Genomic DNA, 40,838 nt, shown 5'->3' with positions numbered 1-40,838 from the left:
CCGCCTTCGCCGAGAGTACTGCAGCGCCAGGCTGCGGGAGGGCAGGGCGTCGCGCTCGCGGAGGGCGCTTTTCTATCAGCGCCGAGAAAGGCCCGCGGGGGATGCCCCCTTGCGGGCCCTTCCGCGTTTAGGGTGCAGGTTTTTGCTTGGCGCCCCTTCAACCTAAATGCTGCGATTCTCGTTTCGCGATATCGTCGGCCGATCCGTGCTCTCGAGGCGGTTGCTGACGGCTCGGGCGGCCATCCATCTGCCCTGCGGCGTCGGGGAGCTGGCCCCCCTGATCGTCCATCGGTGGCGCATGGGGGCTCTCCATGCGGGATCAGCTTGCAGTTCGACGATGCTGCGGCCGGCGTTTGGTCCGGCTTTGCCGGAAGGCGGGTTCGGGATTCTCGGTTGGGCGCGTGCGTATCGCCGGCGCAGGGCCCGCAGGGAGGCGCCCCTTGCAGGTCCTTTCACGTTATCTGACTCCGTCTTCGCGCCGGTCCTGCGCGGCGTGCGCCCGTGCGTTTGGCATTGGCTTCCTTGATCGTCGGGTGGTTTGGCTGCGGATCCCTTTGAGTTTAAGGGGCGTGTTGTCATTTGCTTGGGCTTATTTGTGTTTGTGCATCTCGCAGACTTTGCGTGGGCGCTCGGGGGTTGCATATCTGATCACAATGGCGCGTTTCGGAGTGGGTTTGAGGAGTTTGCGAGGGATGGGCATCCCGCGTCGGCCTAGTGTCGCGTTTAGGTTTTGCCTCGTCCATGCTGGAGTTGGTTTTGCGATCGGTTCTATGGCCGGCTTTTCCGGTGATACACTTCTTGATGATGCATAATCTACATCCATGTTTGAAAGCTGTGTAGAGATCGGGGGTTTGGATGGCTGTGGGATCAGATACCTTGGAGGACGCTGCATTGGCTTTGGCAGACGGCCGTGCTTGTATATTCCCGACAGACACGGTTTATGGCGTGGGGGTTGCGGTTCATGCGGCATCTGGACCAGCAATTCTCTTTGACGTTAAGCGAAGGGATTCGGGGAAACCTATCGCTTGGCTTGTTGGGTCGATTGATGATCTGCAACGATATGGCAAGAATCTTCCGCCAGCTGCCTGCGAACTTGCTCGGAGGTTTTGGCCGGGCGCTCTTACTCTTATCGTCGAGGCCTCAGATGCGGTGCCGGCATCTTATGCGTCGGAGTCGGGGTCCATTGGGTTGCGCATGCCCGCAAATGCTACGACGCTTGCTTTGATTCGTCGGACAGGAAGCCCGCTTGCCACGACGTCTGCCAACATCAGCGGTAGAGCTGCGGTGTCTAGATTCGAGTCGCTTGACGAGGAGTTGCTGGCAAGGGTGGGGTGCGCTTTGCGAGATCCCGTTGAATCGTCGCACAGCGGCGTTGCTTCTACTGTCGTTGACTGCACGGGCGGTGACTTGACGTTGGTCCGCGAAGGTGGAATTGCTTTTGAGAACCTGGCATCCCAATCATAAGGATTGCGTGGGTAATGTTATTGAGCAGGTTCGCATAGGTATGCAGGTGTACCATCGGCTCTGCAGGCATCTATCAGTGGAAGGCGTAGATACATGAATATCAGCATTGCAAGCGACCATGCAGGTTTTGATCAGAAGCAGTTGCTGGCTGCATATTTGAAAGAACTTGGCCATAACGTCATCGACCGTGGGCCGGATTGCGATGATCGCGTCGATTATCCGGATTTCGCCGAGGTCGTTGCCCATGATGTTGTCAACGGCGAAGCTGAACGCGGTGTGTTGGTGTGCGGCACCGGCATCGGTATGGCTATCGCTGCAAACAAGGTTGATGGGATTCGTGCGGCAAATATCGTTTCTCCCGCCTTCGCCGCTTTGTGCCGCGAGCACAACGATGCAAACGTCATCACCCTTTCCGGTCGTTTCGTCGACCTGTCCGCCAACAAGGAGATCTTGAAGGCGTTCCTTTCCACCGAGTTCGGCGGAGGGCGCCATGCGGGTCGCGTGGAGAAGATCATGGCGCTCGAGGGGTAATCGCTGCAATCAACGGTTTCGCGCATTGAAAACGGTCGACGATTCGTCGGCCGTTTTCCGTTTAAGGCTCTATCGTTACCGGATGATTGCGAGGATGTGCATACCCTGTGGCGCCGTGCGGTATGTGCTAGAGTACGTTTTGTAAAGAATCATCTATAGGAAGGGTGTCCCTCATGGCTATCGATCATGTGAAGCAAACCGATCCGGAAGTGGCAAGCGCGCTCGGGCAAGAGCTGTCTCGTCAGCGTTCGTCCGTCGAGCTGATCGCATCCGAGAACTTCACGTCTCAAGCCGTGATGGAGGCTATGGGTAGCGTTCTCACGAACAAGTACGCCGAGGGCTTGCCGGGCAAGCGTTATTACGGTGGTTGCGAGAAGGTCGACATCGTGGAGAACCTTGCACGTGATCGCGCATGCAAGCTGTACGGTGCCAAATTCGCGAACGTTCAGCCGCATTCCGGTGCAAATGCCAATCTTGCCGCATATTTCGCCACGGTGAAGCCGGGCGATACGGTTATGGGCATGAGCTTGGATAACGGCGGCCATCTGACCCATGGCAGCCCGGCGAACTTCTCCGGCAAGCTGTACAACGTCGTCTCCTACGGCGTCGATCCGGAGACTGAGACCATCGATTATGACGAGATGGAAAAGCTGGCGAAAGAGCATCAGCCTAAGCTGATCGTCGGCGGCGCTTCCGCTTATCCGCGCATCATCGACTTCGAGCGTATGGCGCAGATCGCCCATGAAGTCGGCGCATACCTCATGATCGATATGGCTCACATCGCTGGCCTGGTTGCTACGGGCGCTCATCCTTCTCCGGTCCCTTATGCCGATATCGTCACGTCCACCAGCCATAAGACCCTTCGCGGCCCGCGTGGCGGCTTCGTCCTCACCAACAACGAGGACCTGTTCAAGAAGATCAATTCCGCCGTGTTCCCGGGCAGCCAGGGTGGCCCGCTCATGCATGTTATCGCTGGCAAGGCCGTTGCCTTCGGCGAGGCGCTGCAGCCGTCTTTCAAGGAATACATCGACCATGTGGTGGAGAATGCCGCCGCAATGGGCCAGGGCATGACCGACGGCGGCCTGCGTCTGGTGTCCGGTGGAACGGATAATCACCTGTGCCTGGTCGACCTGACGCCCGCCGATGTTACCGGCAAGGATGCTGAGAAGCTTCTGGAGAGCGTCGGCCTGACGGTGAACAAGAACACCATCCCCAACGAGCAGCGCAGCCCGTTCGTTGCCAGCGGTATCCGCGTGGGCAGCGCCGCCGCCACTAGCCGCGGCTTCACCAAGGAAGACTTCTACGAGGTGGGCCAGTGCATCGCCGCAACCGTGTTCAACGCCGCCGATGAGGCGAAGCTGGCTGATATTAAGAAGAAGATCGATGCCATGCTGGAGAAGCATCCGCTGTATCCGGGTTTGGAGTATTAGCAGTTATTAAAAGGTTATACGTCGACGGCCGGGCAAGGTGTCCTTGCTCGGCCGTTCGTGCATGGAAGGGGAGGGGCCGATGCCCGGGAGCACTGATCGCCGTCCGAGCTGGGACGAGTATTTCATGACGCTTGCCAACGAGGTTGCCACGCGCACCACGTGTCTTCGCCGCGCCGTGGGCGCGATCATCGTCAAGGATCGCAGAATCTTGGCCACTGGTTACAACGGCGTCCCCACGGGGCTGGCCCACTGTGCGGAAACGGGCTGCCTGCGTCAGCAGTTGGAGGTGCCAAGCGGTCAGCGCCACGAGATCTGCCGAGGCTTGCATGCCGAGCAGAATGCGATCATCCAGGCAGCGCGTTACGGAATCAATATCACGGGCGCTTCGATTTACATAACCACTCAGCCATGCGTGGTGTGCGCGAAAATGCTCATCAACGCCGATATCGAGGAGATCATCTATTCGAACCCCTACCCGGATGAGTTAGCTATGTCCATGCTTCGTGAAGCGGGCATCAAGCTACGCGTTTACGATGACCCTATGCAAAATAATGCAAATGCATAAAAACTGAACACTTTCACGGTTTTGTTAATAAGAAAAAAGTAGAGCAGGGTAAATAGCGGGCAAAATCGAATAAATTCACGCCGTTTGCCAACGTTTTGTGGCGATTGCGGAGTTTAGAGGGGGCCTGAGTGGTTCTACGTTATCATTAGCTCTGGTTTTTTATGCGGGAATCTTGATTAACGAAAGGTTTGGGTGAAACGCAGGTAATGTTTGCTGCCGTTTTGATCGGTGCCATAACTGGCTTTGTCGGCTTTCTGCCGTTGCTCGCGGCTCTGCGTTTGGCTCGGAAGCATCCTTCGGTATCGGTCGCCAACGCGGCGCTTTACGGCTTGGGGGGCACGTTCGTGTCTCTTGTGGTCGTTGCTGTCGCATTGATCGTATGCGCGCTTGTCGCGCGTCCGTCCGTGTTTCCCTTCGGCATGGCCGAAATCGTTTCGCTTATCGTTTGTACCGCAGCGTACGTGTGGCGAAAAAACGTTGCACGGTAATGTTGGATTCGTTTATTGGAAAGGCTGGGATGATCTGAGATGGGCGAGGCGCTCAACAAGTTCGTCGAAGAGGCACGGCACCTCTCCGAAACTTTCGATTCCCACACCGTATTCTCTATCGGCGGTTGGGACATCAGCCAGTACACGCTGTACATGTTCTTCATTTTGGCGTTGGTGCTGATGGTCGTTCTGATCGGAGGCCGCAAGCTTCAGCTGGTCCCGAAGAACAAGTTCCTGAACACCGTCGAGTATGGCTACGACTTCGTGAACACGAGCATCGGCCAGGACGTTATCGGTGAGGGTTTCAAGAAGCACATCCCGTTTTTGTGCACGCTGTTCTTCTTCATCCTCATCGCTAACGTCGTGGGTCTGATCCCGGGCGCGAAGGCCACCACGGGCACCATTTCCATCACGTGGGCGCTCGCAGCCATCTCGTTCGTGTACTTCAACTTCTACGGTCTGAAGACGCTGGGCGTGTTCGGCTACATCAAGAGCCTCGTGCCCTCCGGTGTTCCCGGCCCCATGGTCCCGATCATCTGGTTCCTGGAGTTCTTCTCCATGGTCATCCGCGTTCTGACGCTGGCCGTTCGTCTTTACGGCAACATGCTGGCAGGCCATATGGTCCTGGCCGTGTTCTCTTTGGCAACCACCGTGTTTTTGCAGCAGGCTGTTTTCAGCATGGACTTCGTTACCGCGCTGCCTGCTGTCGCATGGTTCGTTTTGCTGGTCCTCATGTATGCCATGGAGTGCCTGGTGGCGTTCCTTCAGGCGTACGTGTTCACCATCCTGTCCGCTTCCTACATCGGCATGGCGGTTCATCCCCACTGATGCGCGGACCGGCGGCCAAGCCGCCACCCGTTCTGTTTGGCACCACAGCTGACATGAGTAGATCAGCTTGGGCATATTGGCATGAGCACGGAGAAGGCTCCGGGTTCAACGAAGGAGGTAATTATGGAAATCACGCTCGCTGCGCTGAAGGTCGTCGGCTATGGCCTCGCCGCCATCGGCCCCGGCATCGGCATCGGCGTTGCAACGTACGGCCTGTGCGTGTCCGCTGCACGCCAGCCTGAGATGAAGGGCACCCTGATGGGCTACTTCTTCATCGGCGCTGCTATGTCCGAGGCCTTGGCACTGCTGGGCCTGGTCCTCTTCTTCATTGGCTAACAGGTTTTCGACTCAAGCAAGACCTATAGGCTAAGGAAAGGAGGCAAGCGAGTTGAACGTTAAGAACAAAGTGCTCCGTGGTTGCGGCAGCGCAGCCGTCGCATTCGGCGCGGCAAGCGCTATGCTTCCTGCTCAGGCATTTGCCGATGAAGGCAGCGGCGTTGCGGCTATCCTGCCGCAGATGGATGAGTTCATCCCCATGCTCGTTGCGTTCATCATCTTGTGGATCATCCTGGCGAAATTCGGTTGGCCGCTGTTCGAGGGCATGCTTGTCAAGCGCGAGACCACTATCAAGGACGCTCTCGAGCAGTCCGAGAACGCTCGCGTTGAAAGCGAGCGCGTGCTCGCCGAGTACAAGCGCCAGCTGGAGGAAACCAAGGCGCAGTCCGCGCAGATCATCGCCGACGCCAAGAAGACGGGTGAGGCTGTTAAGGCCGATATCACCGCCAAGGCCCAGGCTGAGGCTGCCGGTATGATCGAGAAGGCTCATGCCGCCATCGAGGCTGACAAGAAGGCTGCAATCGCTGAGCTGCAGGGTTCGGTGGCCGACCTGTCCGTCGCCGTGGCTTCCCGCCTGATCGGCGAGGATCTCAACGATGACGAGCACCGCAAGATCATCGAGCGCTACGTGAACGAGGCGGGCAGTTTCAATGCCAACTAACCGCCATGTTCAAAAGGAAAAGGTTGCAACCTACGCATCCGTCCTGCTGGATGCCGCTTTGGCGGCTGGCGGTCAGGACGCGGTCCTAGAGGTTCGCGACCAAGCCGAGCGCATTATCCGCATTATGCGTTCGAACATGGATCTCTCTAGCTCTTTGCAAGACAGCTCTTATACGCCCGAGCAGAGGAACAGCCTTGCGCGCAACGTGTTCGCGCAGGCACATCCGGTCCTTATCGATGTCTTGGCCGTCATGGCCGAGCGCGGGGACTTCGCGTTGCTCTCGCGCGTATGGGAGAGCTACGGAGAGCAGGTCGAACGCAAGCTGAACGTCACCGTGGTCGACGTAACCACCGTCGTGCCGCTCGACGATCACCTGCGCGAGGTTATTACGAAGAAAGCCGAAGCCGACTTGGGCACCAAGGTCGTTTTGCGTGAAAGCATCGACAAGTCCCTGATCGGCGGCATTTTGATGAGCGCCAACGGCAAGCGAATCGACGCCAGCATGACGTCGCAGCTTGAGGCCGCTCGCAACGTGCTGAAACATTCCACAGATGGAGGTGAATGCTAGTGACTGAAATCACCGCACAGTCTATCGACGCGGCGCTGCGCAAGCAGCTCGATGCGCTGAACACCAGTGTGGAATCCCGCGAGACGGGTTCCGTCATCCAGGTGGGCGACGGTATCGCTCGCGTCGATGGCCTGAAAAATGCGATGGCAGGCGAACTCTTGGAGTTCACCAGCTCTACCGGCCAGGTTGTCTACGGTATGGCACAGAACCTCGAAGAGGATGAAGTGGGCGCCGTTTTGCTGGGCGATGTCGCAGCAATCAAGGAAAACGACGCGGTTAAGACCACCGGTCGTCTGGTTGAGGTTCCGTCCGGCAAGGCCCTGCTCGGCCGTGTCGTGAACCCGCTGGGCATGCCGCTTGACGGCAAGGGCGAGATCAAGGCCGAGGGCACCCGCCCGGTCGAGTTCAAGGCTCCGGGCGTTATTCACCGTAAGCCCGTTCATGAGCCGATGCAGACCGGCATCCTGGCTGTCGACTCCATGATCCCGATCGGCCGTGGTCAGCGCGAGCTGATCATCGGCGACCGTCAGACCGGTAAGACCGCCATTGCTGTCGATGCCATTCTGAACCAGAAGGGCAAGGACATGGTCTGCATTTATGTCGCCGTGGGCCAGAAGGCCTCCACGGTGGCCAACGTGCAGGAGACCCTGGAGAAGCACGGCGCGATGGATTACACCATCATCGTCAACGCTTCCGCTTCCGATTCCGCTCCGCTGCAGTACATCGCCCCGATGGCCGGTGCTGCAATGGGCGAGTACTTCGTCTACAACGGCGAGGACGGCAAGCCCGCCGGTCCGGAGAACCCGGGTCGTCACGTGCTCATCGTTTACGATGACCTGACCAAGCAGGCTGTGGCTTATCGTCAGATGTCTCTGACCCTGCGTCGCCCGCCGGGACGCGAGGCTTACCCGGGCGACATCTTCTACCTGCATTCGCGCCTGCTGGAGCGTGCTGTGAAGATGAACGAGCAGAACGGTCTCGGCTCCATGACGGCACTGCCGATCATCGAGACCCAGGCCGGCGACGTCTCCGCCTACATTCCGACGAACGTCATTTCCATTACCGACGGTCAGATCTATCTGCAGACCGACCTGTTCTTCCAGGGTCAGCGCCCTGCAGTCGACGTGGGCATCTCCGTGTCCCGAGTCGGCGGCTCCGCGCAGATCAAGCAGATGAAGCAGGTTGCAGGTACCCTGAAGCTCGACCTGGCCGCGTTCCGCGAGCTGAAGGCCTTCACCCAGTTCGGTTCCGACCTGGACAAGGCTACGCAAGATCAGCTGACCCGCGGCGCTGCCATGACCGAGCTGCTGAAGCAGAACCGCTTCTGCATGATGGACGTCTACGACCAGGCCGTTGCCATCTACGCTGGCGGCAAGGGCTACCTGGACGATGTTCCGACCGAGGACATCGTGCGCTTCCGCACCGAGCTGCTGGAGTTCCTGCATGCTTCCAAGCCGGAGGTGTTCGACGAGCTGGCCAAGGCCGGTAAGTGGACTGGTGACGTCGAGAACCTGACCAACGCTGCGATCGAGGCTTTCAAGCTTCAGTTCGCTCCCACGGCGTAAGGTAGGTTGAGATGCCCAACCTTCACGACATTGAAAGGCGTATCGGCTCCGTCTCTTCGACGAAGCAGATTACGCGTACCATGGAAATGGTTGCTGCTGCGAAGATCCGCCTTGCCGGCGAACGCGTGGCGGCGGCTACGCCGTACGCCGAGTCCATGGTCGAAATGTTGGCCAACGTTGCCAAGCGTGTAGGTGGCTCCGAGAATGCGCTGTTGCGCAAGCATGACGAGGTCAAGAACGTGCTGATCGTCGTCGTCGTGTCGGACCGCGGTCTGGCAGGCGGCTTCAACAGCAACGTGCTGCGCCAAGTCGATCGTTTGATGAAGAGCAAGCAGGCGGCCGGCGCTGAGGTCAGCGTGGTTGCCTGCGGCAAGAAGGCCATCGGCTATTACACGTATCGTCGTGTCGAGCCGGTACTTTCCTTCGCTGGCCAGTCCGCCGACCCCACTGTCGAGGCCGCGGACGAGATCGCCGCTTATGCGGTGGATGCTTACGCTAACGGATCGATCGACGAGGTCATCGTGGTGTACAACCACGCTAAGAATTCGGCAGAGCAGCAGCTTCGCGAGGAGTTGCTGCTCCCCGTCGACACGTCGGCCTTCGAAGCCGCAAAGGCTGAAAACGCTGACGAGTCCGCGGGCGAGAAGCTTGAGGGCGATGTGATCTTCGAGCCGAGCCCTGAAGCTGTTCTTGACCAGCTGCTGCCGGCGTATGTTCGCACTACGCTGTATCATGCGCTGATCGACTCGGCAGCTGCTGAGCAGGGCGCACGCCGCAACGCCATGATGTCGGCAACGGACAATGCCACCGAGATGGTTAACACGTTGACCAGATTGTATAACCGCGTACGCCAGGGCGCTATCACGACCGAGATTTCGGAAATCGTCGGTGGCGCTGCTGCTTTGGAGGATTAAATGGCTGAACATTTGTTTACTAAGGAGGAGGTCGAGGCCAGCAAAGGCGCCACGGGTCGCATCGTGCGTATCGTCGGTCCTGTTGTTGACGTCGAGTTCCCCCCTGATCAGCTGCCGGCGATCTACAACGCGCTGACGGTTGACGCTAAGACCGAGGCGGGCGACCTGCACGTCGTCCTCGAGGTCGAAACCCACCTGCCGGGCAACATCGTCCGTTCCGTCGCCATGAGCTCGACCGACGGTCTGATCCGTGGCCTGGACGTCCTGGACACGGGCCATCCCATCATGATGCCCGTCGGCCAGGAGACCCTGGGCCGCATTTGGAACGTCATGGGCGAGCCCGTTGACGAGAAGCCCATGCCCGAGGTCACCGGCTACATGCCCATCCATCGTCCTGCTCCCGAGTATGACGAGCTGGTCACGAAGACCGAGATTTTCGAGACGGGCATCAAGGCCATCGACCTGATCGAGCCGTTCGTCAAGGGCGGTAAGACCGGCCTGTTCGGCGGCGCCGGCGTTGGCAAGACCGTTATCATCCAGGAGCTCATCAACAACCTGGCTCAGGAGCACGGCGGCACTTCCGTGTTCACCGGCGTTGGCGAGCGTACCCGTGAGGGTACCGACCTGTACCTGGAGATGAGCGATTCCGGCGTTATCAACAAGACCTGCTTGGTTTACGGCCAGATGAACGAGCCTCCGGGAGCTCGTCTGCGCGTCGGCCTGGCTGGTCTGACCGAGGCCGAGTACTTCCGTGATCAGGGCCAGGACGTTCTGCTGTTCGTGGACAACATCTTCCGCTTCACGCAGGCCGGTTCCGAGGTGTCCGCACTGCTCGGCCGTATGCCGTCCGCCGTTGGTTACCAGCCCACGCTGGCAACCGAGATGGGCGACCTGCAGGAGCGCATCACGTCCACGTCCACGGGTTCCATCACGTCCGTGCAGGCAGTTTACGTGCCCGCCGACGACTTGACCGACCCCGCTCCGGCTACGACGTTCACGCACCTGGATGCGAAGACGGTTCTGTCCCGTTCCATCGCCGAGCTGGGCATCTACCCGGCCGTCGACCCGCTGGAGTCCACCTCCCGCGCTCTGGATCCCGCCATCGTGGGCGAGGAGCACTATCGTGTGGCCACCGGCATCCAGGAGCTGCTGCAGAACTACAAGGACCTGCAGGACATCATCGCCATCCTTGGTATGGACGAGCTGTCCGAGGAGCAGAAGCTCACGGTTTCCCGTGCGCGTAAGGCTCAGCAGTTCTTCGGCCAGTGCTTCCACGTGGCAACGCAGTTCACCGGCCTGCCCGGCAAGTACGTCAAGATGGAGGACACCGTTCGCTCCTTCGCTGCCATTCTCGACGGCGAGTGCGACGAGATCCCCGAGCAGTGCTTCCGCCTGAAGGGCGGTATCGACGACGTCTACGCTGCTTACGAGGAAATGAAGAAGGAAGAAGCGTAGTATGGCTAGCTTCAAGTGCGACATCGTCACGCCTGCCGAGAAGCTTGCAGCTTGCGAGGTTGAAATGGTCGTCGTCCCGGGCGTCGAGGGCGAGATGGGCTTTTTGGCCGGTCATGCTCCGCTGGTGTCCGTGCTGGCTGATGGCGAGATTCGTCTGACGCCTGCAGAGGGCGGCCCCGTGCAGCGCTACGAAGTCAAGGGCGGCTACGTGCAGGTTACCGACGACAAGGTGATCATCCTTGCCGATAGCGCAACGCCTGTTGCTGCATAGCCTGGGTGTTGGCTTGAACATCTGAACCCGCGGCCGCTGGTGCGACTGCTGGCAACGCGACGGTCGTATCCATCGGCTGTTCACCTGAAACGGCCCCTGCCGAAAGGCGGGGGCCGTTTTGCGTATGGCGGCATGAAACCCCGCGCGAAATCCATCGTTTGTTCGAACACACGTGCGCTAAAGGCTGCTATGATGGGGAACCGGAAAACCCTGCTTCTGTCAATCGGCGTCCAGCCTGACCGAAGCGCAGCACATCAGCTTGCGAGAAGATTCGAGGCGCATACATGGCGTTCGTTCATTTGCACAACCATACTGAATATTCCTTGCTTGACGGTCTGACGCATATCAAGGATATGGTTCGTCGTGCGGCGGAGCTTGACATGCCTGCCGTGGCCATTAGCGATCACGGCGTTATGTCGGGCGTTCCCGAGCTGTGCGATGCCTGTGCCGCCGTCGAGAAGGAAACCGGCAAGAAGGTCAAGCCGATTTACGGTTGCGAAGTATATTTCACCACCGATGAGGAGCTTCGCAAGGATGTGAAGCCCAAGCTTTACCACTTGCTGTTGCTGGCGAAGACCAACGAGGGTTACCACAACCTGTTGAACCTGGTCAGCGAATCGCATGTCGATAACTTCTACTACAAGCCGCGTACCACGTTCAGCATGCTGCAGAAGTATGGCAAGGGCATCATCGGCTCGTCTGCGTGCATCGCGGGTATCATCCCGAAACTGCTGGATAACCGGCAGTTCGATGAGGCGGTTGAGTGGGCCAACAAGTTCGCCAGCTGCTTCGAGCCGGGCGATTTCTATATCGAGCTTCAAAACCAAGGCATCCGCACTGATGGCGGTCTTACGCAAACAGAGCTGAATCATCAACTTACCGAGGTTGCGCATCGTGCGGGCCTGAAGACCATCGCAACGAACGACTTCCACTACCTGTTGCAGGAAGACGCGAAGGCGCAAGACATCATGCTGTGCATCGGCACGGGCTCGGCTGTCAACGATACGAATCGTATGAAGTTCGAGAACGACCAGTTCTATATGAAAACGGAAGAGGAGATGCGCGAGGCGCTTCGCGATTTCCCCGAAGCATGCGATACCACGGTGGAAGTTGCCGAGAAGTGCAACGTCATCCTTGAGCGTGACTCCATTCTGCCGAAGTTCCCGCTTCCCGAAGGCGAGACGGACGAGAGCTGGTTCCGCCATCAGGTGCTTGAAGGTATGAAGAAGCGCTACGGCGACCCTATTCCCAAAGAGCCGCTTGATCGTGCTGAATACGAGATGAGCGTCATCATCCAGCAGGGCTTCCCTGCATACTTCTTGATCGTGCAGGAATACTTGGACTGGGCGCGTAGCCAAGGCATCGGCGTCGGGCCGGGTCGTGGTTCCGCTGCTGGTTCCATCGTTGCATATGCTATGGGCATCACCGACTTGGAACCGCTTTCCAACGGCCTGCTGTTCGAGCGATTCCTTTCCCCGGAACGTGTGGAGATGCCTGATATCGACTGCGACTTCGAGGATGAACGTCGCCAGGAGGTTATCGAGCATATCCGCGAGGTGTACGGCGCCGATCACGTTACGGGCGTTATCACGTTCGGCAAGCTGCAGGCGAAAAACGCCGTGCGCGACGCGGCGCGCGTGCTCGACTATCCGTATAGCGTTGGCGACAAGATCTGCAAGATGATCGGCGACGAGCTGGGCATCACTATTCAGAAGGCGCTCGACACGAACCCTGATTTGAAGAAGGCCTACGACACCGAAGAGGACGTCAAGGCGGTCGTCGACGCGGCGCAGTCCATCGAGGGCCACGTACGCGGCGAGGGCGTGCATGCGTGTGCAACCATCATCTGCCGAGATCCCATGGCCGACCACGTGCCGGTCAAGCGCGATACCAAGGGCGGCGGCATCATCACGCAATACGACGGCCATTACACGCCCGATCTGGGCCTGTTGAAGATGGACTTCCTTGGCTTGCGCACGTTGGGCGTGCTTTCGCGCGCGTGCCGCAACGTCGAGATGACCACGGGCCGCAAGATCATCCCCGAGGAGATCCCTACCGACGATGAGCAGGCGTTCGCGCTCATGCGTTCGGGCAACATGGACGGCCTGTTCCAGGTTGAGGGCGGCTTGTATGTGAGCCTGTTCGCGCGTCTGCCACCGAAGAGGTTCAGCGACATCGTCGCTTCGATCGCCCTGAACCGTCCGGGCCCGTTGGAGTCCGGCATGGTCGACGACTATGTCAAGGTTGCAAGCGGCAAAACGCCCGTGCATTACTACGACGAGCGTCTGCGCCCGGTTCTTGAGGAAACCTACGGCACCATGGTCTACCAGGAGCAGATCATGCAGGTGTCCATGGTCATGAGCGGCTTCTCCGCCGGCAAGGCAGACAAGCTGCGCAAGGCAATGGGCAAGAAGAAGCTCGACATCATGCGCATGCTGCAGGAGGACTGGAACAACGGCGCGGTCGAGAACGGGTACTCGCTTGAGATCGCGAAGAAGATCTGGGACGACGCGGAGAAGTTCGCAAAGTACGCGTTCAACAAGTCGCATTCGGCTGCGTACTCGATCCTGGTTATGCGCACGGCGTACCTGAAGGCGCATTACCCGAACGAGTACATGGCGGCAGTGCTGTCCAGCTACATGGGCAACACCGACCGCTTGATCCGCTATATCTCCAGCTGCAACCACAACGGCACGCCCGTGCTGCCGCCGGACATCAACTCGTCGAACGCCGAGTTCACGCCGGTTGAGAACGGCATCCGCTTCGGCCTGGTCGGCGTGCGCGGTGTTGGTCGCAACGTTGCTGACGAGATCATCGAGGAACGCGAGAAGAACGGCCCGTTCACCAGCTTGCACGACTTCGTGAACCGCGTCGATGCGAAGTGCTACAACCGAAAAACGCTCGAAGCCCTTATCAAGGGCGGTGCATTCGATTCAACAGGGTACACGCGCAAGCAGCTCATGTACTTCATCGAGGAGACGCCGCTTCTGGAAGGCGCGGCAAAGCGTCAGAAGGACCGCGATCGCGGCCAGGTAAGCATGTTCGACCTGTTCGCCGACGATGCGGATTCCGGCTTCCAGGAAGATGTGCCTGCGCCTGATGGCGTTGAGTGGCCGAAGCGTCAGCTGCTGACGTACGAGAAGGAGATCATGAAGATCTACGTCTCGGATCATCCGCTCACGCCGTACGAGAACTACATCTCCCGCATCACGAAGTGGCAGCTGGGCGATTTGGCTGAGCGTACGAAGGAGATCAAGTCTGCGGTGTTCGTGGGCATGGTGTCCAACGTGGTGACGAAGCTGACGAAGCGCGGCACGAAGATGGCCACGTTCGATCTGGAAGACACCACGGGCCACGTGGAGTGCATCTGCTTCAAGTACGAGGAGAACGCCGAGGCCATCCAGGAGGACGCCATCGTCAAGATCAAGGGCAAGTTCGAGCATTCCGACCGCGGGAACCAGATCATGGTGTTCGAGACGGAAACGCTTGAGCTGAGCGAAGAGGACGTGAAGCCTCGCCAGCTGCGCCTGAGCGTGCCTATGTCGGACTTCGACCAATCGAAGTCCATGCGCTTGAGCCGCATCCTGAAATCGTATCCGGGGCGTGATGGCGTGGTGCTGTTCGTGAGGCAAAACGATGGGCATAAGTTCCGAGCCGAGCTGCCGGTAACGGTTGATGCGGAAAGCCCCATCATGCGCAGCGAGCTGACGGACCTGTTCGGCTATAACGTGCTGACTGCGTAGCGGGTGTGGCTTGGCGTTTGCCGGGGGTCGGCCTTCGGCATATTGCGCGCTGGTTGCGCAATCATCGCATTAATCGGCGCTCGCTGTCCGCGGATACGTCTTAGCATGTAGCATGTGAAATGTGCGCAAGCGGTATTGGATATCCCATGGGACCCGGATGTGAATCCGGGTCCCGTTTCTTTTGCCGGCAGTTGTCGCGTATCATGGACCGCATGGATAAAACGATTGAACATAACGAGCAGGCGGCGCAAGTGGAAACTGCAGCGGTGTACGCCGATGCCGCGCGGGCGAGCGATGCCGAGGGCTTCAACCGCGAGGACGCCGAACGCACCTTGTCGCTGACGGTGTCCTACAATGGCGGGCCGTTTTGCGGCTTCGCACGCCAGCCCGGCAAGCTTACCGTGCAAGGGGAGCTTGAGCAGGCGCTTTCCATGGTCATGCGCCGGCAGGTGGAAGTGGTGTGCTCGGGCCGCACCGATGCGGGCGTGCATGCGCTCGGCCAGGTGGTAAGCTTCAACGTTTCCGTCGATGAGCTGGATAGCCGCAGCCTGCACAGCCTGCGTCGCAGCTTGAACGCGCTGACGCATGAGGACATCACGGTGCGCAAGGTCGAGGAGCGCCAGCCGGGTTTCAGTGCTCGGTTCGACGCGCAATGGCGCGAGTACCACTACCATATCTGCCTAGATGACACGCCGCCGCTGTTCATGCGCGATTTCAGCTGGTTCGTGCATGCCGATTTGGATATACCGGCGATGCAACAGGCTGCGCGCTATCTGGAAGGCGAGCACGATTTCAAAAGCTTCTGCATGGCGGCCAGCGCCGTTGGCAAGCCCACGTGCCGAAACGTGCATGAGATCTCGCTTTCGTGCGAGACCATCATGGGCGAGGAGGTGCTGACCATCAAGGTGGTGGGCAATGCGTTCCTGCATTCCATGGTGCGGACCATCGTAGGCACGCTTGTCGTGGTGGGCCGCGGCCTGCGCAAGCCCGAATGGGTGTGCGAGGTGCTTGAAGCCCGCGACCGAACCGCGGCGGGGGAGAACGCCCCGGCAGCCGGTCTGGTGTTTTGGAAGGTGCAGTACTGATGGCGGACAAGCGGAAGGCCAAGCGTTCGGAGCGCACGGCGGAAAGAAAGCGCCCTCTTTCGACGTTCACCCATCTCTACGAAAGCCGCGATAAGCGCTTATGCGTATTCGAGGATGAGCGCGGCCATCTGACGAGCGTTCGCGCGTCGCGCTTGGCGTGACGGAGGGTTCTTCGGTTACCGTCCTATCGACAAAAGAAGCCCCTTGCAACCTGACAGGTTGCAAGGGGCTTCAGCGTTACGGCGTTGCGTCGGCTAGCGGGCCTTCGGCTTTTCCGGCACCGTCTTGTCCACGAAGTAGATCTTGTACCACATGAGGAACATGTAGACGATCCAGATCTTGCGGCTGCGGTCGGCGCCTGCCTTGTGCTCGTCAAGCAGCCGGACCAGCTCGTCGGTGTTGAAGAACTGGCGCGCGATGTCGCCGGTGAACCATTCCTTCACCTGGTTATAGTAGCGGTCCTGGCGCAGCCAGTTCACCACGGGCACGGGGAAGCCGAGCTTCTCCTTCTGCGCCCAGTCCTTCGGGATGGCTCGCTCCGATGCCTCGCGCAACGTGAGCTTGGTTTGCGTCTCGTTTGCCTTAAGCGGCGTGGGGATGGTGGCCGATACGTCGAAGACGCGGCGGTCCAAAAACGGCACGCGGGATTCCAGCGAATGGGCCATGGACATCTTGTCCGTTTTCAGCAGGATGTCGCCGACCAGCCAGAAATACAGGTCCACATACTGCATGCGCGTGGTTTCGTCCAGGTCCTTGACCTCAGCGTATACCGGTGCGGTGAGCTGCTGGGGGGTAGGGGCGTTGCAGCCGCCGCGCAGTAGCAGGGCGCGCTCCTCTGCGGTGAAGGCGACGCCGTTGGCGTTGGTGTAGTACCAATCTTCGGGCGTTTCGCTGGCGCGCTCAAGGTAGTTCGCGCCGCGGATGCCCAGCTTGCGCATGACGCTGGACGCGCCGCGCAGCAGGCCTTTCGGGGCCCAGGACAGCTTGGCGTTGGAGAACGGCGTTTGGTAGATGCGGTAACCGCCGAAGAACTCATCGGCGCCTTCGCCGGAAAGCACCGCCTTGACCTGCGTAGCTGCGATCTGGTCGACGAAGTACAGCGCCACGGCGGAAGGGTCGGCGGACGGCTCGTCCATGTGCCACTGCACGCGGGGCAGGCTCTCCCAGTACTCGTCCTCGCCGATGTACTTGTTGGTGTTGGCGATGTGCAGCTCGTCGGCGAGCTCGTGAGCCCACGAGATCTCGTCGCGCATCATGCCGCCGGCGCCCTCGGCGTTGTTGGCGGCGGCGTTCTTGTAGCAATCGAAGCCGACGGTGAACGTTTTGATGTCAGGGTTCTCCTTGGCCAGGCATGCTGCCATGTAGCTGGAGTCGATGCCCGAGGACAGGAAGCTGCCGACCTCGACGTCGGCCACGTTGTGGTAGCGCACGCTGTCGCGCACGGCCTCGTCGATGGCCTCGACGGTATCCTGGCGGCTGCGTTGCGTATCGAAGTTGTACTCGGGGCGCCAATAGCGGCGCTCGGTGATGGACCCGTCGGCATGCACGGTCATGCAATGCGCGGGAGCCAGCTTGAAGATGCCCTTGAAGAACGTTTCGGGAAGGGCGCTGAACTGGAAGCACAGGTACTGCTCGAGCGCCTCATGATTGAGCTCGCGCACATAGTCCGGATGCTCGAGGATGCACTTGATCTCGGAGGCGAAGATGAAGCGGCCGTTTTGCTGCGTGTAGTAGAACGGCTTGATGCCGAAGAAGTCGCGGGCACAGAACAGCTCGCGCGTATCGCGGTCCCAGATGGCGAACGCGAACATGCCGCGCAGACGGTCGAGCACGCCTTCGCCCCACGCCAGATAGCCCGTGAGCAGGACCTCGGTGTCGGAGTTGGTTTGGAACTGCCAACCCTGCGCCTCGAGCTCGGTTCGCAGATCGCGGTAGTTGTAGATCTCGCCGTTGAACACGATGGCGAAGCGGCCCTTGGCGGCAGCCTGCTCGGGCGTGCCGCACGGGGTGCCGTCAAGGCGCAGCGCCGGCGAGGTGATGACGGCGGCGTGGTCGCCCGTGGAGCGCACCATGGGCTGGTTGCCGTTGGCAAGGTCGATGAGCGAAAGACGGCGATGACCTAAGGCGATGCCGCTTTCGGCGTCGATGTACTGGCCTTCGCCGTCGGGCCCGCGATGGGCCATGACGTCGCACATGGCTTTCAGAGTGGGCAGGCTTGCATCATCAGCCTGCGTGAATCCGCAGATACCGCACATGGTGAGGCATCCCTCCAATCGTATATAAAGGTAAGGTTCATCATAACGAATGGGACGGACGGTGGCACGGCTCCCGCGAAAAGCGCAGATTTTCCTACACCCAGTGCCGGGCGGGAAGGTGTTAGGCTTGGTGCGTGCTACACTGCGGGGAAAGAATCGCTTGCGCGAAGGGGGCGCCTGCGCCTATCGGCCGGTGGACCTCGCGCGGGAACAGGACCGCCTGGGCGGATGGAGCTTGCGGTCAAGAAGGGCTTGCCGCGCCTGCTCGAGGAAGTTGCGTTTTGTTTAGGGCGGCGGAGCGAGGCAGATTATTCGCAAAGGCGTCCGTGACGTTGAAAACGTTGATGGGGAAGGTGCATGTCATGAAGGTGCATGTGGAGTTGGATGGCGGCTTGTTGGCGGATAGGTTCGGGAAGTATGCGTCCGAGCCGGACCGGCTGGAGGGCTTTCCCGTACGTTCGTTCCCTATCGAGATAAGCGACGTGCCGCAGGAGGCGCGGACGCTCGCCTTGGCGTTCATCGATTACGATGCCATCCCCGTGGGCGGCTTCTGCTGGATTCACTGGACCGCGTGTAATCTGCCGGCGACCACCACGCTCATCCCCGAGGACGCTAGCCGCACGGAGGCGGTTGATATGGTTCAGGGCCGCAACAGCAATTGGTCGCCTATGGCGCATGGCAGCGATAACCCGCAGGTGCATTCCCGCTATTGCGGTCCGCAGCCGCCTGATGCCACGCACAGCTACACGTTAAACGTGTACGCGCTTGATTGCGTGCTCGACTTGCCGGAGGGCTTCTATCTCAATGAGCTGCGCCGCGCGATGAGCGGTCATGTGCTCGATCAAGCGTCCGTGGAGTTGCCGAGCCGCGCATAGGGGGAGGCAGCATGCGGCTCCCTTTGATTCGCTTCATTGGGGAGATTCTTACAGTAATGAAACGGATTCTATGGTTTGGCGTTGTACGGAGTAGCGCAACAGGTGGGGTATTTTACAATGACGGGTACGCAATAGGGCGCCTGTCGTCTTGACGTTTGGGCGTGGGCGGTCTGCCGTGGGGGTGGCCGCCCGCGCTTGTTTTCGCGATGGCGCCGCAAGGTTATGAAACCGCGCTCGATAGCGCCGGCTATGGAAGAGGTACCGCCTGCTATGAAAAACGTTCTGCACGTGCTCGGCCGCGACCTGCTGCGCCTTTTGAAGGCGCCGGCTGCCCTGGTGGTGGTCGTGGTGCTGGTCGTGCTGCCGTCGACGTACACGTGGTTCAACGTCATCGGCTTTTGGAACCCCTATGACAACACGGGAAACATGCGCGTATGCGTGGTGAATCAGGATGCCGGGTCCGAGAACGACTTGATGGGTCAGATGAACCTGGGCAACCAGATCGTGGACACGCTGCATGAAAACCATCAGCTGAAATGGGAATTCACCGATTACGACGATGCGATGCGCAAGGTGGAATCGGGCGAGGTGTATGCGGCGTTCGTCATACCCGAGGATTTCACCGCCAACCTGTTCACCATCGTGACGGGCGATTTCCAGCAGCCTAACCTGCAGTATTACGTCAACGAGAAGATGAACCCCGTGTCGCCGAAGGTGACCGATGCGGGCTCCTCCACCCTTGACGAGACGATCAACAGCCAGTTCGTGTCCACGGTCAGCTCGGTGGTGGCGGACACGCTCAACGATAAGGTTGCCGAGGCCGAGCAAAATCTGAGCAGCGCGCAGAACGATTCGGCCGCGCAGCTTTCGCGCGCCGTCGATTCCGTTTCCAACGCGCGTGCGACCGTAAGCGGCTTGGCTGCATCTACCGAGGAGGCCCGCCAGAAGGCGCAATCGGCGAAAGGCCAGCTTGAGCAGGCCCGTGCCGACGCGCAAACCGTGCAGGACCAGCTGCAGCAGGTGAGCGACCTTTCCCTGACGCTGCAAAACAGCCTGGGCACGTTCACGTCGGTGGCCATGCCCGGCATGTCGAACACGAACCTGATGCTGTCCCAGGTGGCTTCGCAGGTGGCCGGGGCGGTCACCGATGCTTCCAACGCCATATCCGGCGCGCAAGGCACCGTGGATGCCGCAGCCGATCGTGCCCAGGGCGTGCTGGACATGAACACCGCCGTCATCGAGCAGCTGCAGATCGTGCACGACCAGATGCCCGACTCCGATCCGAACAAGGAGCAGCTGCGATTCGCCATCGATTCCCTGACCGCCCGCAACGCCGAGCTGCAGCGCGATTTGAACGACCTGAAGACGCTCAGCGGCGACGTGGATGCCACGGCCGCCAGCGTCGCGGCTGCCGCCAACACCGTTAACGTCGCCGCGCAAAACGCCATCACCGCTTCGGGGGCATACCAGCAGCAGCTGTTCGGTAGCGCCTTGCCGCAGGTGAGCAACGGTATCTCCCAGGTCGGCATAGCCGCCGCGAGTTTGAAGGGCGCCATCTCCAACCAAGGCTATCTGATCGACGAGACCTCGGGCGTGATCGACCAGCTGTCGGGGACGCTGCATGTGGCAAGCGACGCCATGGCGCAGACCGACGTGCTGCTGTCCAGCCTTGAGGGGACCATGCGCCAGGCGCGCAACGACGTGGCCCTGCTGGGAACGTCGTCGGCGGTGTCGGAGCTGGTCGACAACGGGCGCATCGACCCGGAGAAGATCGCCGAGTTCATGCAGGCTCCCACGCAGGTGACCACCGAGAAGCTGTACCCGCTCAATGCCTACGGTTCGGCCATGGCCCCGCTGTTCATCAGCTTGAGCCTGTGGATCGGCACGTTGATGCTGTGCGTCATCTTGAAGCTGGAGGTCGATAAGGAAGGCGTGCCGGGCTTGACGGTGATGCAGGGCTATATCGGCCGCTGGCTGTTCTTCGCCCTGTTGGTGACCCTGCAGGCCGTGGTGTGCGTGGCGGGCTGCCTGTTCATCGGCGTGCAGGCGGCATCGGTGCCGGCGTTTTTCGCAACGGCCATCTTGCTGTCGCTTTCCTACCTGTGCATCACGTACACGCTGTCGTCGTCGTTCCAGCATATCGGCATCGGCCTGTGCATCATCATGGTGTTCGTGCAGATCCCGGGCGGCACGGGCTTGTACCCGGTCGAGATGACCGATGCCTTCTTCCGCACGGTGTATCCCATGTTCCCGTTCACGTACGGCATCAACGCCTTGCGCGAGGCCATCGGCGGCTTCTACGGCACGCAGTGGCTGGGTTATTGCGGGGTGCTCCTGCTCATCGCATTGTCCATGACGCTGGTGGGCCTGTTCGTGCGACCGCATCTGACCAACCTCAACCGCCTGGTGGCGAAGGAGATCAAGCAAAGCGACCTGCTCAACGTCGAGGAGGCCCTGGTGCCCGAGCGACGTTACCGTATCGGCCAGCTTATCCGGGCATTGTCCGACCATGACGAGTTCCACATCGCGGTGCGCCAGCAGGCCGATACCTTCCTGAAGCACTATCCTCGTTTGAAACGCGGTGCGCTTATCTTCGGCATCGCCGTGCCGGTGGCGGTCTCGGTGGTGTTCGCCGTGACCACTACCGAGAAGGTGGTCATTCTGACGGCATGGCTGACCTGGCTGGTCGTCCTCATCGGTTTTCTGCTTGGCGTGGAGATGGTGCGCGACAACATCCAGCGCCAGGCGTCCATCGATAGCATGAGCGATGATGAGCTGCGCGGGCATCTGGCCGATCGGGGCAAGAAGGTGGTCAAGGAATTGGTGCCTGCCGCCATGTCGACGGCGCGCGTTTCGGTGCCCGTCGACCGTTTCGCCCGTGCGGCGGGCGTATCCGTGCCGCTGCCGCCTGTGGGCGTGGCGGCTGATGACCTGACAGACCCGTCTGCTCCGACGTGCGGATCCGATGGCCCTGGTCAGGGCGCTTCCCGCAAGCCGAAGGGCGCCCCGGGCAAGGGAGCATCGCTTATGGACCTGGCCGCCAAGGGCAAGCCGGCGTACTTCGACGGGCCGTTTTTGACCGATGACGAGGTTCATGGCGAAAAGGGCAAGGATGATGAGGAGCTGCTTGAGGCGGAGATTCCCTCCCTTGAGCTGAGCGCCGATGACCTCGAGGCGCTTGCGCAGCGCAAAGCCGAGCGCGGCAAACACGGCAAGAAGCACAAGAAGCATAAGAAGAAGGGCGATTCGAAGAAGGGGGGCGGCCATGCGTAACGTGTTCAAGCTGTTCTCCTACGATATCAAGCACCTGTTCGGCAACGTGATAACCGTGGTCATCGTCTTGGGCCTGGTGTTCCTGCCGTCCATTTTCACGTGGTACAACGTCATCGCGTGTTGGAACGTGTTCGACAACACGGGCGACCTGAAGGTGGCGGTCGCCAACTCCGACGAGGGGTACCAAAGCGACCTGCTGCCCACGAAGATCAACGTGGGCGACAGCGTGGAGTCGGCGTTGCGCGCCAACAACCAGCTTGACTGGGTGTTCACCGATGAGGAGGACGCCATCGACGGGGCGCGTTCGGGCAAGTACTATGCGGCCGTGGTCATCCCGCAAAGCTTCAGCTCCGACATGATGAGCTTCTACTCCGACGACGCCGAGCATGCCGAGCTCGTCTACTACGAGAACGAGAAGAAGAACGCCGTGGCGCCGCGCGTGACCGATCAGGCGTCCAGCAAGGTTGCCGCCCAGGTGAACACCACGTTCGCCGAGACCATTTCCGATGTGGCCCTGGGGCTGGTCGACTCGCTGGGGACGGTGGCCGACGATGCCGATGCGGCGGGGCGGATCGCCAAGCTCTCGGGCACCATATCCTCGTCCGCCGACCAGATGCGCACCGCCGCCGACGTGCTTGAATCGTATGCGAATCTGGCAGGGACGGCGCAGGCGCTCGTGGGAAGCTCCACCCAGCTTCTGGGCAACGCGCAAAACGCGGTGAAGGACGCGCAGCAGCAGGCCTCGGGAGCGAAAAGCGGCGCCGAGACCATCGGCGATGCGCTGACGACGTCGGTCTCGTCCTTGTCCGACGCCCTGGCCCAAAGCTCCGACGGCTTCAACCAGGTGCCCGATGCCATCGACAAGGTGTATGCGCAGGTGGATACCGATAAGGCGAACGCCGCGCAAAGCCTTCGCGACCAAGCGGCCGATGTGGATTACCAGATAGAGCGCTACCAGCAGCTCGTCGAGGTGCTTGAATCCATCAAACCGCAGCTCGACGAGCAGTATCGCCCGGCGGTTGATGCCGTGGTGTCGCAGCTGAACACGTCCATATCCTCGCTTTGCAAGCTGCGCGACAGCTTGACCTCGGCGGCGGACAAGATAGCTACCGGCAACGACCCGGAATCCGCGTCCCGCGCCGATATCCAGGCGAAGCTCGATGAGGCGAAGGCGAACGCCGACAAGCTGAAGAACGACTACGAGAACAACCTGAAGCCGGGCCTTGAGAGCTTGGCGAGCTCGGTGGCGCAGGCGGCTCAATCGCTTTCGGCGCGTGCGTCTCAACTTTCCAGCGTAGGCGATGGCTTGAACGGCGCCGCATCCTCGGTTTCGTCCGACCTGGCGGACGCGCAGAGCGCCATCCGCGCCATGTCTGACGAGCTGCACGGGTCCGCCGACAAGATGTCGGCGTTGTCCCAGCGCGTCAACGAGGCGCTGGCCAGCGGAAACGTTGATCAGCTGAAGCAGATCATCGGCTCGAACCCCGAGGCGCTTGCCAAGGCGGTGTCCGCCCCTGTGGGGGTGGAGCGCATCGCCGTGTTCCCGGTGGAGGATTTCGGTTCGGCCATGGCGCCGCTGTACACCACGCTGGCCTTGTGGGTGGGCTCGCTTTTGATCATGGTGCTGCTGAACCCGGTTCCCTCCGAACGCGCCAAGCGCGAGGCGGGCCTGGTCGACCCCAAGTCCTGGCAGCTGTTCTTCGGGCGCTATGGCGCGCCGTTCGTTCTGGCCTTCATGCAGTCGACGGTGGTGTGCCTGGGCAACATGCTGTTCGTGGGCGTCCAGGTTGCCGACCCGTTGCTGTATCTGCTGTGCTTCTGGACGGCGGGTTTCGTGTTCAGCTTCATCATCTACACGCTGGTGTCGCTGTTCGCCAACCTCGGCAAGGCGCTCGCTGTGCTGCTGCTCATCATCTACGTGACCGGCGGCGGTGGCAGCTTCCCCTTGCAGCTGTTGCCCGGCTTCTTCCAAGTCGTCAGCCCGTTTTTGCCGGCGACGCACGTCATCAACGCCATGCGCGCGGCGAGTATGGGCGTGTATCAGAACGATTTCTGGGTGCAGATCGGCATAACGCTCGCCTTCATCGTGCCGTTCGTGATCATGGGCATCCTGCGGCCGGTGCTCTCGCGCTTCACGTATTGGTTCGTGGAGCAGGTGGAGAAGTCGAAGGTGGTTGCCTAGCCGGCGGCCGACGGAAAAGCTGGTTTCTCGGGGCGCGGTCCGGTTTCGGGCCGCGCCCTTTTCTCGTATGCGCGCATTCGGCCCCGTTCGGCGGTTCGCCTTGCCTTGCGACGGGGTTCCGATTGCGGGCGAGCGGCCCGTTGCGCGCTGCATGGAGTATAATCATGAGCAGGTTCAACACGGTGCGTTACCTGCTTGAACTACGGCAACGTAACGGTTGGGTCCGAAAGCAAGGCGCCAAGGGGCAAGCCTTGCGCATCCGGCGATCTTCCGCCGGTTTCAAGCCCGCGCGGCGGGGTGCCGCTGGGCGCTTTTGAGGGAAGGAGCCCGTTATGATGTTCCGTCATGTCATGGTCCCCTACGATGGGTCCGATCACGCGAAGAACGCTCTGAACTACGCCAAGGACCTGGTTGCCGGCGATGCCGACGCCAAGCTGTCCGTGGTGCATGCCGTTCCGTCCAGCTACATGGGCGTGGACCGCATGGGAACCGACGGCGCGCTTGACGGCGTGCCCTACGGCATGCTGGATTACGAGGAGTACCAGGGCGTGGTCAAGCGCGTGCTCGACGAGGCGCAGAAGCGTGTTGCCGAGGATCTGGGCGATGCCTTGGCCGATTTGGGCGACCGTGCTCAGGTGGAGGCCGTTGCCGGCGCTTCCCCCGCAGATGCGCTTTCGCGTTATGCCGAGGAGCGTGATTGCGACCTCATCGTCATGGGCCGCCGCGGCCTGGGTGCCATCCGCGGCATGCTGGGCAGCGTCAGCTTCGGCGTGCTGCGCGCCACCGACGTCCCGGTGCTCACGGTGAAGTAGCCTTCGCCGCTGTTTTGGCTGATCGGCCGCCTGCAACGCTTGTCGTTGCGGGCGGCTTTTCGCGTTTTCGGGGCGCAAGGCAAGGCTCGAGCGCTTGCTGTCGAATCGGATTTCGCGCCCGGGCATCATGGCGATGAAGCATCGCGATAGCGTGTCAGGTGCCGAGGGCGTTGCGGAGACAGGGGCGTTGCGATTGCGTATCGGCTTGCGTTGCGATCGGGCGCCGTTTGCCGTTAGGCCGCTTGCGCCCCCAGCGCCCAGCGCACCAGCATCTTGCCGGCGACGACGCCCAGCACGCAAGCCGCCAAGCTGCCGAGCGCATAGGCGCCGCCCATGGCGTATTCGCCGCGCTCGAGCAGTCCGAGCGTCTCAAGCGAGAAGGTGCTGAACGTGGTGAAGCCGCCGCACAGGCCGGTTTTCAGGAACAGCACGGCGTTTGCGGGCAGCATACCGGGACGGATGCTGGCCGCCTCCACCACGGCGCCGATGACCACGGCTCCCGTGAAGTTGATGACGAAGGTGATGAGCGGGAATTGCCCCTGATAGGGGAGCAGTCCAAGCAGATAGCGCGCGATGGCTCCGCAAAAACCGCCTGCTCCGACGCATAATGCCGCGATCATGGCACATCCTTTCCAATGCGTGTTCTTCGGGTTCGTATTGTAGTGCAACCTGCCGTTGCGAGCGTTGGTTGCTAGACTGGACGGGAACGAAAGGAGCTGATCATGGCGGACGAGATGATGGATAAGGACCCGGCTTCGACGCGGGCGGGCGCGGCGGAGGCGCGCATCGCCCAGGCCGATGTGCGTGCGGCGCATGATATGGCGGCGTTCGTGCAGGAGTGCCCGAGCATGTTCCACACGGTGGCGGCGGTGCGGCGGCGCTTGGATGAGGCGGGTTTCGCCTACCTGCCTGAAAGCAAGCCCTGGGAGGTTCGGCGCGGCGGGCGCTACTACACGGTGCGCAACAACTCGAGCATCATCGCGTTCAAGGTGGGCGCGCAGCTTGGCGCATATCGCTTTCAGCTTACGGCGTCGCATTCCGATTCCCCGACATATAAGGTGAAGGCGGCCCCCGAGCTTTCCGGGCCGTCGGGATATTTGCGCCTGAACGTGGAAGCGTACGGCGGTGTGATGGACCACACCTGGTTCGACAGGCCCTTGTCCGTTGCCGGCCGCGTGCTGGTTCGTTCGGGTAGCCGCGTGGAAAGCCGCCTGATCGCGCCCGATGCGGACCTGCTCATCATTCCTCGCGTGCCCATCCACCTTGATCGCGAGGCGAATTCCCGCTTCTCTCCGAACCGCGCCGTCGATCTGTGTCCGGTTATGTCGGCAGGGGCGCTTCAGCCGGGGTCCTTCGACAAACTCATCGCCCAAGAGGCGGGCGTCGCGCCCGAGCAGGTGCTGGCGCGCGACCTGTTCCTGGTGAACCGCCAGCAGCCTTCCGTGTGGGGTTGGGGCAACGAGTTCGTAAGCGCTCCGCGTTTGGATGACCTGGGGTGCGCCTACATTTCGCTTGCTGCGTTCCTTGCCGCAGGCAACGACGACGCCGTCTCGGTGTTCTGCTGCTTCGATAACGAGGAGGTGGGCTCGAACACCAAGCAGGGCGCCATGTCCACGTTTTTGCGCGATTCCCTTGAGCGCGTGAACGCGGGCCTGGGGTTCACGCCTGAGCAGCTGCGATGCGCGCTGGCGAAGAGTATGCTGGTCAGCTGCGACAACGCCCACGCCGTGCATCCGAACCACCCCGAGCTCTACGACGAGGGCAACCGCGTCATGCTCAATCGCGGTCTTGCGGTGAAGGAGGCGGCGAACCAGAAGTACTGCACCGACGCGTTCAGCCGTGCGGTGTTCTGCGCGATATGCCGCGACGCGGGCGTGCCGCTGCAGCGCTTCGCGAACAGAAGCGACATGCCGGGCGGGTCGACGCTGGGGAATCTGTCGAATATGCAGGTGAGCATGCATGCCGTCGACGTGGGCCTGCCCCAGCTGGCCATGCATTCGAGTTATGAGACGGCCGGCGTCGCCGATATCGCCTTGGGAATGGCGGCGTTGGAGGCGTTCTACGACGCCGATGTACGTATCGAGGACGCCGATTTTGCGGAGCTGTGCTTGTAGGGCGTTGGGTGCATGGCAGGATCGGCGTGCTGCAAGGATGCCGATTGTAAGGTGATGGTTGCGTTAATGGACATATTGCTACAGTATGGGGTGTTGCGCGTGGGCGAAACGAGCTTGTGCGCAATGATGCGATTCGCAAAACGATAGGAGCATTTTGCAGCAGCGATCAACCGGCGCCGACGCGCCTTGTGTGCATATCATCACTGATTCGGCCTCTGACCTGGTACAAGGCGAGCTTGACGGCATAAGCGCCGTCGTGCCGCTTTCCATCGCGTTCGGCGATGAGGAGTACTTGGACGGCGTCGACCTGTCCCATCATCGGTTTTACGAGAAGCTGGTGGAATCCGACGAGCTTCCGCGTACCAGCCAGGTGACGCCGTTCGCGTTCTCGCAGGCTATCGAGGGCGTGCTCGGCGCGCCCGATGCTGGCGGCTCCGACGAGGCAGTGGTCATCACGCTGTCCGCGAAGCTGTCGGGCACGCACGAGAGCGCGCTTGCCGCGGCGCAGGCGTGGGGAGGCCGCGTGCACGTGGTTGATTCCACGAACGTGACCATCGGGCAGAAGGCCCTGGCGGCATATGCGGTACGTTTGGCGAAGCAGGGCATGTCGGCGGCTCAGATCGCCTCCGAGCTCGACGATGCGAAGGGCCGCATCCGCTTGGTCGCGCTGCTCGATACGTTGGAGTACCTGCAAAAGGGCGGCCGCATCTCCAAAACGGTGGCCTTCGCCGGCGGCGTGCTGTCCATCAAGCCCGTGGTCGCCATCCAGGACGGCGCCGTTGCGGTGCTCGGCAAGGCGCGCGGCTCGAAGAAGGGCAACAACCTGCTTATCCAGCAGGTGAAGGAAGCCGGCGGCATCGACTTCGACATGCCGTTCTTCCTGGGCTATACCGGCTTGGGCGATGACTTGGTGCGCAAGTACATCGAGGATAGCCGCGAACTGTGGGAAGGTCATGTGGAAAGCGTCGGCTACTCCACCGTGGGCGGCACCATCGGCACGCATGTTGGGCCGGGCGCCGTGGCGCTGGCGTTTTTCGCCAAGCAGTAGCGCGAAGCCGGCAAACGTTTCGCCCCGGCGTCGTAACCGCGAGGTTACGACGCCGGGGCTTTTTTATCCGCTCTCGAGTATGGGACGCGTTCGGCGATGGATGCGGCTCTTTTGGGGGTGCTCTGATAGCATATGCCTCCATACGCGTATGACCTGCAGTTTTGGTGGCTTTGCCCACGATGATCCGTATGTTGTGCGAGGGGGTTGCAATGAGTCCGAGCATCGAGCAGCTTGATCGTTTCGTCAGATCGGCGCGTGCGGGTTCCTACAGCGCCGCTGCGCAGGAGCTGTACGTTTCCCCGCAAACCGTCTCAAAATCCGTACATGATATGGAACATAAGCTCAACATCGTGCTGTTCGAGCCCACGGGGCGCCGTCTGCGTCCGACTGCGCGGGGCGCGCAGGTGCTCCATCGCGCGTCCGAGGTGCTCGAGGGGATGGACGATATTCGGCGCATCTGCGGCGACGCGCATCCGGGTTCTGCCGGGGCGCCCCGGTTGCGCGTTGCGGTGGCCAGCTCTCCTTTGCGCGGCAGCGTGCTATCCGAACGCGACCTTCGCGGTTTCCGGCGCCGTCGTCCGCATGTTGCGCTCGATGTCTCGTTCCTTTCCAGCGGCTCGTGCCTGTCGGAGCTCGAGTCCGGTGCTGTGGACGCGGCGGTGGTGCCGGGGCGTCCGGAGGAGGCGGGGCTTGTGTGGGAACGCGTGGGTGCGGTCGAGCTGCGGTTGCTGGTGTCGCGCGGGCACGCGCTTGCGTCGCGCAAGGCCGTCGCGCTCGCCGATCTGGAAGGAGCGTTGCTTGCCGAGCCGTACGATTCCCATTGCCTTAAGGCGACGGTGCTCGAGCTTCTCTCCCGGCAAGGCGTGCGGCCGCGCTTGATGTCGCTTGAGATGTCGGCGGCGCGGCATAGGAGCTTCCTGCATGAAGAAGGAGGGGCGGTGATCGTGGTGTCCGATGGCCGCTATCCCGAGCAGTTCCCGGATGTCGAGGCGGTGCCGTTCGCGCAGGGGGAGGGCATGGAGTTGCCGACGTATCTGGCATGGCGGCAGGATGCGCCCGCTGCGCGGATGAGCGCATTGGCGGAATGCCTGCGCGGCTTGGGATAACGGCAGGCTTGTGCCAGGCATCGCGGGACAAGGCCCTTGTCGGTCTGATCTCTATAACTCGAGCAGCTTGTGCCGTAGCGCGTAATCGACGGCATCCGCGTGGGTTTTCAGGTGCAGTTTCCTGTAGATCTTGCTGCGATGCGTTTCGACGGTCTTCACCGACAGGAACATCGCCTCGCTGATCTCCTTGTTGGTGTGCCCGCGGGCTATCAATTGCAAGATCTCCAGTTCGCGGCTGGACAATTGCTGGATGGACGGGTCGCTTGAACCGTCGGCGGTGTGCTTTGCCAGCAATTCGATCATGGTGGGGTGGATATAGCTGCCGCCGTTGGCGACATCGTGCACGGCCTGGCGCAATTGCTCGGGCGTGGAGCTTTTCAGCACGTATCCTGCCGCTCCGCCGCGCAGCGTGTACAGCAGGTACTCCGGCTCTGCGAACATGGTGAGGATAACCACTTTGGTGTCCGGGAAATCTTTTGCCGTCCTTTCGCAGGCGACAAGCCCGCTTTGCCCGGGCGGCATGGATATATCCAGCAGCAACACATCTGGTTTTTCACGCGCTACCAGGGAATATGCTTCCGTTCCCTCGGCGGCTTCGGCAACGACGGCGATATCGGGATCGGTGTCAAGCAGCAATCTGATGCCGGTTCGCACCACTTCATGGTCGTCGGCGAGCACTACGCGTATCATCGCGCATCACCTTCGTTCGCCGTGTGCATGGGCGTGACCAGCGTGACGCGCGTGCCGCGATCCCCTGATTCGATGGAAAGCGTGGCACCCACCTGGTTTGCCCTCTCCTGCATGCCGAGCAATCCGCAGCCGCTGCCCTTGATGACGGGATGCGCAACATCGAAGCCGCAACCCTCATCGGAAATGCTTATATGCAGCCAATCGCCGGCTGTCGCCACGCTGACCGTCACAACATCGGAGCCGGAGTACTTGCAGGCGTTCGTCATGGCTTCCTGGCAGATGCGATAGGCTTGCGTTTCCAGGGCTCGGTCGAAGCGGGGAAGCGTTAGCGCGCCTTGGAACCGGATGGCCGAGCCGTAGGTTTTCTCGAGCAGCAGGGCTTGGCTGCGCAGGGCGGGCACGAACCCTAGATGGTCAAGCGAGCTGGGGCGCAACATCACGGATATGTTGTGCAGCTCATCGAGCACGCCGCTGATGCCTCCGCGCGCCTCTTCCAAGATCGCCGCGCCCTCGTTGTCGACATGGTCGGCGAGGCGTTGCAGCGTGAACGTGACGGTAAGCAGCTCTTGGGCCACGCCGTCGTGCAGCTCGCGTGAGATGCGGCGGCGCTCTTCCTCCTGTGCGCCGATGGCGCGGGCGAGGTCGCTGCGCAGCAATCTCGGCGCGCCCGTCTCGTCGGCTTCGCGCATGCCGGCAAGCGAGGGGTCGGCTGCCGTAGCGGCGGGCGCCTGTTCGGTCGGGCCTCCAAGCCCCCCAAGTGCCATAAAGCCTTCCGACACCACGTCAAGGCCGCAAAACGTTCCATGCAGCTCTTTGGCTATAAGAGTGCGAAACGTTTCCGCATGTGAGGGGCAAACGTTTCGAAATGCGCATAACAGCACGGCTACCACGTGGTTTTGCCGCTTAAGCGGCAGGGCGCAGAAGCTGCGAAGATCTTCGGCGAACACGATGGGGTAGGACGAGTACTCGCGCGGATCCATTTCCGAATCGATATCGGTGAACAGCATGGGCTTGCCCGCCTTCAGCACGATGCCCCCGATACCGTGGCCGGGCGCCAGCGCGATGCGCCGGTGCCGGTTGCTGGTTTCGCCGGCGCTGTACACCCACTTCAACGGGGCTCCCACGAACGCCGTGATACCCATGGACACGAAGTCGAAATGAAAGCGTTTGCGCAGGTTGTCGACAGCGCCTTGAAGCAAGGCGTTTTCACCGGCAAGCGTTTCCTGGCTGAAATTAGATGCTCCCATGCAGACCTCTTTCCCCTCGGGGCGCATTATAGGGCGTTTTCGGCGAATCTGCCTTGCGAAAAGCGCATAGAAAAGCGCAAAGCCCCGTGCTATGGGCGCTTGGGATGGATGAACTCGATTTGCAGGCCCATCCATCCGAGCGTTTCGCTTTCGCCATTGGATCCGGCAGGCGCTCCGATCGGTCTTCGCATGAAAGCGCGTAGCCCGGAATCGCCCCACGCCAACAAAATCTCGGCTCTTAGCGAAAATCAACCCTCTGGGCAAAACTATAGGGTTTTCCCCGTCAGTTTCGCATGGCTTTCCACGTAAAGAAGGCGTTTTGCGCGCGTGGCGTTCCTCGTGCGCGTAACGTGCGCGATGGAGAGAGACCCTCAAGAAGGGAGGAAAACGGAAATGAAGAAAGCGAAAGGGAACAAGCAGATCGTTTGGACTGCCGCGCTGTGCGCTTTCGGCCTGGTTGTCGGCTTGTCTGCCTGCGCGCCGAACGCCGACAAGGCGGGTCGAGCCGACCAGAAGGCAACCGACAAGCCGGTGGCGCAGCAGGTCGAGCAAACGCCTGACGCCGATCAGTACGGCGTGGTGCATGCCGACCAATGGGCGCAGGATTACCCGAACCAGTACGCCACGTACAGGGAAAACGACGCCAACGGCACCGAGGGGAAGCACGACTACCTGGAGCTGTACCCGGCGCTCAACACCATGTACAAAGGCTATGCGTTCGCGCTTGGCTATGACGAGGCGCACGGGCATACCCATGCGCTTGAGTCGGTGAAGGAGACGCCGCGCACGCAGAAAAAGGAACAGCTTGCGAACTGCATCACATGCAAAACGCCGCAGTACACAGCGCTGGTGAATGCCGAGGGCGACACGGCTTATCAAGGCAAGTTCAAAGACATGATCGACCAGTTCGACGAGCCGATCAGCTGCTATAACTGCCATGAGAACGATCCCACCCAGCTGGTGGTGGGCAACAAGTTCTTCCTGCGCGCGCTGGGCGATGACGTGAACGACGAGAAGAAGGCTCCGCTGGCAAGCCAGACATGCGGCCAGTGCCATAACGAGTACTACTTCGATCCTGAGACGAAAGCCACGACGAACCCCTACACGGGCACGGATCAGATGACGCCGGACGCCATCTTGACTTACTACGATGAGCGCGGTTTTTCGGATTGGAACCACGCCGATACCATGGCTCCTATGATCAAGGTGCAGCATCCCGAGTTCGAGACCATGTACGGCGGCGAGTCCACCACCATGGCGCGCATCGGCTACACGTGCGCGGATTGCCATATGGGCACGCAAACCTCTGAAGACGGTGAGGCGTACACGTCGCATAATTGGATCAGCCCGCTGGAAAACGAGGACATGCTGGCAAACGACTGCAACAACTGCCACGCCGACCTGAAGAGCGAGGTTGCGGCGACGCAGGCCAAGGAAGAGCAACGGGTTACCGCCATCAGCGAGAAGATCGAGGACATGACGAACAAGATCGCCGCCAAGCACGCTGACGAGATCGCTTCGATCAAAGCCGCCAAGGACGCCGGCGGCAAGCAGGCTCCCTCCGATGAGCTTGCCGCCCTATGGAAGCTGCAGCGCAACGCGCAATTCTATTGGGACTTCGTGATGGTCGAGAACAGCGAAGGCGCGCACAACCCCGATTTGACGTTTGAGACCCTGGACAAGGCCGAAGCGGCGGCCGACCAGGCGCTATCGATGCTTGCATAAAAAGCAAGCGCGGTCTCTCTCCGATGGCCGAGGCTCCATAAGCGGCCTCGGCGTGAAACCGCTGAAAAGATCGAACCTTTGTTGGGAAGGAGGTTTACGGATATGAGCGAGCTAAATGAAGCGACATCGCCGGCTGGCAAGCGCAAGCGTAAATGTAAGTGGCAGATCACGGCAGCTGTCGTTGCCGTGGTGGTCGCCGTAGCCGGCGCGGGTTTTTGGGTATGGCACGAGCAGCCCAGCTTCTGCAACGCCATATGCCATACGCCCATGGACCCGTATGTTGCCGCGTTCGAGCAGCAGCCGGGCGCCCAAGGTGTGGACAAGTGGGGCAACACCGTGGAGAACACAAGCTCCATGCTCGCGGTGGTGCACGCGGCGTCTGCCGATCAGGGCGGCGCGGATGCCAACTGCCTGAGCTGCCATAAGCCCACTATCAACCAGCAGCTAAGCGAGGTTGTCGAATGGTCCACCGGCAACATGCCGCTGTACGAGAACCAAGCGTACGGGCTGGTGCTCGGCGAGCGCGATACCGAGCAGCTGGGCGAATGGTTGGGGCAGGAAGGCGATGCGTTCTGCCTGAACAGCGCATGCCATAATATCACGCGTCAGGATCTGGTGAAGGCGACGGCTCGGTATGGCGAGCGCAACCCGCATATGGCCATGCATGGGCAGCAACTTGATTGCGGGGACTGCCACAAAGCGCACCGTGCATCGGTGAACGCGTGCAGCCAATGCCACGATGATGCCCCGATTCCGGAGGGCTGGCTGACGTACGACCAAGCGCAAGAGGTCGCGTCCGCTGCATAGCCGCGAATGCGGGCGTTTGCGCAAGGGCGCTATCACACGGGAGCATATTTGTGCGAGAAAGGGCTGCATTCGCGGCCCTTTCTTCGATGAAAAGGGCTTATTACGGCGGAAATTACACTATCTGGGTGATAGCGTGCCCCTGTTCTTTTCGATATGGTTACCGTTAGAAAGCAAGAGAGGAACGCTTAAGGAAAAGGGAGGGCCTGTGAATACGAAGACGAAGCGTCGCATGATGGCGGTTACCGGCATCATCGTCATCGTGCTGGTCGTGATCTTGGCCGTCGTCGGCGGCTCTGGCGCCGCGAAGTCGGCCACCGTTGCCGATGCCGTTACGGGGAAGTACGCGGACCAGAAGATCCAAGTGACGGGCAACGTGGTGGAGAACTCCTACGCCACGAACGACAACGTGCTGACGTTCGCCATCTATGACAAGGATGGGAATCCTGCGGAGCAGCTGAACGTGCGCTATGAAGGCGGCGTGTCCGCCACGTTCGGCAACGATGTGACCGCCATCTGCACGGGCAAGATCGCCGACGACGGCGTGCTGCACGCCACCGAGCTGGTGACGAAGTGTCCCTCGAAGTACGAGAACGCCTCGAGCGCGTTGACCATCTCCCGCCTGCTCGAGTATGGCGACCAGGTCGTCGACAAGCCGGTGAAGGTATCCGGTACCGTGCAAGCGGGCTCCCTGAAGGCCGCGGGCGCGGGCGACCGCTTCGTGTTGGCAGACCCCGACTCCGGCAAGACGCTTCCCGTCGCGTTCGACGGCGCGCTGTCCGAGGAAGTCGCGGAAGGCAGCTCGCTCGTGGTCACCGGCAGCTTGTCGGCCGATGGCAAGTTCACCGCCACCGATGTGGCGCTTGAGGGCTAGGAAGAGGTTTCACGTATGTCGACTATCGGCCTTATGGGCCTGCTGGTGGCGTTCGCCGGCGTGGCCGTCTCTGTTCTGTGCCTGTTGGCGGGCGCGATCTTAGGGCGCAAGGGGGAAAGCTCGCTTGGCGAGACCCTGACATGGGGCGGGCATATCGCCTCCATCCTGACCACGGTGGCGCTCACCGTATGCTGCGGCATCCTGGTGTACTGCTTCTTCGCGGGCGACTACTCCATCGAGTACGTGCTCAAGCAGCACAGCAACGCCGAAGGCGCGCTTGGCTGGCTGTTCAAGCTGTCCGGCCTGTGGGCCGGCCGCGAGGGCTCGCTGTTGTTCTGGGCATGGCTTATCAGCGTGTTCAACTCCGTGGTGGCCATCCGCGATCTGAAAAGCCCGCGCAAGCTGGATTCCATGGCCCTTATGGTGTCGCAGCTGGTGCTGGCGGCGTTCGTGGGCGTGCTGCTGTTCAGCGAGAGCAACATGCCGTTCACGGTCACGCCGCAGAAGTACTACAACGCCGACGGCACGCTGACCAACGCGGCCAGCATGCTGGGTATGAATTCCCTGCTCGAGCATTGGGCCATGGCCATTCATCCGCCTACCTTGTTCGTGGGCTATGCGGGCCTGACCATCCCGTTCGTCTACGCCATCGCCGCGCTCATCGTGAACGACCCGTCCAGGGAATGGGTGGTGCGCAGCCAGCGTTATGCCCTGTTCTCGTGGTTGTTCCTGGGCATCGGCATCGGCCTTGGCGCCGTGTGGGCCTACGTGGTGCTCGGCTGGGGCGGCTATTGGGGCTGGGACGCCGTGGAAAACGCCAGCCTGCTGTCGTGGCTGGTGGGCGTGGCGCTCATCCATAGCTTCACCGTGTACCGCCAGCGCGGCGCGTTCAAGCGCTGGAGCGTCATGTGCGCCTGCATCACGTTCGCGTTCGTCATCGTGGGCACGTTCATCTCCCGTTCGGGCCTGGTGCAGTCCGTGCACGCCTTCGAGGGCGATCCGGTGTCGCTTGTGCTGTTCGGCGCGTTGATCGTCGCGGCGCTGTTGGCCGGCGTTGTGGGCTTGGTGGTTCGCTGGAAGAGCTTCGGCCCTGCCGCCGACGGCTCCGACGAGGTGGAGAACCTGCTGTCCAAGGAAGGCGCGTACTACTTCAACAACGTCATCATGGTGGTGTTCGCCACGTTGCTGGCGTACCTGACCGTGTCCTCGGCGTTGCCTGAGTTCCTGCCGTTCGGCGGCCAGACCGTGTCCTCGGGCACGTTCAACGCCATCGCCCGTCCGCTGGGCGTGGTCTACCTGGCCATCCTGGCGGTGTGCCCGCTGCTGGCCTGGGGCAAGACGCTGCGCTCGAAGTTCCTGAAGCAGGCGCGCATCCCCGCTATCTGCGCGTTGGTCCTGTTCGCGGTGCTGGCGGTGTACTGGGCCACGTATCTGGTGCCGAGCTACAACGCCATCATCGCCGCGGGCGGCACCGCCGCCGAGGAGCTGGCAAGCGATGGCCCTACCTGGTACTACAACGGTCTTGCGCTCGTGGGCTTCTTCGTGGCGAGCATGCTGCTGTTCAACTCGCTGTTCATGCTGGGTCGCATCGTGCGCTCGTACAAGGAGTCTCATAGCTGCGGCGCCGTGGCGGCCTTCGGCGGCTGCCTGCGCAACCGCCCCGCAAGCTTCGGCGGCTTCCTGTCGCACGCGGCCATGGCCGTGATCTTGGTGGGCCTGATCGGTTCGTCGATGTACGTGACGGAGAAGGTCGCCTACATCGGCTACGACGAGGCCTCCGATACCGCTTCCGAGACCTTCCAGATCAAGGACTACACGCTTGAGTACGTGTCCAACTCCGTGACCGAGGTCAACGGCGGCGACGACATCATGTACACCGTGAACTACGATGCCTACAAAGACGGTGCCTTCATCGGCCAGGTCAGCCCCAGCGTGCAGCTGGCGCAGAAGACCCAGCAGCAGAAGCTGGTCGCGAGCGTCATCTCGTTGCCCACCGAGGATCTGTTCGTGGTGTATCGTGGTGTGAACAACGACGGCGCGTTCTCCATGGATGTGCGGGTCAATCCGCTCATCTCGCTGGTGTGGACGGGCTTCGCGTTGCTCATGATCGGCGTGTGCGTGGCCACCATGGGCCGCAGGCGCGCCAGCCGCAAGCTCACCGACGCGCAGCGCGCAGCGGCCGATGCGGCATCCGGCGAATCGGCGGAGAGCGCGGCATAGGCGCCCGAAGCCGGCGCGGCCGCTCGCGCGGCGATCGCGTTTTGCGTTAGACTGGCGTGCAAAGTACTCGCACGCATCCAAGATGCAGGGGAAGGGGGGCCGATGGAGGAAACGGCTGCCATCAGGACAAGGAAGCTGTCGAAGGTGTTCGGCACGCGCAAGGCGGTGGACAAAGTGTCCATCGAGGTTCCGCAGGGGGCGTTCCTTTCCATATTCGGCCCCAACGGCGCCGGCAAGACCACGCTGTTGCGCATGCTGTCCACGCTGACGCGCCCGACCGACGGTTCGGCAAGCCTTATGGGCATCGACCTGCGGGAAGACCCCGAAGCGGCCCGTGGGTGCATCGGGTTGATCTCGCATAACGCCATGCTCTATCCCGACCTTACCGCCGAGCAGAACCTGCTTCTGTATGCGAAGCTCTACGGCCTGGCCGATCCGCAGGCGCGCGTGATGGAGCTGCTCGAGGCAGTCGAGCTGAAACATCGCCGCCTTGACGTGGTGCGCACGTTCTCGCGCGGCATGGCGCAGCGCCTGTCCATCGCCCGCGCGCTTATCCATGATCCCGACGTGGTTTTTCTGGACGAACCGTATTCCGGCTTGGACCCGCATGCCGTCGACATCTTCGACCAGCTGATCGAGAAGCAGCGCGAGGGCCGCACCTTCGTCATGGTGAGCCATGACCTGCGCAAGGGCTTCGACATGTGCACGCATGCGTTGGTGTTGGCGCGCGGTCGCGTGGTGACGTTCGGGGCGAAAGACCAGCTTGATTTCGACGAGTTCTCCGAGCTGTACCGCTCCACGGTGGGAATGGGGGTGTCATAAATGGCGCGCAAGCAAAGCACGGGCGCCGATCGGGCGCGCGCCGGCCGGGTGACCTTGAGCGTGCCCAGCACGTTCGCCCAGTATAAGACCCTGCTGGCCAAGGACCTGCAGCAGGAGTTCCGCACCAAGGAGATGCTCACGTCCATGGGCATCTACGCGCTGCTCGTGCTCATCGTGTACGGCGCGGCGCTCGGGCAGACGGCGCAGGCGACCGATGTGCTGCAGCTTTCCGGCGGGCTTCTGTGGGCGCTCATCGTGTTCACATCGCTGCTGGGATTGAACCGTTCGTTCAACCACGAGAAGGAGCAGGGCTGCATGGAGGGCATCCTGCTCGTGCCCATGGACCGCAGCGTGATCTTTCTGGCGAAGGCCACGTCGAATCTGCTGTTCTTGCTGATGGTCGAGGTGATCGCCGTGCCGCTGTTCTGGTTCTTCTTCCTGACCACCGCCCAGCCCGGCCCCGATTTCATGCTCATGGCGGTGCCGCTTACGGTGGGCACCGTAGGCGTGGCCGGCATCGGCACGCTGCTGTCCACCATCACCGTGAACACGCGCGGCAAGGACGTCATGCTCGCCGTGCTGTTCGTGCCGCTGATCTTCCCGCTGCTCTACGCATGCGCGTCGGCGACCACCGCCGTGGTGGTGGGCGCCGAGGGGTATCTCGACGTGTTCACGCAGTCGATGGCGCTTGCCGGCGGCTACGACGTCATCATGCTGCTGGTCAGCTGGGTTCTGTACGATTTCGTTATCTCCGCATAGCTTTTGACCTGCGATCTTCATAAGGAAAGGAAACCAATGACGAACAAACCGGTGAAGCTGCCCGAGGCGGGGCAGTGGCCCGACAAGGTGGCGCCGTGGGCGCTGCTGGCGGGCATCGTGCTCTCCACATTGGGCTTTCTCATGGCGTTTCTGTACGCCGGGCCCGTCAACGGCGCCGCCGTCGACGGCGTGGAGCTGATCGGCGGGCAGATGGTGGCGAACAAGCTGCTGTTGTCCCAGAAGATCTTCTACTTCCATATGCCGGTGGCCCTGGTGTCGTTCTGCGCGCTGGCGTTTGCGTGCTATTACTCCGTGCGCTTCCTGGCCACTAAAAACCAGCGCTTCGACACGTGCGCGAAGGTGTGCATGGAGATCTCGCTCGTGTTCGTCATCTGCACCATGATCACGGGCGATTTGTGGGAGCGCTTCGAGTGGGGCGTGTGGTGGACGTGGGAGCCGCGCCTGACCACCTACCTTATCCTCATGCTCATCGTCATCGCGTACTTCGTGCTGCGCAACGCCATCGACGAGCCTGAGCGCCGCGGCGTGTACGCCGCCGTCATCGGCATCATCGCCATGGTGGACGTGCCCATCTGCTTCATGATCACGCGCCTTATCCCCTCGGGCGTGCACCCCGTGGTGTTGCGCGAGGGCGGCATGTCCGGCGATATGGGCATGACCGTGGCCGTGTGCTTGGCGGGCCTTATGCTCGTCGGATTCGCGCTGTACCGTTTCCGCTTCCGCCAGGTCCGCTTGCAGGAGCGCCTGCAAGCCCTCAAAGACGAGGTTGAGGTTTTGGAGGAGCAGCGCTAGGCGAAAGCCGGGCGAGCCCCGTTTCCCGTTAGCAAACGTTCGCGCCTCCGAAGGGCGCTTGATCGAAGGAGCATCCCATGAATCCCGTACTTGCCGACATCTACAGCACCGTCATCCCGTCCATGCCGTTCATCATCGCGGCCTATGCGCTTATGTGGGCCGTGCTGCTCATCTACGTGTTCGTTTCCATCAGCGGCTTGAAGAAGACCGAGAAGCAGATCGCCGTGCTTGAAGAGGCTGTGGCGGAACTGAAGGCCGAATAGCCTGCGTGCTACAATTGCCGAAGCGAATCGACGAAGCGCCGCGTCTCGCGGCGCTTCGCGTCTATTCCCCCGAAGAAAGGTAAACCTTATATGAAGGCTATCATCCCTGCCGCCGGCCTCGGCTCGCGCTTCCTGCCGGCCACGAAGGCCCAGCCCAAGGAAATGCTTCTCGTCGTGGACCGTCCCGTCATCCAGTACATCGTGGAAGAGGGCCTGGCATCGGCCGCCGACGAGGTGGTCATCGTGAACAGCCGCGAGAAGAAGTCCATTGAGGAGCACTTCTCGCCGAACCCCGAGCTGGTGTCCATGCTGCGCGAGCGCGGCAAGGACAAGTACGCCGACGCCGTGGAGCATGCCGGCAACCTCAACGTCAGCTATGTGTACCAGGATGAGCCGCTGGGCCTGGGCCACGCTGTGCACTGCGCCGCCGAGAAGACGGGCGACGAGCCGTTCTACGTGCTGCTGGGCGATGTCCTGGTCCCCGACAACAACATGCTGCCTGCCATGCAGAAGGTCTCCGACGAGCACAACGGCGCCTCGGTCATCGCCGTCATGCCCGTGCCCGACGACCAGGTCAACCGCTTCGGCGTCATCGCCGGTTCCGCCATCTCCGACGGTGTGTGGAAGATCGATAGCCTGGTGGAGAAGCCCGCGCTCGAGGATGCGCCCTCCAACCTGGCCGTGTTCGGCCGCTACCTGCTGTCCGCGCGCGTGATGGAGCTTCTGGCCGAGGCCAAGCCCACCGTCGGCGGCGAGATCCAGCTGACCGACGCGCTGGACGCGGTGCTCAAGGAAGAGGAGATGTACGCGCTCGTCATCGACCCGCAGGACGGTTTCGACACCGGCACCGTGGAAAGCTGGCTGGAGACGAACAACATCCTGTTCGAGCGCAAATACGGCAAGAAGGCCTAAGGCCTTCGGCGAAAACCTGCGACGGCTGGGCCGCTCGGTAATGCACCGGGCGGCCTTTTCATTGATCGCGTCGGAAAAGTTGGTGTAAGCGCAGCGAATTGGAGCGGCTTTGAAGGGAAACGGCCTTCGCCCTAGAATCT

The 40,838-nt window shown here is 61.4% G+C and carries 35 protein-coding genes; 31 read left to right on the top strand and 4 right to left on the bottom strand.

Features of this window, described 5'->3' with window-relative positions:
• The first annotated feature begins 855 nt into the window (after positions 1-855).
• The 15 genes from Q0G75_RS09405 (at position 856) to truA (ending at position 15,904) form a co-directional block, all read left to right on the top strand.
• Complete coding sequence (locus tag Q0G75_RS09405; RefSeq protein WP_365911045.1) at positions 856-1,464, top strand: L-threonylcarbamoyladenylate synthase; 609 nt, start codon at positions 856-858, stop codon at positions 1,462-1,464.
• Positions 1,465-1,557: 93 nt separating this feature from the next.
• Positions 1,558-1,995 (top strand): ribose 5-phosphate isomerase B, encoded by a 438-nt coding sequence (rpiB, locus tag Q0G75_RS08480; RefSeq protein WP_294415635.1) that lies wholly within the window; start codon positions 1,558-1,560, stop codon positions 1,993-1,995.
• Between the two features lie 173 nt (positions 1,996-2,168).
• On the top strand, positions 2,169-3,425 hold the full coding sequence (gene glyA / locus Q0G75_RS08475) for a serine hydroxymethyltransferase (RefSeq protein WP_294415633.1): 1,257 nt from the start codon (positions 2,169-2,171) through the stop codon (positions 3,423-3,425).
• A gap of 79 nt (positions 3,426-3,504) precedes the next feature.
• Entirely contained in the window at positions 3,505-3,990 is a 486-nt protein-coding gene (locus Q0G75_RS08470; protein WP_294415630.1) for a cytidine/deoxycytidylate deaminase family protein, read from the top strand.
• A 188-nt stretch (positions 3,991-4,178) separates the two neighbouring features.
• Positions 4,179-4,478: a hypothetical protein gene (locus Q0G75_RS08465; protein WP_294415627.1), complete on the top strand. Its 300-nt coding sequence runs from the start codon at positions 4,179-4,181 to the stop codon at positions 4,476-4,478.
• 39 nt (positions 4,479-4,517) lie between these two features.
• Positions 4,518-5,306, top strand: coding sequence for a F0F1 ATP synthase subunit A (atpB, locus tag Q0G75_RS08460; RefSeq protein ID WP_042435062.1), 789 nt, complete (start codon positions 4,518-4,520; stop codon positions 5,304-5,306).
• 123 nt (positions 5,307-5,429) lie between these two features.
• The gene (gene atpE, locus Q0G75_RS08455; protein ID WP_042435060.1) at positions 5,430-5,642 is read left to right on the top strand and encodes an ATP synthase F0 subunit C; all 213 of its coding nucleotides are present in this window, start codon (positions 5,430-5,432) and stop codon (positions 5,640-5,642) included.
• 52 nt (positions 5,643-5,694) lie between these two features.
• Complete coding sequence (atpF, locus tag Q0G75_RS08450) at positions 5,695-6,303, top strand: F0F1 ATP synthase subunit B (protein WP_042435058.1); 609 nt, start codon at positions 5,695-5,697, stop codon at positions 6,301-6,303.
• Positions 6,293-6,871, top strand: a complete 579-nt coding sequence (gene atpH / locus Q0G75_RS08445) for an ATP synthase F1 subunit delta (protein WP_281623980.1) — start codon at positions 6,293-6,295, stop codon at positions 6,869-6,871. Before atpF ends, atpH begins: the two co-directional genes overlap by 11 nt.
• Complete coding sequence (gene atpA, locus Q0G75_RS08440; protein ID WP_181859444.1) at positions 6,865-8,436, top strand: F0F1 ATP synthase subunit alpha; 1,572 nt, start codon at positions 6,865-6,867, stop codon at positions 8,434-8,436. The genes atpH and atpA overlap by 7 nt, the downstream gene beginning before the upstream one ends.
• An 11-nt stretch (positions 8,437-8,447) precedes the next feature.
• On the top strand, positions 8,448-9,350 hold the full coding sequence (atpG, locus tag Q0G75_RS08435) for an ATP synthase F1 subunit gamma (RefSeq protein WP_294415625.1): 903 nt from the start codon (positions 8,448-8,450) through the stop codon (positions 9,348-9,350).
• Positions 9,351-10,805: a F0F1 ATP synthase subunit beta gene (gene atpD / locus Q0G75_RS08430; RefSeq protein WP_042435046.1), complete on the top strand. Its 1,455-nt coding sequence runs from the start codon at positions 9,351-9,353 to the stop codon at positions 10,803-10,805. It begins immediately after the preceding gene.
• A 1-nt stretch (position 10,806) separates the two neighbouring features.
• A complete protein-coding gene (atpC, locus tag Q0G75_RS08425; protein ID WP_042435044.1) occupies positions 10,807-11,076 on the top strand; it encodes an ATP synthase F1 subunit epsilon in 270 nt (89 codons plus the stop codon).
• A 284-nt stretch (positions 11,077-11,360) separates the two neighbouring features.
• A complete protein-coding gene (gene dnaE / locus Q0G75_RS08420; protein WP_294415623.1) occupies positions 11,361-14,819 on the top strand; it encodes a DNA polymerase III subunit alpha in 3,459 nt (1,152 codons plus the stop codon).
• A gap of 212 nt (positions 14,820-15,031) precedes the next feature.
• Positions 15,032-15,904: a tRNA pseudouridine(38-40) synthase TruA gene (truA, locus tag Q0G75_RS08415; protein WP_294415621.1), complete on the top strand. Its 873-nt coding sequence runs from the start codon at positions 15,032-15,034 to the stop codon at positions 15,902-15,904.
• 254 nt (positions 15,905-16,158) lie between these two features.
• On the opposite strand, the gene asnB is transcribed toward truA, so the two are convergent.
• A complete protein-coding gene (gene asnB, locus Q0G75_RS08410; protein ID WP_294415619.1) occupies positions 16,159-18,159 on the bottom strand; it encodes an asparagine synthase (glutamine-hydrolyzing) in 2,001 nt (666 codons plus the stop codon).
• 326 nt (positions 18,160-18,485) lie between these two features.
• On the opposite strand from asnB, the gene Q0G75_RS08405 reads away from it, so the two are divergent.
• From Q0G75_RS08405 to Q0G75_RS08390, 4 genes are all read left to right on the top strand, one after another.
• A complete protein-coding gene (locus Q0G75_RS08405; protein WP_294415618.1) occupies positions 18,486-19,034 on the top strand; it encodes a YbhB/YbcL family Raf kinase inhibitor-like protein in 549 nt (182 codons plus the stop codon).
• Positions 19,035-19,304: 270 nt separating this feature from the next.
• A complete protein-coding gene (locus Q0G75_RS08400; protein WP_294415616.1) occupies positions 19,305-22,307 on the top strand; it encodes a YhgE/Pip domain-containing protein in 3,003 nt (1,000 codons plus the stop codon).
• Positions 22,300-24,489, top strand: a complete 2,190-nt coding sequence (locus tag Q0G75_RS08395; RefSeq protein ID WP_294415614.1) for a YhgE/Pip domain-containing protein — start codon at positions 22,300-22,302, stop codon at positions 24,487-24,489. The genes Q0G75_RS08400 and Q0G75_RS08395 overlap by 8 nt, the downstream gene beginning before the upstream one ends.
• Positions 24,490-24,821: 332 nt before the next feature.
• Positions 24,822-25,301 carry a universal stress protein gene (locus Q0G75_RS08390; protein WP_294415613.1) on the top strand — a complete coding sequence of 160 codons (480 nt, stop codon included), beginning with the start codon at positions 24,822-24,824 and terminating at the stop codon, positions 25,299-25,301.
• Between the two features lie 233 nt (positions 25,302-25,534).
• Here Q0G75_RS08390 and crcB read toward each other — a convergent pair whose 3' ends face one another.
• Positions 25,535-25,921, bottom strand: a complete 387-nt coding sequence (crcB, locus tag Q0G75_RS08385) for a fluoride efflux transporter CrcB (RefSeq protein ID WP_294415611.1) — start codon at positions 25,919-25,921, stop codon at positions 25,535-25,537.
• Positions 25,922-26,038: 117 nt separating this feature from the next.
• Between crcB and Q0G75_RS08380 the strand changes: the two genes are divergently transcribed.
• From Q0G75_RS08380 to Q0G75_RS08370, 3 genes are all read left to right on the top strand, one after another.
• Positions 26,039-27,415 (top strand): M18 family aminopeptidase, encoded by a 1,377-nt coding sequence (locus tag Q0G75_RS08380; RefSeq protein WP_365911048.1) that lies wholly within the window; start codon positions 26,039-26,041, stop codon positions 27,413-27,415.
• A 154-nt stretch (positions 27,416-27,569) separates the two neighbouring features.
• Positions 27,570-28,463 carry a DegV family protein gene (locus tag Q0G75_RS08375; RefSeq protein WP_294415607.1) on the top strand — a complete coding sequence of 298 codons (894 nt, stop codon included), beginning with the start codon at positions 27,570-27,572 and terminating at the stop codon, positions 28,461-28,463.
• A gap of 209 nt (positions 28,464-28,672) precedes the next feature.
• Positions 28,673-29,569, top strand: coding sequence for a LysR family transcriptional regulator (locus Q0G75_RS08370; RefSeq protein WP_294415606.1), 897 nt, complete (start codon positions 28,673-28,675; stop codon positions 29,567-29,569).
• Positions 29,570-29,620: 51 nt separating this feature from the next.
• On the opposite strand, the gene Q0G75_RS08365 is transcribed toward Q0G75_RS08370, so the two are convergent.
• Together Q0G75_RS08365 and Q0G75_RS08360 are read right to left on the bottom strand one after the other, a co-directional pair.
• Positions 29,621-30,259, bottom strand: a complete 639-nt coding sequence (locus Q0G75_RS08365; RefSeq protein ID WP_365911034.1) for a response regulator transcription factor — start codon at positions 30,257-30,259, stop codon at positions 29,621-29,623.
• Positions 30,256-31,506 carry an ATP-binding protein gene (locus tag Q0G75_RS08360; protein WP_294415604.1) on the bottom strand — a complete coding sequence of 417 codons (1,251 nt, stop codon included), beginning with the start codon at positions 31,504-31,506 and terminating at the stop codon, positions 30,256-30,258. The genes Q0G75_RS08365 and Q0G75_RS08360 overlap by 4 nt, the downstream gene beginning before the upstream one ends.
• A gap of 393 nt (positions 31,507-31,899) precedes the next feature.
• Here Q0G75_RS08360 and Q0G75_RS08355 point away from each other — a divergent pair, with 393 nt between their 5' ends.
• From Q0G75_RS08355 to Q0G75_RS08315, 9 genes are all read left to right on the top strand, one after another.
• Positions 31,900-33,231: an ammonia-forming cytochrome c nitrite reductase subunit c552 gene (locus Q0G75_RS08355; RefSeq protein WP_294415602.1), complete on the top strand. Its 1,332-nt coding sequence runs from the start codon at positions 31,900-31,902 to the stop codon at positions 33,229-33,231.
• Between the two features lie 102 nt (positions 33,232-33,333).
• A complete protein-coding gene (locus Q0G75_RS08350) occupies positions 33,334-34,038 on the top strand; it encodes a cytochrome c3 family protein (RefSeq protein WP_294415600.1) in 705 nt (234 codons plus the stop codon).
• Positions 34,039-34,243: 205 nt separating this feature from the next.
• Complete coding sequence (locus Q0G75_RS08345) at positions 34,244-34,909, top strand: cytochrome c maturation protein CcmE (RefSeq protein ID WP_294415597.1); 666 nt, start codon at positions 34,244-34,246, stop codon at positions 34,907-34,909.
• A gap of 15 nt (positions 34,910-34,924) precedes the next feature.
• Complete coding sequence (gene ccsA, locus Q0G75_RS08340) at positions 34,925-37,129, top strand: cytochrome c biogenesis protein CcsA (RefSeq protein WP_294415595.1); 2,205 nt, start codon at positions 34,925-34,927, stop codon at positions 37,127-37,129.
• A 102-nt stretch (positions 37,130-37,231) separates the two neighbouring features.
• Positions 37,232-37,951 (top strand): ABC transporter ATP-binding protein, encoded by a 720-nt coding sequence (locus Q0G75_RS08335; protein WP_294415593.1) that lies wholly within the window; start codon positions 37,232-37,234, stop codon positions 37,949-37,951.
• Complete coding sequence (locus Q0G75_RS08330) at positions 37,952-38,710, top strand: heme exporter protein CcmB (RefSeq protein WP_294415591.1); 759 nt, start codon at positions 37,952-37,954, stop codon at positions 38,708-38,710.
• 36 nt (positions 38,711-38,746) lie between these two features.
• Positions 38,747-39,523 carry a cytochrome c biogenesis protein gene (locus Q0G75_RS08325; RefSeq protein WP_294415588.1) on the top strand — a complete coding sequence of 259 codons (777 nt, stop codon included), beginning with the start codon at positions 38,747-38,749 and terminating at the stop codon, positions 39,521-39,523.
• Between the two features lie 77 nt (positions 39,524-39,600).
• Positions 39,601-39,786: a hypothetical protein gene (locus Q0G75_RS08320; protein ID WP_042435003.1), complete on the top strand. Its 186-nt coding sequence runs from the start codon at positions 39,601-39,603 to the stop codon at positions 39,784-39,786.
• Between the two features lie 90 nt (positions 39,787-39,876).
• Entirely contained in the window at positions 39,877-40,698 is an 822-nt protein-coding gene (locus tag Q0G75_RS08315; protein WP_294415587.1) for a UTP--glucose-1-phosphate uridylyltransferase, read from the top strand.
• Positions 40,699-40,838: the final 140 nt, after the last annotated feature.

The organism is uncultured Senegalimassilia sp. (assembly GCF_934636665.1).
Classification (GTDB): domain Bacteria; phylum Actinomycetota; class Coriobacteriia; order Coriobacteriales; family Eggerthellaceae; genus Senegalimassilia.
This window is presented reverse-complemented; position numbering and strand designations above follow the sequence as displayed.

What these genes read in the sequence shown, in the direction of transcription:
- Q0G75_RS09405 (WP_365911045.1), top strand. Translation starts at nt 856, where the DNA reads ATGGCTGTGGGATCAGATACCTTGGAGGACGCTGCATTGGCTTTGGCA.
- rpiB (WP_294415635.1), top strand. Translation starts at nt 1,558, where the DNA reads ATGAATATCAGCATTGCAAGCGACCATGCAGGTTTTGATCAGAAGCAG.
- glyA (WP_294415633.1), top strand. Translation starts at nt 2,169, where the DNA reads ATGGCTATCGATCATGTGAAGCAAACCGATCCGGAAGTGGCAAGCGCG.
- Q0G75_RS08470 (WP_294415630.1), top strand. Translation starts at nt 3,505, where the DNA reads ATGCCCGGGAGCACTGATCGCCGTCCGAGCTGGGACGAGTATTTCATG.
- atpB (WP_042435062.1), top strand. Translation starts at nt 4,518, where the DNA reads ATGGGCGAGGCGCTCAACAAGTTCGTCGAAGAGGCACGGCACCTCTCC.
- atpE (WP_042435060.1), top strand. Translation starts at nt 5,430, where the DNA reads ATGGAAATCACGCTCGCTGCGCTGAAGGTCGTCGGCTATGGCCTCGCC.
- atpH (WP_281623980.1), top strand. Translation starts at nt 6,293, where the DNA reads ATGCCAACTAACCGCCATGTTCAAAAGGAAAAGGTTGCAACCTACGCA.
- atpA (WP_181859444.1), top strand. Translation starts at nt 6,865, where the DNA reads ATGCTAGTGACTGAAATCACCGCACAGTCTATCGACGCGGCGCTGCGC.
- atpG (WP_294415625.1), top strand. Translation starts at nt 8,448, where the DNA reads ATGCCCAACCTTCACGACATTGAAAGGCGTATCGGCTCCGTCTCTTCG.
- atpD (WP_042435046.1), top strand. Translation starts at nt 9,351, where the DNA reads ATGGCTGAACATTTGTTTACTAAGGAGGAGGTCGAGGCCAGCAAAGGC.
- atpC (WP_042435044.1), top strand. Translation starts at nt 10,807, where the DNA reads ATGGCTAGCTTCAAGTGCGACATCGTCACGCCTGCCGAGAAGCTTGCA.
- dnaE (WP_294415623.1), top strand. Translation starts at nt 11,361, where the DNA reads ATGGCGTTCGTTCATTTGCACAACCATACTGAATATTCCTTGCTTGAC.
- truA (WP_294415621.1), top strand. Translation starts at nt 15,032, where the DNA reads ATGGATAAAACGATTGAACATAACGAGCAGGCGGCGCAAGTGGAAACT.
- asnB (WP_294415619.1), bottom strand. Translation starts at nt 18,159, where the DNA reads ATGTGCGGTATCTGCGGATTCACGCAGGCTGATGATGCAAGCCTGCCC.
- Q0G75_RS08400 (WP_294415616.1), top strand. Translation starts at nt 19,305, where the DNA reads ATGAAAAACGTTCTGCACGTGCTCGGCCGCGACCTGCTGCGCCTTTTG.
- Q0G75_RS08395 (WP_294415614.1), top strand. Translation starts at nt 22,300, where the DNA reads ATGCGTAACGTGTTCAAGCTGTTCTCCTACGATATCAAGCACCTGTTC.
- Q0G75_RS08390 (WP_294415613.1), top strand. Translation starts at nt 24,822, where the DNA reads ATGATGTTCCGTCATGTCATGGTCCCCTACGATGGGTCCGATCACGCG.
- crcB (WP_294415611.1), bottom strand. Translation starts at nt 25,921, where the DNA reads ATGATCGCGGCATTATGCGTCGGAGCAGGCGGTTTTTGCGGAGCCATC.
- Q0G75_RS08380 (WP_365911048.1), top strand. Translation starts at nt 26,039, where the DNA reads ATGGATAAGGACCCGGCTTCGACGCGGGCGGGCGCGGCGGAGGCGCGC.
- Q0G75_RS08370 (WP_294415606.1), top strand. Translation starts at nt 28,673, where the DNA reads ATGAGTCCGAGCATCGAGCAGCTTGATCGTTTCGTCAGATCGGCGCGT.
- Q0G75_RS08365 (WP_365911034.1), bottom strand. Translation starts at nt 30,259, where the DNA reads ATGATACGCGTAGTGCTCGCCGACGACCATGAAGTGGTGCGAACCGGC.
- Q0G75_RS08360 (WP_294415604.1), bottom strand. Translation starts at nt 31,506, where the DNA reads ATGGGAGCATCTAATTTCAGCCAGGAAACGCTTGCCGGTGAAAACGCC.
- Q0G75_RS08355 (WP_294415602.1), top strand. Translation starts at nt 31,900, where the DNA reads ATGAAGAAAGCGAAAGGGAACAAGCAGATCGTTTGGACTGCCGCGCTG.
- Q0G75_RS08350 (WP_294415600.1), top strand. Translation starts at nt 33,334, where the DNA reads ATGAGCGAGCTAAATGAAGCGACATCGCCGGCTGGCAAGCGCAAGCGT.
- ccsA (WP_294415595.1), top strand. Translation starts at nt 34,925, where the DNA reads ATGTCGACTATCGGCCTTATGGGCCTGCTGGTGGCGTTCGCCGGCGTG.
- Q0G75_RS08335 (WP_294415593.1), top strand. Translation starts at nt 37,232, where the DNA reads ATGGAGGAAACGGCTGCCATCAGGACAAGGAAGCTGTCGAAGGTGTTC.
- Q0G75_RS08330 (WP_294415591.1), top strand. Translation starts at nt 37,952, where the DNA reads ATGGCGCGCAAGCAAAGCACGGGCGCCGATCGGGCGCGCGCCGGCCGG.
- Q0G75_RS08325 (WP_294415588.1), top strand. Translation starts at nt 38,747, where the DNA reads ATGACGAACAAACCGGTGAAGCTGCCCGAGGCGGGGCAGTGGCCCGAC.
- Q0G75_RS08320 (WP_042435003.1), top strand. Translation starts at nt 39,601, where the DNA reads ATGAATCCCGTACTTGCCGACATCTACAGCACCGTCATCCCGTCCATG.
- Q0G75_RS08315 (WP_294415587.1), top strand. Translation starts at nt 39,877, where the DNA reads ATGAAGGCTATCATCCCTGCCGCCGGCCTCGGCTCGCGCTTCCTGCCG.